This window comes from Pontibacter sp. JAM-7 (assembly GCF_048548695.2).
Lineage (GTDB): Bacteria > Pseudomonadota > Gammaproteobacteria > Pseudomonadales > Balneatricaceae > Neptuniibacter.
The window spans coordinates 229,719-287,389 of record NZ_JBLYIF020000001.1; the positions used below are offsets into that span (position 1 = coordinate 229,719).

At 51.8% G+C, this 57,671-nt stretch carries 37 protein-coding genes, 3 tRNA genes and 1 riboswitch (1 of these 41 only partly in view); of the genes, 23 read left to right on the plus strand and 17 right to left on the minus strand.

What is annotated here, in order from left to right; translation table 11 throughout:
• The first annotated feature begins 138 nt into the window (after positions 1-138).
• Positions 139-317, plus strand: a riboswitch (cobalamin riboswitch).
• Positions 318-472: 155 nt separating this feature from the next.
• The 4 genes from ACFVYJ_RS01025 to ACFVYJ_RS01040 are packed head-to-tail and all read left to right on the plus strand — an operon-like array spanning position 473 to position 5,119.
• A complete protein-coding gene (locus ACFVYJ_RS01025; protein WP_419414321.1) occupies positions 473-2,350 on the plus strand; it encodes a TonB-dependent receptor plug domain-containing protein in 1,878 nt (625 codons plus the stop codon).
• Between the two features lie 7 nt (positions 2,351-2,357).
• Positions 2,358-3,290, plus strand: a complete 933-nt coding sequence (locus ACFVYJ_RS01030; protein ID WP_419414322.1) for an ABC transporter substrate-binding protein — start codon at positions 2,358-2,360, stop codon at positions 3,288-3,290.
• Complete coding sequence (locus ACFVYJ_RS01035) at positions 3,287-4,312, plus strand: FecCD family ABC transporter permease (protein WP_419414323.1); 1,026 nt, start codon at positions 3,287-3,289, stop codon at positions 4,310-4,312. Before ACFVYJ_RS01030 ends, ACFVYJ_RS01035 begins: the two co-directional genes overlap by 4 nt.
• 3 nt (positions 4,313-4,315) lie before the next feature.
• The gene (locus ACFVYJ_RS01040) at positions 4,316-5,119 is read left to right on the plus strand and encodes an ABC transporter ATP-binding protein (protein ID WP_419414324.1); all 804 of its coding nucleotides are present in this window, start codon (positions 4,316-4,318) and stop codon (positions 5,117-5,119) included.
• Here ACFVYJ_RS01040 and ACFVYJ_RS01045 read toward each other — a convergent pair.
• The 3 genes from ACFVYJ_RS01045 to ACFVYJ_RS01055 all read right to left on the minus strand — a co-directional run bounded on the left by ACFVYJ_RS01045 (position 5,101) and on the right by ACFVYJ_RS01055 (position 7,339).
• Positions 5,101-5,865, minus strand: coding sequence for an energy transducer TonB (locus ACFVYJ_RS01045; protein ID WP_419414325.1), 765 nt, complete (start codon positions 5,863-5,865; stop codon positions 5,101-5,103). The genes ACFVYJ_RS01040 and ACFVYJ_RS01045 overlap by 19 nt on opposite strands.
• A 14-nt stretch (positions 5,866-5,879) precedes the next feature.
• Positions 5,880-6,914, minus strand: a complete 1,035-nt coding sequence (gene pyrC / locus ACFVYJ_RS01050; protein WP_419414326.1) for a dihydroorotase — start codon at positions 6,912-6,914, stop codon at positions 5,880-5,882.
• Between the two features lie 83 nt (positions 6,915-6,997).
• Positions 6,998-7,339, minus strand: coding sequence for a hypothetical protein (locus ACFVYJ_RS01055; protein WP_419414327.1), 342 nt, complete (start codon positions 7,337-7,339; stop codon positions 6,998-7,000).
• Between the two features lie 106 nt (positions 7,340-7,445).
• On the opposite strand from ACFVYJ_RS01055, the gene ACFVYJ_RS01060 reads away from it, so the two are divergent.
• From ACFVYJ_RS01060 to ACFVYJ_RS01095, 8 genes are all read left to right on the plus strand, one after another.
• Positions 7,446-8,390 (plus strand): ABC transporter substrate-binding protein, encoded by a 945-nt coding sequence (locus ACFVYJ_RS01060; protein ID WP_419414328.1) that lies wholly within the window; start codon positions 7,446-7,448, stop codon positions 8,388-8,390.
• A gap of 21 nt (positions 8,391-8,411) precedes the next feature.
• The gene (locus ACFVYJ_RS01065) at positions 8,412-11,237 is read left to right on the plus strand and encodes an EAL domain-containing protein (RefSeq protein ID WP_419414329.1); all 2,826 of its coding nucleotides are present in this window, start codon (positions 8,412-8,414) and stop codon (positions 11,235-11,237) included.
• An 85-nt stretch (positions 11,238-11,322) separates the two neighbouring features.
• Positions 11,323-13,281, plus strand: coding sequence for a DNA polymerase III subunit gamma/tau (gene dnaX, locus ACFVYJ_RS01070; protein WP_419414330.1), 1,959 nt, complete (start codon positions 11,323-11,325; stop codon positions 13,279-13,281).
• Between the two features lie 10 nt (positions 13,282-13,291).
• A complete protein-coding gene (locus tag ACFVYJ_RS01075; RefSeq protein WP_419414331.1) occupies positions 13,292-13,618 on the plus strand; it encodes a YbaB/EbfC family nucleoid-associated protein in 327 nt (108 codons plus the stop codon).
• A 3-nt stretch (positions 13,619-13,621) separates the two neighbouring features.
• A complete protein-coding gene (gene recR / locus ACFVYJ_RS01080; protein WP_419414332.1) occupies positions 13,622-14,221 on the plus strand; it encodes a recombination mediator RecR in 600 nt (199 codons plus the stop codon).
• A 7-nt stretch (positions 14,222-14,228) separates the two neighbouring features.
• Positions 14,229-15,425, plus strand: a complete 1,197-nt coding sequence (gene rnd, locus ACFVYJ_RS01085) for a ribonuclease D (protein ID WP_419414333.1) — start codon at positions 14,229-14,231, stop codon at positions 15,423-15,425.
• Positions 15,426-15,716: a YcgL domain-containing protein gene (locus ACFVYJ_RS01090; protein WP_419414334.1), complete on the plus strand. Its 291-nt coding sequence runs from the start codon at positions 15,426-15,428 to the stop codon at positions 15,714-15,716.
• Between the two features lie 2 nt (positions 15,717-15,718).
• Positions 15,719-16,162, plus strand: coding sequence for a YcgN family cysteine cluster protein (locus ACFVYJ_RS01095; protein WP_419414335.1), 444 nt, complete (start codon positions 15,719-15,721; stop codon positions 16,160-16,162).
• 27 nt (positions 16,163-16,189) lie between these two features.
• On the opposite strand, the gene amt is transcribed toward ACFVYJ_RS01095, so the two are convergent.
• The 5 genes from amt to ACFVYJ_RS01120 form a co-directional block, all read right to left on the minus strand.
• Positions 16,190-19,279 carry an ammonium transporter gene (amt, locus tag ACFVYJ_RS01100; RefSeq protein WP_419414336.1) on the minus strand — a complete coding sequence of 1,030 codons (3,090 nt, stop codon included), beginning with the start codon at positions 19,277-19,279 and terminating at the stop codon, positions 16,190-16,192.
• A gap of 378 nt (positions 19,280-19,657) precedes the next feature.
• Positions 19,658-19,840 carry a hypothetical protein gene (locus ACFVYJ_RS01105; protein WP_419414337.1) on the minus strand — a complete coding sequence of 61 codons (183 nt, stop codon included), beginning with the start codon at positions 19,838-19,840 and terminating at the stop codon, positions 19,658-19,660.
• A 129-nt stretch (positions 19,841-19,969) separates the two neighbouring features.
• A complete protein-coding gene (locus ACFVYJ_RS01110; protein ID WP_419414338.1) occupies positions 19,970-20,215 on the minus strand; it encodes a VF530 family protein in 246 nt (81 codons plus the stop codon).
• A gap of 492 nt (positions 20,216-20,707) precedes the next feature.
• Positions 20,708-20,956 (minus strand): RNA recognition motif domain-containing protein, encoded by a 249-nt coding sequence (locus ACFVYJ_RS01115; RefSeq protein WP_419414339.1) that lies wholly within the window; start codon positions 20,954-20,956, stop codon positions 20,708-20,710.
• Positions 20,957-21,078: 122 nt separating this feature from the next.
• On the minus strand, positions 21,079-22,032 hold the full coding sequence (locus ACFVYJ_RS01120; RefSeq protein WP_419414340.1) for a 5'-nucleotidase: 954 nt from the start codon (positions 22,030-22,032) through the stop codon (positions 21,079-21,081).
• Between the two features lie 443 nt (positions 22,033-22,475).
• Here ACFVYJ_RS01120 and ACFVYJ_RS01125 point away from each other — a divergent pair, with 443 nt between their 5' ends.
• The gene (locus ACFVYJ_RS01125) at positions 22,476-22,931 is read left to right on the plus strand and encodes a DUF302 domain-containing protein (RefSeq protein WP_419414341.1); all 456 of its coding nucleotides are present in this window, start codon (positions 22,476-22,478) and stop codon (positions 22,929-22,931) included.
• A 111-nt stretch (positions 22,932-23,042) separates the two neighbouring features.
• Here the strand turns inward: ACFVYJ_RS01125 and rpsA are convergent, their stop codons facing one another.
• The 3 genes from rpsA to ACFVYJ_RS01140 all read right to left on the minus strand — a co-directional run bounded on the left by rpsA (position 23,043) and on the right by ACFVYJ_RS01140 (position 27,810).
• Positions 23,043-24,722 (minus strand): 30S ribosomal protein S1, encoded by a 1,680-nt coding sequence (gene rpsA, locus ACFVYJ_RS01130; protein WP_419414342.1) that lies wholly within the window; start codon positions 24,720-24,722, stop codon positions 23,043-23,045.
• Positions 24,723-24,924: 202 nt separating this feature from the next.
• Entirely contained in the window at positions 24,925-25,704 is a 780-nt protein-coding gene (locus tag ACFVYJ_RS01135) for a hypothetical protein (protein WP_419414343.1), read from the minus strand.
• Positions 25,705-25,740: 36 nt separating this feature from the next.
• A complete protein-coding gene (locus ACFVYJ_RS01140; protein WP_419414344.1) occupies positions 25,741-27,810 on the minus strand; it encodes a carboxy terminal-processing peptidase in 2,070 nt (689 codons plus the stop codon).
• Between the two features lie 162 nt (positions 27,811-27,972).
• On the opposite strand from ACFVYJ_RS01140, the gene ACFVYJ_RS01145 reads away from it, so the two are divergent.
• From ACFVYJ_RS01145 to ACFVYJ_RS01155, 3 genes are all read left to right on the plus strand, one after another.
• On the plus strand, positions 27,973-28,497 hold the full coding sequence (locus tag ACFVYJ_RS01145) for an FKBP-type peptidyl-prolyl cis-trans isomerase (RefSeq protein ID WP_419414345.1): 525 nt from the start codon (positions 27,973-27,975) through the stop codon (positions 28,495-28,497).
• 16 nt (positions 28,498-28,513) lie between these two features.
• Complete coding sequence (locus ACFVYJ_RS01150) at positions 28,514-29,797, plus strand: M18 family aminopeptidase (RefSeq protein ID WP_463254755.1); 1,284 nt, start codon at positions 28,514-28,516, stop codon at positions 29,795-29,797.
• A gap of 519 nt (positions 29,798-30,316) precedes the next feature.
• Positions 30,317-30,583, plus strand: a complete 267-nt coding sequence (locus ACFVYJ_RS01155; protein WP_419414347.1) for a hypothetical protein — start codon at positions 30,317-30,319, stop codon at positions 30,581-30,583.
• 38 nt (positions 30,584-30,621) lie between these two features.
• Here the strand turns inward: ACFVYJ_RS01155 and ACFVYJ_RS01160 are convergent, their stop codons facing one another.
• Both ACFVYJ_RS01160 and ACFVYJ_RS01165 read right to left on the minus strand, forming a co-directional pair.
• Positions 30,622-31,398, minus strand: a complete 777-nt coding sequence (locus ACFVYJ_RS01160; RefSeq protein WP_419414348.1) for an amidohydrolase — start codon at positions 31,396-31,398, stop codon at positions 30,622-30,624.
• Complete coding sequence (locus ACFVYJ_RS01165) at positions 31,386-32,534, minus strand: methionine aminotransferase (protein ID WP_419414349.1); 1,149 nt, start codon at positions 32,532-32,534, stop codon at positions 31,386-31,388. Before ACFVYJ_RS01165 ends, ACFVYJ_RS01160 begins: the two co-directional genes overlap by 13 nt.
• Positions 32,535-32,892: 358 nt before the next feature.
• On the opposite strand from ACFVYJ_RS01165, the gene ACFVYJ_RS01170 reads away from it, so the two are divergent.
• Genes ACFVYJ_RS01170 through ACFVYJ_RS01180 form a run of 3 tightly spaced genes read left to right on the plus strand, consistent with a single transcriptional unit; the run spans position 32,893 to position 49,051 of the window.
• On the plus strand, positions 32,893-45,486 hold the full coding sequence (locus ACFVYJ_RS01170; RefSeq protein ID WP_419414350.1) for a VCBS domain-containing protein: 12,594 nt from the start codon (positions 32,893-32,895) through the stop codon (positions 45,484-45,486).
• Between the two features lie 38 nt (positions 45,487-45,524).
• Complete coding sequence (locus tag ACFVYJ_RS01175) at positions 45,525-47,741, plus strand: type I secretion system permease/ATPase (protein ID WP_419414351.1); 2,217 nt, start codon at positions 45,525-45,527, stop codon at positions 47,739-47,741.
• The gene (locus ACFVYJ_RS01180; protein WP_419414352.1) at positions 47,741-49,051 is read left to right on the plus strand and encodes an HlyD family type I secretion periplasmic adaptor subunit; all 1,311 of its coding nucleotides are present in this window, start codon (positions 47,741-47,743) and stop codon (positions 49,049-49,051) included. The genes ACFVYJ_RS01175 and ACFVYJ_RS01180 overlap by 1 nt, the downstream gene beginning before the upstream one ends.
• 296 nt (positions 49,052-49,347) lie before the next feature.
• Here the strand turns inward: ACFVYJ_RS01180 and ACFVYJ_RS01185 are convergent, their stop codons facing one another.
• The 4 genes from ACFVYJ_RS01185 to ACFVYJ_RS01200 form a co-directional block, all read right to left on the minus strand.
• Positions 49,348-49,698 carry a hypothetical protein gene (locus ACFVYJ_RS01185; protein WP_419414353.1) on the minus strand — a complete coding sequence of 117 codons (351 nt, stop codon included), beginning with the start codon at positions 49,696-49,698 and terminating at the stop codon, positions 49,348-49,350.
• A gap of 116 nt (positions 49,699-49,814) precedes the next feature.
• A tRNA-Pro gene (locus ACFVYJ_RS01190) sits at positions 49,815-49,891 on the minus strand.
• 878 nt (positions 49,892-50,769) lie between these two features.
• Positions 50,770-50,846, minus strand: a tRNA-Pro gene (locus ACFVYJ_RS01195).
• A gap of 44 nt (positions 50,847-50,890) precedes the next feature.
• A tRNA-Asn gene (locus tag ACFVYJ_RS01200) sits at positions 50,891-50,966 on the minus strand.
• A 230-nt stretch (positions 50,967-51,196) separates the two neighbouring features.
• Here ACFVYJ_RS01200 and ACFVYJ_RS01205 point away from each other — a divergent pair.
• The 4 genes from ACFVYJ_RS01205 to ACFVYJ_RS01220 form a co-directional block, all read left to right on the plus strand.
• Positions 51,197-54,907, plus strand: a complete 3,711-nt coding sequence (locus tag ACFVYJ_RS01205) for a retention module-containing protein (RefSeq protein ID WP_463254761.1) — start codon at positions 51,197-51,199, stop codon at positions 54,905-54,907.
• Between the two features lie 178 nt (positions 54,908-55,085).
• A complete protein-coding gene (locus ACFVYJ_RS01210; protein WP_419414356.1) occupies positions 55,086-56,495 on the plus strand; it encodes a Wadjet anti-phage system protein JetA family protein in 1,410 nt (469 codons plus the stop codon).
• Positions 56,496-57,143, plus strand: a complete 648-nt coding sequence (locus ACFVYJ_RS01215; RefSeq protein ID WP_419414357.1) for a DUF4194 domain-containing protein — start codon at positions 56,496-56,498, stop codon at positions 57,141-57,143.
• On the plus strand, positions 57,140-57,671 hold the start of the coding sequence (locus tag ACFVYJ_RS01220; protein WP_419414358.1) for an SbcC/MukB-like Walker B domain-containing protein. It continues 2,900 nt past the right edge of the window; only the first 532 of its 3,432 coding nucleotides appear in the window; it begins with the start codon at positions 57,140-57,142; the stop codon falls past the right edge of the window. The genes ACFVYJ_RS01215 and ACFVYJ_RS01220 overlap by 4 nt, the downstream gene beginning before the upstream one ends.

Genomic DNA, 57,671 nt, shown 5'->3' on the forward strand with positions numbered 1-57,671 from the left:
TGGCTTGGGCTACTGGCGGTGGCCATTATACGGTGCCGCGTTTTGTGTGGCATCTTCAGTTTCGTTCATATTGTAACGAACGTCATTCATTTGACCCGGCCAGAGAGCATGGTATGGTTGCGCCCGCTGACAGCTTGATGTGTCGGCGCACGTAATGGTGCCTTGACGGCTTCATAGGGAACACGGTGCAAAACCGTGGCTGCCCCCGCAACTGTAATCAGAGAGTTGCAGCTTCAAATACCACTGGCCCCGGCCGGGAAGGTGAGCTGCCGCGATGACCTGACAGCCAGGATACCTGCCATTACGACAGCCTTAATCGGCTGTGTGTCACCTGCCAGACAGCGGAGGGCTGGACTGGGCGGACTGCGCATAGGTGACAATATGCTTATATTGTTGCCGGTGTTGTTAAGCCAGATTCCGCCTAGGCCAGGATTGACCACCGGCTCTTGATAGATCTTATTAGGAGCAGTACATGTCACGATTTCTCCATCTCCCGCTTACTCTGTTATCCACAGCCATGGTGTGTGCTCAGCCGGTATACGCTGACAGTGCTGATCAGTCTTTTCTGGTAGTCGCGTCCCGTGTTGATACGGCGCGTTTTGAAACCGGCAGTTCGGTTTCTGTATTGGATCAGTCAGAACTGGCTGCGCGTCAGGTTAGAACGGTTGCCGAAGCGTTGCGCACGGTGCCCGGAGTCAGCGTGGTTCAGGCGGGTGGCCCTGGCGGGCAGACCCAGGTAAGGATTCGCGGTGCTGAAGCCAACCACACCTTGGTACTGCTGGATGGCATCGAAGTGAGTGCCACGTCTGGTACCGACTTTGACCTCGCCCATATACTCACCTTGAATGTCGAGCGGATCGAAATTCTGCGGGGAGCGCAGACTGCACTGTGGGGGCCGGATGCGCTGGGTGGTGTGATTAACATCATTACTCGTAAAGGGCAGGGCGCGCCGGAATATAGCGTGCAGATGGAGGCGGGTCGTTATGACAGTCATCAGGAAACCCTGACCCTGCAGGGTGGCTCCGATAAAGGTCACTATGCACTGGCGGTCAGTCACCAAAAGACCCGCGGTATTTCAGTGGCACCAGAAGCGCTGGGTAACACAGAGCGTGACGGTTATCGTAATCAGACGCTGAATCTGAAAGCAGGCCTTTACCTCAGCGAGCGGGCCGAGCTGGATCTGGTACTGCGTCACACCAAGGCGGACGTGGCATATGATTTCAACCCGTTCGATGCCGATGCGACGGCCGATGTCGCCCAGACATTTGCTCGTGTCGGCGGCCGCTGGCAGAGCCAGGATCTGCACTGGCAGCATAAACTCGACCTGTCTTTGGCGGATAATGACCGTGATGATTATAGTGCCGGTGTGCACTCGACAGTGAACCGGGGACGCAAAGAAAAACTGGCGTATCAGGGCACCTATCAGTGGAGCGAAGGGCAGGCGGATCAGCACTTGACCCTGGCACTGGAAGGGGAAAATGAAGCCTTTATCAACGAATATATTCATCCTATGTGGGGTTATCGGGTTGATAAAACCCACCAGACTCGTGGTGCGGCGTTGGAATATGGCCTTAACCTGGAGCAGGACCTGTACTTAATTATGGATCTGCGTCGGGACAAGAGTAATCTGTTTGACCATGAGACGACTTGGCGGTTGGCAGTGGCTTCATGGTTGGGCGAGCAGGTCCGGTTGCACAGCAGTATTGGCAAGGGGATCAAATACCCTTCGCTGACTGAGCTGTATGGCTACTCGACAGACTTTATCGGTAACCCAGATCTGAAGCCGGAACGTGCCCGCACCATTGACCTGGGTGCGGAATACCATTTCGCCCAGCTGGATGGACTGATAGACCTGACATTGTTCCGTAACCGAGTGGAAGACCTGATAGTCGGGGCGGGTATTAGCTCGTTAAACACTGAGCAACAAGCGACACTGAAAGGTGTTGAGCTGGCGCTGGAGCTGAAACCGAGTGACCGCTTAAGGCTCAATGCCAGTTATACCTACACCGCGACCGACGACGGTACGGGCGCTGACCTACAGCGTCGCCCACGCCATTCTGTCAGCTTGGGGAGTAGCTACCTGCTGTCAAATGGTAAGACTGAATTGACTACGACGTTTCATCACCAGGGCAAACGTTATGACACTAACTTTAACGTCTGGCCTGCAGAGCGGGTGACCCTGGGTAGCTATACCCTGCTGGATCTGGCACTCAGTCACCAGTATTCTCCAGCATTGAGTCTATATGCACGCTTGGATAATACATTTGATCAGGATTATGAAGAGGTGTTTGAGTACGCCAGCGAAGGTCGCATGCTCACCCTGGGCTTTACCTGGACCGGTGGGCTCTGATCAGGTCATGACACGTGTTGGGCTGGTCCTGTTGCTGGTACTGACTGTGCCGGTACAGGCAGGGCTACGCCCCGGGCTGTTCAGTGATGGCCTGCTGCAATCCAGTCAGTTGCTGGGCGAGCAATTTCCCAAACAGCTGCTGGATCCGTTGGGTGGCAGTCATGTTTTGCCCGCACCACCCTCCCGTATTGTCTCGGCCACGCTGGCCAGTGATGAAATGCTGGCTGCCCTCGGCGCGACCCAGCGGGTTGTCGGGGTCACCCATCTGGTTGATAACCCTCGGTTATCCAATGTGCCTGATGTCTATCCCGCCAGTGTGGCGCGAGTGAGTGGTGATATTGAATCGATTCTGGCGCTGCAGCCTGATCTGGTGATTGTCGCCAGCTATACCCGGGTTGAAACCGTGCGCTTGTTGTTGGGGGCGGGCATTCCGGTGCTGCGTTTACAGGCACCGCTGTCTTTGGCCGATCTGGAGCGCAACCTGACGCTGTTAGCGCACCTGACCGGCCATACTGAGACGCTGGCTGCGTTGGTGGCGGGCTGGCAGACTGTTGTCCCGGTCAATTCGTCCCAGCCACGTGTGCTCTATTATGACCTTTCTGGCAGTTCAGTGGGGCCGGGTGATCTGACGCATGAGTTAATTGAACGGGCTGGCGGCTACAATGTGTTGCGGGATACCGGGTTGCAAGGTGTGCAGCGCCTCTCTGCCGAGCAGGCTATCAGCCTGCAGCCTGACGTTATCTTGTTGAGCGGCTGGGATATTCAAGCTAAGGCAGATCAACAGATGTACACGAACCCCGCCTGGCAGAACGTACCGGCAATAAAGCAGCGCCGGGTGTGTGTGCTGCAAGGTGCATGGCGCTCCTCAGCATCGCATTTTCGCTGGCAGGGGTTTGCCCAGATTCAGCAATGCTTGATGGATAGGGAGGAACAGCCTTGAGGCATAAGCAAGCTGGCATCGTGGCGCTGTTCATTGCGTTGCTGGTGGCACTGGCCTTATTGAACCTGTTGCAGGGTCCTGCCGAGATCGGTGTTATCGCGGGCCTGCAGTTGATGGCGATGCAGCTGGGCTGGTTATCGCCGGAGACGCTGCCTGCCTGGCAGTTGGATATCATGCAGCATGTGCGTGAACCCCGGGTGCTGGTGGCGATGTTGAGTGGTACCTGTTTTGCGCTCAGCGGCGCGGTAATGCAGGGGTTGTTCCGCAATCCACTGGCTTCACCTTCAATTCTTGGCGTGTCTTCCGGTGCGTCGCTGGGCGCGGTGATTGCCCTGTATCTGGGACTGGCATCGGTGTCAGTGTGGGCACTGCCCTTGCTGGCTGGACTGGGTGCCGCCGGTACGCTGTTGCTGGTATATCGTATCGCCTTGCTGGCCGGTCATACGGTGATGAGTACCCTGCTGCTGGCGGGTATTGCGGTGGGGGCCATGAATGGTGCCGCCGCCGCTTTTGTGCTGGCGCTGTCTCTGGAGCAGTGGGAGGTTGGTCGGATGATAGTCTACTGGACCATGGGTGGGCTTGAGGCGCGAACTTGGGACCATGTATTGCTGATCCTGCCGGTTGTTTTGTTGTTGCCGCTGGTATTCGCCCAGGCGCGGCGATTGGATATGTTGATGCTGGGTGAGGTGCATGCCGCTTCGGCGGGGCTGGATGTGGCACGGACCCGGCTGCTGTTGCTGGTGCTTACAGCCGTGATGATTGCCCTGGCTGTTTCGGTCAGCGGCGGCATCGGTTTTATTGGCCTGGTGGTGCCCCATGTGGTGCGGCTGCTCATTGGCACCAACCATCGCTGGTTATTGCCAGTTTCTGCGTTGGGTGGCGCGGTATTTTTGCTGCTGGCAGATTTGATCAGTCGCCAGCTGTTCAATGATGGCAGTGTACCCGTGGGTGTGATAACTGCGGCCTTTGGTGCCCCGTTCTTTCTGTTCTTGCTGGTACGTCGGCGTTGGAGTCTGGGGTAAACAATGGCTTTTCTACGGTGTGAACAGCTCAGTTATCAGTATGCAGATCAAACCGTACTGCAGCCGACTACGCTGGAATTTAAAGCCGGACAGTGTGTTGGCCTGATCGGCGCTAATGGCGCGGGAAAATCGACACTGTTGCAACTGCTGATGGGCCTGAAACCGCCTCATGCAGGGCGGGTGCAATTGCAGGATGAGGATATCGCCCGTTGCTCTCGCGAGACTATCGGGCGGGCATTGTCTTATGTGCCACAGTACAGTCCGGATGATGTTGGTCTGAGTGTAACGGATGTGGTGGCTATGGGCCGTTATGTACATCAACCGCGCTGGCTGGGTGTTAATCCGGCAGATCAGGCAGTCATATCCCTGGCATTACAGCAGACCGACCTGACTGCCTTGGCAGCGCGCCCCTTGCATGCACTGTCTGGGGGGGAACGGCAGCGGGTGTTTATTGCCCGGGCACTGGCGCAGCAGGCGGCTATGCTGTTGCTGGATGAACCCACCGCCAGTCTGGACCTGAATCACCAGTTGGAAGTGATGCAGTTGCTATCTGAGTTTGTAACCCGTGGTGGTGGCGTTGTGATTGCCTTGCACGATCTGAACCTGGCAGCGCGTTTTTGTCAGCGTTTGGTATTGCTGAGTGCAGGCCAGGTGGTGGCAGACGGTTCCCCGGCAGAGGTCCTGACACCGGATAATCTGGCCAGTTATTTTCAAGTGCATGCCGAGGTAACGGTGGAGGCCTCGACGGGCGGGTTACGCATCAATCCGCTAGCACCGGTGGCAGAGGACTACTCCAGCCGGAACTGAAATTTGAACAACTGCTGCTCGGTGATTCGGCCGACAGCATGGGTTTGAAACCGTTCGAGATAGATAAACCTGATTACCGCTTGGTCCAGCAGTTTGTGATGACTTGATTGTACCAATTCATGCCGTGTTACCTTGCCGTGCTGATTTAGCCAAAGCTTGACTCTGACCTCGCCCTCTTGCTGTCGACGGACGGCCAGGGGTGGGTAATTGGGAGTGCGGCCTGATACAACCGTCAGCGCAGGGGGAGTACTTACCTCAGAAGTCACTTTGTCGCTGGGCGGTTTGGCGGGTGACAGAGTGCTTGCTGTGGTGTTGGTCTGACCACTGGCAAACACCGGCTCCGGTGGTTGGGTCGTCTGGCTGCGTTTGGGTGTCGCGGGTGGCGCTGTTCTGGGCGCAGGCGTTGGTTTGGTTATTGCGGGAGAGGGCTGCAAATCCGGCTCATGCTGGTTTGGCTGGGTGTTAGCAGGCTTGTGTTTTGCAATTTCCTCGGTAATAGCGGAGGTATCGGCTGGGCTGTCAGGTAGTTCAGCCGCCTTGGTTTCAGGTATGACAGAGTCAGTCGGTTGAGCCGCTGTAATTTGTACCGTGACGGCTCCGCCACCCTGTTGTGGATCGCTATAATCCCGAATGCTGACCCACTGTAGCAAGGCGGCGTGAGCTAGCCCTGCCAGTAGCAGGGCAAGTATCAGGGGTAATCGCCGCGCCAGCCATGAAGGTTTTGCGGCTGCAGTTGGATTAGGCATTACCGCGGCCGGAATCAGTCCTGCACAACACGCCAGTGAATCGTTTCACCCGCCCGGATTGGGACTAGTTGGCTATCGCCCAGGGGATAAGTGGCTGGTACCGTCCAGGGGGCACGTTCCAGAGTGATCTGGTCACTGTTGCGGGGCAGGCCATAAAAATCAGGGCCGTTGAAACTGGCGAAAGCTTCCAGTTTGTCCAGCGCATTCATCTGCTCGAAGACTTCCGCATACAGCTCTATGGCGGCATGAGCGGTATAGGAACCGGCACAACCGCAGGCCGCTTCTTTGGCATGTTGCAGATGTGGTGCGGAATCAGTGCCCAGGAAAAAACGCTTGCTGCCGGAGGTGGCGGCACGTAACAGGGCCTGCTGATGGGTATTACGCTTCAGGATCGGCAGGCAGTAATAGTGCGGACGAATACCGCCCGCCAACATATGGTTACGGTTATAGAGCAGGTGATGAGCGGTGATGGTGGCTGCCAGATTTTCATTGCCTGCTGCAACAAACTCAGCAGCGTCCTGAGTAGTGATATGTTCCAGTACTACTTTCAGTTCCGGGAAATCTTTTAGCAGCGGCGCCAGTGTGCGCTCGATAAAGATTTTTTCACGGTCAAAAATATCGATTTCGGCATCGGTTACTTCACCGTGGATCAGTAACGGCATACCTTCTGCCTGCATCATTTCCAGTACGGGATAGATGTTTTTTACTGAGGTGACACCAGAATCTGAATTGGTTGTTGCGCCGGCAGGGTACAGTTTTGCGGCATAGATATGGCCACTTTGACGCGCCTCACGAATGATTTCGGGTGCAGTATTATCAGTCAGGTACAACACCATCAGGGGCTTAAAACCCTCCCGATGCGATTGCTGCAGGATACGATCCCGATAAGCCAGCGCCATCTCAGTATCGGTGACCGGGGGCACTAGATTGGGCATGACAATGACTCGCCCCATATAGCGGCTGGCATCAGGTACAGTGTGTTGTAGGGAGGCGCCATCACGCAGGTGAATGTGCCAATCGTCGGGTCGGGTAATAGTCAGTGTGGTCATAACGCTATACAGGAAGCAGGAAGTGAACGGGCAGCCCGATTAGCGTCGGGCAATAGCGCGCCAGTATAGCGTTTTTTGACAGATTATTCTTCAATCCAGACTTTGCGTACTGGCTCGCCAAAGTCATCGTAAAGGGTTTTCTGTTTTACGCTGCGGCGAGTCTGAGAGCCGCGTGATGATGAGGGCTTGCGGGACTTGCTGCGACGAGAGTCAATAGCCGCAAGCAGCTCGGGCACTGGGGTGCGCTCTGTCGCCGCTGTTTTCGGACGCTCGATGTAACCTCTGCCCAGGGGGTAGCGACCATCGACCAGGCCGGTTTCACCCATTTGTACTTTCTGAATTTGTCCGCCTTTTTTCAGAAATGCCTCGACCTCGGACTGCAGCCGGGATCTGATTTCTGCTTTACTGGGACGACGTTCGAACATGTTTGTACGATATCCTTGAAGTGCTGAGGGTATTAGACAATACCTCTGGACTTCATGCTTAAATGACTAGACTCTCTATTGTGGCTGGAAACGGGAGAAAGTAAAGGTGTCAAACAGAAACCTGATATTTGTTCTGTTCTTAATCATTGTGGGCTGCGGGCTTGGAGAGTCAGAAACTGACGCGGTGTTGCAGGTAGGCACTAACCAATGGCCGGGCTATGAGCCTTTGTATCTTGCCGACAGTAAAGGCTTTTACGGTGAACAATCGGTGCGTGTAGTGTTGCTGCCCTCGGCCAGTGAAGTCATGCGGGCATTGCGCAATGAGGTGATTGATGTCGCGGGTCTGACTCTGGATGAAGCCTTGCAATTAGCCTCGTCTGGCGTGGCTTTGAAGCTGTTTATGGTTACAGATATATCGGCGGGTGCCGATGTTATACTGGCCCATCCCGAGATTGAAAATATACAAAGCCTGGCGGGCAAACGGGTAGGGGTTGAGACAACTGCCTTGGGAGCTTATGTATTAAGCAGGGCCTTGCAACTAGCCGGTGTTGATTCGGATAAGGTACATTTGGTGGACCTGCAAGTTGATCAACATGAGGAGGCGTTTACCGCCGGTCGGGTTGATGCAGTGGTCACCTTTGAGCCGGTGCGTACAAAACTGCTGACCCACGGGGCACAAATACTCTTCGACAGTCGCCAGATCCCGGAAGAGGTTGTCGATGTGCTGGTGGTGCGAGAGTCAGCCATAGAGCAACATGAAGCGTCGCTCAAGTTGCTGGTGGATGGTTGGTTTAAAGCGCGCTCACTGCTTGAGGAGCAAAACGCCAACGCCATGTTGCTGGCAGCTAAGCATCAGGGGTTGACGGTGTATGAACTGCGCGGGGCGATGGCTGGACTTGAATTGCCAAACCGTAGCAGAGTGCGTTATTTGCTTGCAGAGAAGGCGCTGGTGGATAAAGCGGCTCCGGTGCAGCACTGGATGCGCCAGCAAGGTCTACTGAGGGGGGAAGCGGTAGACTTGGAAAGTTTATTGCTTCCCGGGTACCTTTAACGGATTACATAAGGTTGTACAGTGCGGGTTTCTCTGCGTTTTACCATCCCGGCCATTATCTTATTGAGTGCTTTGCTCATACTGCTGATTGCGCTGTTTGCCATCAAGCCGATTGTTGAGAACAATAATCTCGACGAACTTCATTCCGACGCCCGGCATACCATTAACCGCTTGCAGGGCACGCTTGAATACCTGCTGCAAAAAGGCGACCTGGAAGGGGTGCGCCGTGAGGTGTTGCTCAGTGCCAGCAGTAATAAAGTCAAGCACCTGATTCTGTTTGATCACCGCAATCAGGTGATGATGTCTTCGAATCCAGGTTACGAGAACAGTAGTTTCTTTGAAGTGCAGCCTTACTTGCATATGAGCCTTGATCTACTGGCCAAAGCCAGAGAAAGCCGAGGTTATGTATCCGAAATTAACCCTGTTGAAAACTCGCTCTACGCTGCCATCCCAATTCAGCAGTATGTGCGTCAGGGAACGGGTATTCGACCCGATACCCTGGGGGTGATCCTGTTGGAGCTGGATCAAAGCAGCATTGCGGTGCGCAGCTGGAAAGAGCTGAAGTACCTGTTCTATGCCTTGCTGGTGGCATTGATTGTCCTTTCAGTCGTGCTGGCCTGGACCTTAAATGCCGTGGTCACACGGCGCGCCAAAAAACTGGTTAAACAGTCCCTCGCCTATTCTAAAGGGCAGTTCGACATGACTGGCGAGTGGCGCGGCTGGGATGAACTGGGCATGCTGGGGCGCAGTCTGAATCAGATGGCGGGTCAGATACAGCAATACCATTCTGAGTTAAAAACCAATGCTAATCTGCTTGAAGAGCTGCTGTATAACTCACCCTCAATGATTATGCTGCGAGACCAGGAAGGCAGATTCATCCGCGCTAACCCGGCATACCTGCAGTTTTACGGTATTGCCGATGAGGCAACCTTGCTGAGCAAGCGTCTGCCTGATCTGTTTCATGCAGACGAACTGCATGATCTGGAGCAACAAGATCAGCGGGTACTGGCTACTGGCAAGCCAATCTATGGTCAATTTGCCGTGAAACGGCAGGGCAGGCGTTATCAGTTCCTGTGTAGTCGTTTTGCCCTGGAAAATGAGCAGGGCGAACGGTATGCGGTGTGCAGTATCGATACCGATATCTCTGATCAGTATGAAAAAGAGGAAGAGTTGCGCCTGTCGCGTTACATCTTTGACACCACCAATGAAGGCATCATGGTGACAGATGCCAATCATGTGATTACCGATGTTAACGCTGCATTTCAGCGGGTAACAGGTTATTCACTGGATGAGGTGAAAGGGCATAAGCCAAGTATTCTGAACTCCGGCAAGCAGACCTCCGGGTTTTACGTGGATATGTGGCAGCAGATTGATACGCTTGGCAGTTGGGCGGGTGAAATCTGGAATCGTAAGAAAAACGGAGACATCTACCCAGAGTGGCTGACTATTAAGAGTATTGTCGGGGGCAATGGAAAAATATCCGGCTATTTTGGTGTGTTTACCGATATCTCTGAACACAAAAAGACCCAGGATTCACTGAAAAGCCTGGCGTATTATGACCCGTTGACTGAGCTCGCTAACCGTACCTTATGCCAGGAGCGCCTGGTGCACGATATGCGATTGGCAGATCGGCATAATGAGTCCCTGGCCTTGGTGTTTATCGATCTGGATTTTTTCAAGCATATCAATGATTCCATGGGCCATGAATGTGGTGACCAGCTGCTCTCAGAGACGGCGCGGCGTATTGAGAGTCAGGTGCGGCAATCAGATACTGTAGTGCGCTGGGGTGGTGACGAATTTATTCTGATTTTGCCGGGTATTCACGAAGTTAACATGGCGCAGATCATCGCCGACAAAGTGCGTGCGCAGTTGAAATTACCTTTCTACCTGAAAAATACCGAAACCTTTATCGGTGCCAGTATTGGTATTGCCATTTATCCCCATGACGGCAGCGATGCGACCACGCTGATACAGCATGCCGATGCGGCGATGTATAGCGCTAAGAAGAAAGGCCGCGACCAGATCTGCTTCTTCGATATGGAGATGAATCAGAAAAATCTGGAGCAAATTAAGCTGAAAAGCGATTTGCGCTATGCGTTGGATAACAACCAGCTCGAAGTCTATTATCAGCCCAAGGTTGCTATCACCACTGGCGAGATTGTCGGTATGGAGGCGTTGCTGCGTTGGCAGGGCGAGGCAGGCCAGTTTATCTCGCCTGCCGAGTTTATTCCGGTGGCGGAAGCTAGCGGGTTGATCCTGCCGATCGGTGAATGGGTATTCTCTACTGTGGCTGAGCAGGTGCACCTTTGGAATGAAGCCGGGCTCATGGAGGGTCGCCGTGTCTCAGTTAACTTGTCTCCCAAGCAGTTGGTTGATCCGAACCTGGTTGAACGACTGCAGGCGACTGTCAGCAGGCATTCAGGTTTGGATAACGCGCTGAGTATCGAAATTACAGAAACTGCGGTTATCGAAAACCTGGCAGTGGCGTTGCCAATTTTGCAGCAGTTACGGGGTATAGGCCTCGAACTTGAGCTGGATGATTTTGGTAGTGGTTACTCATCGCTTAACTACCTGCGTCGCCTGCCGGTAGACGTATTAAAAGTGGATAAGTCGTTTACCTTTGAGTTGAACCAGAAACACACCGATATCGCCATCATGGATGCAATTATCAGCATGGCCCATACCCTGGGCATGACAGTGGTTGCCGAAGGCGTCGAATCTAAAGAGCAGCTTGCCAGTCTGGCAGGGTTGGGCTGTGATACTGCCCAGGGCTATTTGTTTGCACCAGCGGTGACCGCTGAAAAGATGCAGCGGCTGCTCTCAGGCAGCGGTTTCAACGTCGATTGACAGCGGCACAGGTTTAGCTGGAATCGCTACGCCGCAACCGGTAGCATAACTGCTTCTCAGTCTTGTACGGATGACAGCCCCAGCAATGAGTTATCAGGTTCTGGCGCGTAAGTGGCGCCCCTCCCGTTTTCAGGAGATGGTTGGCCAGGAGCATGTGCTTAAAGCACTGGTGAATGCTCTGGATGACAATCGCCTACATCATGCTTATCTGTTCACCGGCACCCGTGGTGTAGGTAAAACCTCTATTGCCCGGCTGTTTGCCAAGTCACTGAATTGCGAAACCGGGATCTCTTCACAGCCCTGTGGTGCATGCTCTGCTTGTCGTGAAATTGCTGAAGGACGGTTTGTTGACCTGATAGAAGTGGATGCTGCATCCCGCACCAAGGTGGAGGATACCCGTGAGCTGCTGGAAAATGTGCAGTACGCACCGACCCACGGCCGCTTTAAAGTGTACCTCATAGACGAAGTGCACATGCTATCGACACACTCCTTTAATGCCTTACTGAAAACTCTGGAAGAACCGCCACCGCATGTGAAATTTCTGCTGGCAACGACGGACCCACAGAAATTACCAGTCACCATTCTTTCGCGCTGTTTACAGTTCAACCTGAAAAATCTGGTACCCGAGCGTATTGTTGGTCATCTGACCCATGTGTTGACTGAGGAGCAGATTAGCTTTGAAGAGCTGGCGTTGTGGATGTTGGCCCGGGCGGCTGATGGTTCCATGCGTGATGCCTTGAGTTTGACAGATCAGGCCATTGCGTTTGGTGCAGGTCAGGTGATTGAGGCCGATGTACGCGCCATGCTGGGGACTATCGATCAGCACCTGGTGTTCCGCATTATTGAAGCGCTGGCATCTGGTGATGCTGCTGCCCTGCTGCAGACGGTGGCAGAGGTGTCTGAGTATTCACCGGACTTCAGTGCGTTGTTGGGCGACCTATTAACTGTTCTGCACCGGCTGGCGATTTGCCAGACCTTGCCTGAGGGCATCGATAATAGTCTTGGTGATGAGCAGCGGGTTCGTTCATTGGCGGCGATGCTGACAGCGGAAGATGTACAACTCTATTACCAGATCGGCCTGAATGGTCGTCGCGATTTGCCTTATGTGCCGGATGCGCGGGAAGGCTTAGAGATGGTGCTGTTGCGAATGTTGGCGTTCAGACCAGCGGATGCGGTTCCAAGGCCGACCAGTCTTAAGCAGCACGCAGACCCATCTGTAACCCCAGCAGCTCCGGCAGCGGCTCAGCCTGTTGCTCCTACCACTGCTGCCGATGTGCCTCCAGCAGCCCCGGATGTGTCGGCAGAGGAGCCTGCCCCGGTAAAAAAGCCCCAAGCTGAACCACCGGTGGCGGATGATCCGCCACCCTGGGATACTGAACCTTCTGTAGATTATGAGGACTACCAGCCGGCAGAGATGCCTGCTGCTAGCGATGTGAGTTCGGCGCAGTCGCATAATCAGCCCGCGGAAACTGCTGTTGCCCAGCCACATCCCGTTGCGCCATCAGTCGCGCGGCAGCCTGTTGCTGAGGCAATCGTTACGCCGCAGAATACCCCGCCAGCACTGGTTGAACCGGAGAGTTTCGAACCTGTGCCTGCACCCACCGATGTCATATCGGCCGCAGCTGATGGGGCGCCGATGACACTTGCCGGGTTGACTACCAGCAGTTGGGTATTATTGCACCCGCAACTGAAGCTGACGGGTATGACAGAAAGTCTGGCTGGTCACCTCAGTCTGGAGCAGGCCAGCAACACAGAACTGGTATTCCACTACACCCCGAATCAGGCGGCAATGCTCAATGAAACACAGCAGCAACGCATCATTTCTCACCTGCACGATTATTTCGGTGAGCCAGTTAGGGTAGAATTCATACAGGCAGCACAGCAACAGGAAACTCCGGCCCAGCATCAGCAGCGTCTGCGAGAAGCAAGACAACTGCAGGCATTGAATGCTCTGCGTGAGGATCCTGTCGTGCAACGTATTCAGCAGGTGTTTGATGCGCAGATCAATCTGGCATCGGTAACACCGATTGACCCCGTTAAATGAGGTAAATTTTATGATGAAAGGTGGCATGGGCAACCTGATGAAACAAGCGCAGCAGATGCAGGAAAACCTGCAGAAAGCGCAGGAGCAGATTGACAGTACCGAGCTGACCGGTGAGTCAGGTGCGGGTCTGGTCAAAGTGGTGATGAATGGCCGACACGATGTGCGTTCTATCAACATTGATGACAGCCTGATGGAAGAAGATAAAGAGATACTGGAAGACCTGATTGCGGCTGCGGTGAATGACGCAGTGCGTAAGGTTGAGTCCTACTCGCAGGAAAAAATGTCTGAAATTACCGGCGGTATGGGTTTGCCACCGGGTTTCAACATGCCGTTTTAATCCATGTCGTTCAGTCCGTTACTGGAACAACTGATCACAGCATTTCGCTGCTTGCCCGGTGTTGGCCCCAAAACGGCCCAACGTATGGCGTTTCACCTACTGGAACGTGATCACGATGGTGCGCTAAACCTGTCCCGGGTGCTGGAGCAGTCGGTCAACGATATTGGCCATTGCCAGCAGTGTCGTACTCTGACGGAACAACCCTTGTGCGATATCTGCTCATCTACCAGCAGGGATACATCACTGCTGTGTGTGCTTGAGTCGCCCGTCGATATGCTGGCGATTGAACAGACCGGTGGTTTTGGTGGACACTATTTTGTTTTGTCTGGTCACTTGTCGCCTATTGATGGTATCGGTCCGGAAGATCTGGGTATTGATCTGTTGCTGGAAAGGCTGCAGAAGGGGGAGGTTAAAGAACTTATCCTCGCCACCAACCCGACAGTCGAGGGTGAAGCAACCGCCCATTTTATTGCCATGCAGGTTAAAGAGCTGGGTATTCAGGTATCCCGTATTGCTCACGGTGTGCCCGTAGGCGGTGAACTAGAATTTGTCGACGGCGGAACCCTGGCGCATGCGCTGGCGGGACGCCGCACACTGCTGTGAGAGTCCAATGAGCAATTTCACTCCCTACCAATGGCAACAGCTGGAAGCGGCGGCAGATACGCCGATCTGGATCGATACAGTTGCCGACCTTGAAACCTATTGTGCCCACTGGCAGACCCTGCCGTTAATTGCCTTGGACACTGAGTTTCAGCGCGTGGAGACCTTTTATCCAATCCCAGGCCTGATTCAGCTGGCGGATGACAAAGCCTGCTATCTGATCGACCCATTGGCAATTGACGATTTCTCGGCCTTAAAAGCGCTGTTTGAAAATACCGATGTGATCAAAGTGATGCATGCCGCCACTGAAGATCTGGAACTGTTTTTAAACAGCCTGAACTGCTTGCCCGCGCCATTACATGACACCCAGGTCGCAGCCGCGTTTCTCGGTTGGGGAGCCTCAATGGGGCTGCAGCGTATGCTGGAGCAGGTGTTGCAAGTCACCGTAGCCAAGGGCGAGACCACGTCTAACTGGTTGCAGCGGCCGTTGACGGAGTCTCAGGAGCATTATGCGGCACTGGATGTGGCCTATCTGCCTGCGCTCTATGCACTGCAGGTAGAACAGCTGGAACAGAAGGGTATGACCGACTGGATTGCCCAGGAGTGTCTGGCATTGTTGCACGGCGCATTGGATGTTGACCCTGAGGGGTTGGTCTATTACCAGCGTTTCAGTCAGGTGTGGAATTATCCCGAGCATAAAATTGCTGCTTTGCGTGACCTGACCGCTTGGCGTGAACAGACCGCCCGTCGCCGGGATGTGCCCCGTAATCGTATTCTGAGTAACCAGGCACTGATCCGTATTATTGAGACCTGGCCTCGTTCGGTAGCTGACCTGGCCCAGCTGGATGATGTGAAAAAACGGGTATTGCGCAACGACGGCGCTATAATACTCAGCCTGTTAAAGAACGGTGTGCGCAGTGCGCAGGAAGAAGTGCCGGCACCGGTTGATCGCCCTTTGCATTATTTCTGGAATAAACCCCTGAAAAAACTCAAAGCAGTGATCAGGAAGGTAGCTGAAAGCTATGACGTGCCGCCGGAGCTGCTGTTACGCCGTAAAGAGCTTGAAGCACTGGTGCGCTCGGGTATTGAGCAGGGTAATTACCGTCTACCGGATAGTGTCAGCCCGTGGCGTAAACAACTGGTAGAAACCCCACTGCTGGCTGAGCTGGCAGAGATTGAGCAACAAAGAACACAAGAGGCGAATTAAATGCTGAAGATCTGTTCGGTCTTTATCAGCCCGCGTAAAGATGAAATGTATCTGTATGTGGACAAACACGATCAACTGAAACGTGTACCAGAAGCCCTGCTGGAGATGTTTGGCCAGCCCAAGCATGTGATGGATATTCCGGTAACGGCAAAACGTAAGCTAGCTCGGGTGGAAACTGAGAAGCTGCTGGCTGAGCTGGAGTCAAAGGGCTATTACCTGCAGATGCCACCACCAAAAGACGATTATATGCTAGACCTGCATCAGGACCGCCCTGAAACCGGAGTCCGTTAACCGTGGCGCAGGAAGTCTTCTGGCGAAGCAAATCATTACAGCAGATGAGCTCTGATGAGTGGGAGTCGCTGTGTGATGGCTGTGCCCTGTGTTGCTTGCACAAGGTAGAGGACGAAGATACCCAGGAAGTGTTTTACACTACGGTGGTCTGTCATCTGCTGGATTTTGAAACCTGCCGTTGTACGCGTTATGAAGAGCGTTGCAGTCTGGTTCCTGACTGCGTAAAGCTTACCCCCAAAGATGTCGACGAGTTCCACTGGCTGCCGCCAAGCTGTGCTTATCGGCTGGTGCATGAAGGCAAAGACCTGCCCGAGTGGCATCCGCTGGTCAGTGGTGATCCGCAAAGTGCGGTGGATGCAGGCGTGTCGGTGCTGAATATCTATGAAGTGCGTGATGACCAGATCAGTGAAGAAGATTTGGTAGATTATGTGATCGAGGAAGGTTAATTCTCGGTTAGCGCTTTTGGTATTACCTCACTCTGGGGCCAGCGTTTCCGCGTCTATAGCCGTTGTCTCATCCATAGTTTTGCACCTGAGCAGTTCCGCTACGCTTTCTGCTGCAAGGGGCTTATAAAAGTAATAGCCTTGGAATATTTCGCAGCCCATCGCTAACAAAGTCTGTAGTTGTGCTTTGGTTTCTACGCCCTCTGCTACTGTTTCGAGGTTAAGGCTTTTGGCCAGATTCAGGATAGTGGCGCAGATCTCACCATCTTCCTCTTTGGTAGCGCACTCCTCGACGAAAGACTGATCGATTTTTAAAATATCCAACGGCAGTCGTTTCAGGTAGTTAAGCGATGAATATCCGGTGCCAAAGTCATCAATGGAAATATTGATATTAAGTTGCTTCAGCTGCTGCATAACCTCGATACAGCGTTCAATATCCTGAATTAAAACGCCCTCGGTGATCTCAATTTCGAGCAGGTTGCCAGGAATTGCGTAGAGGCTTAATTGCTGTTTGATAAAAGGTATCAGCTCCTCCGAAATTAAGTGTCTACCGGATATATTCACCGATACCGGAACCACAGATAAATTCTGTTCACGCCATTTGGCCAGCTGTTTAAGTGTACTGGTGATGACTTTTTCGCCGATATGGATAATTAGGTTGCTCTGTTCGGCAATGGGGATGAATTCGGCTGGTGAGATCAGTCCTTTTTCCGGGTGGTTCCAGCGTATCAAGGCTTCCATGGCAATAAGCTGGTCATGGGATCGAAAGACTTTTGGTTGGTATACAAGATAGAACTGATCCAGCAGCAGGGCTTTTTTAATCATCCTCTCGTAGGTGGCCGATTTGGTGGCATGTTCCGCCATATAGGGCTGGAAGATCTGGTAGGTATCTCTGCCGCTCATCTTAGCGGCATACATAGCAATATCGGCTTCCTGAATTAGGCTGTCGGCATCGACCATGCCACAGCTGGAAACAGAGATGCCAATACTGGTGGGGATGCTATAGGACTTACTGGAGATCTCAGCAGGGCTACGCATCACGGCAAGGATTTTCTCAGCTCTGGATTGCAGTACCTCCTCCGTAAGCTGGCCGCTAAGCAGCATGATAAATTCATCGCCACCCCAGCGCGCAATGAGATCTTCCTCACGTGAAATATCGGTTAGCCGTTTTGCCACTTCACACAGTAATTGATCGCCAGCCTTGTGACCCAGAGTGTCATTGATCTTTTTGAATTGATCCAGGTCGAGGAAGAACAGCGCCACGGTTTGACCGTCAGTTTTGGCGAGTTGAATAGCCTCAGACAGCTTCTTCAGCAAATGGGTACGGTTAGACAGGCTGGTCAGCGGGTCTTTGTAGGCAAGGAATGTGAGGCGCGATTGTAGTTTTTGCTCCTTCGTGACGTCCCGGATATGCAGTGTAAATTCGGTCTGTGAATCTTCGCTCAAATGGCTGCTGGTGATAGTGACTTCAGCCGGGAATAGGTGACCAGAGATCCTTTGCAGGGTAATGCTGTTGCGTCGGTTAAGTACCAGACCGCTGGCAGAACTAAACAGGTGCTGCAGGCTGTGCTCTACTTCTTCCCGGTCCTCTTCAAGGATAAAATACTGGATAAAGTGTTTGCCCAGTACTTGCTTTTTCATGCAGCCAAGGGTTCTTTCAGCGGCGTGGTTGAATTCGATTACCTGCCCGGTACTGTCAATCGAAATGATGCAATCCATCGAAGAGTCGAGTATTGCGCTTTTGCGTTTTTCACTTGCTTTAAAGCGTCCGATCGCGTTGTCGCGCTTCATCATCTCCTGATTGATGCGGCTTATTACCTGGTTGTACTTGTGAGCGATCTGGCCCACTTCAGTGAAGGGTTCCTCGGTGACTGGTGTAGTAAAACTGCCTTGGTGTTGTTGGTGCTCCATATCGTTCAGTAGATCAATCAGCTCGGTTGAAGCGCGGTGTTCACTGATATTGAGCCCTTGCTTTTCAGCCGCCGCAGAGACGCGGAGTGGAATAATGTTGTTTGCTGCTTTAAAGAGCAGATAGCTTAGCGAGAAACTGTAAGCGCCTATGGTAGCAATGCCTAATATCTGAACTCCCAATTGCTCAATGTGATCGAGACCGGTGCCTAATAGCTCCGGTTTGGCGAACAATGCCACTGCCAAAGTTCCCCAGATGCCGGCAAAAAGATGGGCAGGGACAACGGCAAGTGCATCGTCGATCTGCCTGGCTTCGATCCACAGTGTTCCGTAGTAGACTATGGCGCCGGCAACCAGGCCGATGATGCAAGAGGCGAGGGGGGTTACTGCATGACAGCTGGCAGTAATGCCAACTAATCCTGCGATAATACCATTGAGAATATAGCCAACATCTATATAGCGTTTACTCGCGTAGTGCAGGGAGGAGGCCATAATGCCGCCCCAGGTAGCAGAAATGCAGGTGTTGAGTAATATGCCCGGCACCTGATCATTTAAGCTCAGCATGCTGCCACCATTAAAGCCAAACCAACCTAACCAGATCAACAGCGTGCCCAGAGCCGCCAGAGGCAGGTTACTGCCTGAAGGAAACGTCTTATTTGCAGCGTAGCGTTGTAACCTTGGCCCGATAATCAACACTGAGGCCAGGGCAACCCAACCACCTACTGAGTGCACGACAGTGGAGCCAGCGAAATCGACAAAGCCACGTGCTTCAAGCCAGCCTTGATTATTCTCATTGTAGAGACCTGCCCAAGCCCAGTGACCCGTGATGGGATAGATAAATAGATTGAGTATGGCGGTCACATACATATAACCAAGGAAGGTCATACGCTCTGCGACTGCACCAGAAGTGAGCGTGGCGGCGGTACCGCAGAACATCATTTGAAACAAAAAGAAGCAGTATTGGAAAGCGTTGTTGTTGTCGCCAAAGAGGAAGTTATCGACGCCAAATAGCCCCGATTGACTGGTGCCAAACATCAGGCCAAAGCCAAATAACCAGAACAGTGCGGTGGAGAGAATAAAGTCTGAAATATTCTTGGCGGCGACATTAATGCTGTTCTTGCTGCGGGTTCTGCCGCTTTCAAGGCATAAGAAGCCCGCCTGCATCATGAATACCAGCAGAGCGGATACAATGAGCCATAAGTTGTTCAGCATGCGTAAGCCCCTATGCTGCTACCCAAAAGCCGTAGCTGCTGCCAGACTATAAAGATTTTCTAGAGTAGCGCGACGCTATAATACTGTGCAAAAAATATACCGATTAATTCAGTTTTTAGCTTTTGAACAAAAAAACCGCTATCCGAATCCGGACAGCGGTTTTATTAATGCTCAATAAACCTGAAGGTTATTGCTGGTTGCTCACCTGCGGTTTGATCAGATCACTGAGGGTGGTCGGACCTGCAACTTTAACTGCTTGGTTACCTAAAGCAGAGATGGCAGCCTGTTCATTGTCTAGCCAGACAGGCTAAAAGCCAACGAATGTAGTGTTTATCTGCCCGGTGCCGCAGTGGTTTGTCAGGTGCGCTTACTGACTCCCTACTTATGATCGGGGCGATGTGGCTTGTTGGTGATTTTTTTGGCGTCACTTATCGCGGTTTTTTCCGCTCTCTTTTTCTTCTTCCGCTCGTTTTTCTCAGTGACGATCTTGATTGCCTCATCTTTGTTTAAACTAGGGTGTTTAGCGAGTAGCTCTGCGACCCTTTCATCAAACTTGGTCATTGTTGAACCTCATGCTTTGCAAGTGCAAATATAACGGGAATTTTGTGGTTGCCGAACTGGAGAGGCGCCTAACAATACGTGCGATGCCTGGTGGGTTTTGCAATACTGGCAATTATAACCGCACTTAACCTATTTGGACTGCCCCCATGGGGATGTTTTTTCAAATGTAGATACGTACAGGTCCTCAACCTTATCCCTGGCCCATTGCGTCTTGCGCAGAAACTTGAGTGAAGATTTGATAGACGGATCGCTCTTAAAACAATTGATATTCACGCGCTGAGCTAACCCATCCCAGCCGTAGTGTTCTTGCAGTTTCGTGACAACCTTTTCCAGGGTCATACCATGCAATGGATTGTTCGGTTGCTTTTCACTCATGCTACAAATGTACCTCTATTAGGCGCGTGATTCGCTGGGGATACACGTCGTTAAAACCGCTCGCCCGAACCGCAGCTTTGTCTGCCCAGTCACCAAGTGGCAATGGCGCAGCAACGTGTTATGCATCATCCCTTAGTCCCCCATATTTTTGACACAGCACCATTTGAACCCAGCGTGCCGACAACTACAGCAACGATGCCCATACTCGCAAATATGATGACAGGTATCAGTGATCCCAAATCACCGGTTGAATAGGTCGCCACAACGGACACACACGATAGGAAGATAAACAGTACGCCTAGAATATTTAAAGCAACTCTGTGTGACTTCTTGTAGTTCGCTGGAACGTCTTTGGTTTCGAACAACTTCAGTATTGGCCAAAAAAATTTCGTGAGTATAGTTTTCATAATCTCTATTCTTTGAGAGCCTGCCGCTCTTTAATATAGGCTCGTATATAACGCCTCAAGCAGAGGCGGCAGCTTCCTTGATGTGTTATGCCTTTTTGTCTTCAGCCTTTTTTACCCGCACTTTGTTGCCCCCAACAAGCTTATTGTTTAGGTTTTTCATGGCGGCCTTTGCCTCTCCGGTCTTTGGCATTTCAACAAATCCAAAGCCTTTAGAAATACCGCTTGAAGGGTCGATTACCAATTTACACGATTGAACATTGCCAAACTGCTGAAACAGCTGGGTCAATTCATCTTCTGTAGTTGTGCGGTCTAGATTTCTCACTAATAATTTCATATCTACTCTAAGAGCTAGAAGCTCAGTTGTAATAATTTGAAGAATGCATAACGCCCAAAGCCCAAAGCCCAAAGCCCAAAGCCCAAAGCCCAAAGCCCAAAGCCCAAAGCCCAAAGCCCAGGCTAGCTGTCCGCTGCTTTTGTTTGTTCAATTTGTGTGTTTGCGATACCAAAAGGTATATGTACCATTGGTATATCGCCAGCCTTTGATTCTAAATGACTTCTTTGGTCATCAAAGAACATATGTGGTTTCAGTTTTGACAAAATTCTATTTTTCTCCATGCCGCCAAGAAAAAACATCTCGTTAGCGCTTACCCCCCAATCCTCAAGGGTTGTAACTACACGCTCATGAGCTGGTGCATTTCTGGCAGTAACAATAGCGGTAGTTAGCGCCCTCTTATAGTTTCGATCTTTTTCAATTTCACGATCCTCTAGTTTTTGGAGGAAAGAAAGCTTCTTGAACAGATCGGCTAAGGGGCCAGGCTTGTGGGGTACTTCAGAATTGGCGACCTCATATGCATGAAACTCTGGCAGGTCGCCACCCTTGAATATTGCCTCTGCTTCGTCATCAGCAATAACTCCGTCAAAGTCGAACGCAATTCTTAGCTCATCGTTTTCGTCATCACTAATTACCTTGCTAGGTAACACCACTCCGCCTGGGTATCCCGCATCAATAGCATTTTGCACATCCTCTTCATTTGCCGACAGGAATAGTGATGCGTTAAACGCGGGAATATATTCAAATGGTGACTTTCCTTCCATAAAAGCCGCCCTGGATATATCGAGATCATAATGTTTAATCGATCTAAAAATCCTTTTCCCTGTGGCGGCTGAGTTCCTTGACAACAACACTACTTCGACCGGTAACTGGTTAGGAAAGCGCTGATTGATTTTTAAAAATCGCTTAATAAAAGGAAAAGCAACGCCCTTCTCAAGGACCTTGTCCAAATTCTCTTCTTGAAACTTTTTATAGGCCTTCGGTCCTTCTTCAACGAAAACCGCATGCGACTCTGACAGATCAAACAGAGCACTTGATGAAACCGCTATAACCAGCTTTCTTTCAATAGGGTGCGGCATATAACTCCTTGAGAATTGAACAGCCAAATATACGGCATATTGTCAGAAAACTTCACGGCAATCTGTCGTATATCGTTACAAACGAAGATTGAGTTTTCAGTTTCATTAAGTTGATTCTAATAGGGTTTGTCTGGGGTTTCGTGACGTGCTCAGGCTGATTTTTTGCGGTATGTTGTCGCGATACCCATGCAGGACAGGGTCTGGTGTTAGCGGAGTGGTCACGCTCTGTGCTCATCACTTGCCCTTGTGTCGATGGGGCTGAGAAAGCGTCTTGCTTCGTTATAAAGCATTGTGTGTTGGAACGCAAAAGCGTAGCCAGTCTCATTTGTCTGGGAGTAACGCGTGCCGCTACTGCCTGGCGGCTTGCTTGACCATGCCGAAGGTGAGACCTACAACTAGTAGTTAATGAATCGGAAACGTTGTGTCGATAGCCGGAGGTTAGGATGAAAGGACTACTGCTGGTTGCGCTGTGTTGGGTGGTTACCTGGCCGCTGTCTGCGGCAGAGGGGGTGATTGATGTTAAAAGTGCCTTCGGTGTTGAGGAAACGGCGGATCGTTTGCAGACTGTGCTTAAACAGAAGGGGATGAAGCTGTTTGCCCGTATCAATCATGCTCAGGGTGCTGCTTCGGTAGGATTGTCGTTGCGAGATACTGAGCTGCTGTTGTTTGGTAATCCCAAGGTGGGAAGTCCGTTGATGCGCTGTGAACAGTCTGTGGCGCTTGACCTGCCCCAGAAGGCTTTAATCTGGCAAGATGAAAATGCTCAGGTCTGGATTTCCTACAATGATCCCGGTTACCTGCAAAGTCGGCATGCGATCAGCGGTTGTGATGAGGTGTTGGCTAAGGTGGAAAAGGCTTTAGCGGCATTCGTGCAGGCAGCTGCTGGTGAGGATATGTGAGGTGGTAGAGTGTAAAACCGAGTACTTTATCGCTATTAAGCAATAAAAAACCGCAGCCATCACTGACTGCGGTTTTTTTATGAAGCGGCTGTTGCCAGCCTGGACTTCATCTTACTTCTGGTTGTCCAGCTGCTGTTTGATCAGATCACCGATGGTGGTCGGACCTGCAACTTCAACTTCTGTGTTACGTACAGCAGAGATGGCAGCCTGTTCATCAGCCTGATCTTTGGCACGGATAGACAGGGTGATGCCACGGTTGCGACGGTCAACGTTAGTGATTTTAGCTTCAACTTCGTCGCCAACGCTCAGAGCAGTCGTTGCGTCTTCGATGCGATCAGCAGAGATCTCGGAGACTTTCAGGTAGCCTTCGATGCCTTCAGCCAGCTCAACGGTAGCGCCTTTAGCATCTACTGCAGCAACTTTACCCTTGACGATGGTACCTTTGTCATTGGCCGCTGCGTACTCAGTAAATGGATCGCTTTCCAGCTGTTTGATGCCCAGAGAGATACGCTCTTTCTCTGCATCGATAGACAGGATAACCGCTTCAACTTCTTCGCCTTTCTTGAACTGACGCAGTGCAGCTTCAGCATCGGCTTCCCAAGTGATGTCGGACATGTGAACCAGGCCGTCCAGATCATCCTGCAGACCTACGAAGATACCGAAGTCTGTGATGGTCTTGATAGTGCCGGTAACTTTGTCGTTAGCCGCGAAAGATTCAGCGAAAGATACCCACGGGTTGTCAGCACACTGCTTGATACCCAGAGAGATACGGCGACGCTCTTCATCCACATCCAGGATCATGACTTCTACTTCGTCACCAATCTGAACCACTTTGGATGGGTGGATATTTTTGTTAGTCCAGGACATTTCAGACACGTGAACCAGACCTTCAACGCCGTCTTCGATAGATGCGAAGCAGCCGTAGTCAGTCAGGTTGGTTACGCGAGCGGAGCACTTGGCACCAGCTGGGTAACGGTCTTTGATCAGGGACCATGGATCCTGATGTAGCTGTTTCAGACCCAGAGAGATACGACCAGATTCTTTGTCGAATTTGATGATCTTAACTGTGATCTCGTCACCTGGGTTCAGCATTTCAGATGGGTGAGAGATACGTTTCCAAGCCATGTCGGTGATGTGCAGCAGGCCGTCTACACCACCCAGATCGATAAAGGCACCGTAGTTAGTCAGGTTCTTAACGAAACCTTTAACTTCCTGGCCTTCTTCCAGAGTCGCCAGCAGTTCATCGCGCTGTGCAGAGTTAGCTTCCTGCAGAACCGCACGACGAGAAACAACGATGTTGTTACGCTTAGGATCCAGTTTGATCAGTTTGAATTCCAGCTCTTTGCCTTCCAGGTGGTCAACGTCGCGTACTGGACGCACGTCAACCAGAGAACCTGGCAGGAAGCCCTGGATGTTGTTGATGCTGACGGTGAAACCGCCTTTAACCTTACCGCTGATGTAACCTTTAACAGTTTCTTCAGCATCAAATTTGGACTGCAGAACTTCCCATGCTTCAGCGCGCTTGGCTTTTTCACGGGACAGACGGGTTTCACCGAAACCATCTTCTACCGCTTCCAGCGCAACTTTAACGTCGTCACCGATTTTGATTTCCAGCTCATTCGCATCGTTCAGGAACTGGGAACGTGGAATGATGGCTTCGGATTTCAGGCCGGCGTGAACGGTTACCCAGTCGCTGTCGATATCAACAACTTCGCCCACTACCAATTTGCCTGGAGTCATATCCAGAGACTGAAGGGATTCTTCAAACAGATCTGCAAAGCTTTCGCTCATGAATTAGTCCTATTTAAAAAGGCTACGAAGATCGCAGCACTTCTGCCTGCAATAACCGGCTTGCAGGGTTAGTCGTTTATCCGGTCAGGGGGCTAAGGCCGGGATCACCCCAAACTGGATAGAAAATGAGCGCGCATTATACAGAATTCCCGTATAGAAAACACTGTTAAAGAAGGAATTGCTGTGTTTTGTACGCTGAATATCAGGGTGAGGTGCGAAAATCGGCCAGTTGCAGTTCCAACTGTCGCTGGCAGGGGGTGGTAACTGTTTCCAGGTCCTGCAACAGCAGGGGAGAGAGCTTGGTTTCGCCACTGATGTCGGCGAAGTATTCCTGGATGGCGCGGGTTTCATCCGCTGAATTGGCAGCGATCTGAATACCGTCCCCAACACAGAATGCATAAACTGACAGCTGGAGGGACACAAATTGCTGGCGCTGCTCGTCATCGAGCATCAGTCGGCGATTACGTATCACATCATGGTATTTCTGTTTGACTGCCGCCGCCATTGCCTGTTGCTCGGCAGTGTTGAAGCGGCGGGCATCCTTGCTGTCCTGCAACAGTTTTGTCATCTGTTGTTCTACAGCGGCCAGTTGCTGGTTCATGCTGAGGGGCGCGAAATGCTCATTCATACGCCGGTAGTTCTGTAACTCGGTGACCTGTTCCCGTAGGGATTCGAGCTCGCTTTGCAGTGTTTTTTTATCTTCGATTAAACGCTCGTTATCGCGGATCAGGCCACGTATTACGCGCTGCGCGGGCGTTAGCTTTTCATCGCCGAAGGTTGGCGGGAGTTGCTTTCCGCCCAATAGCCCGGTGGACTCTTCGTATTTGCTACCGGGGATCACCTTAAAACCAAATTGTTCAAATTGTTGCTTATTCTCTGAGTACTGGCCACCGGCTTTTTTAACCACTAAATACCCGCCAGCTAATAAAATTATCAGCACGAAAGGCGCGAGGACAATCAGTATCACAGTGCGTTTGGTCACAATACAGTACCTTCAATGGGCGCAGTCATTGTAGGTTTATTCGGCACTCGCAGTGGAATACTTTAAAGTGAGGTAGAGTAGGTCGATTAAAATTCGTCCACTTTCTGTCAGCATCGCTTCAGCTTCCGGGTTGACGGGTTTGCCCTGTTCATCGGTTTCCAGCGCATCAGTGGCTTCTGTCAGGCTGGCGAACGGAGGAAGTTCCTTCGCTGCTCGGCGGCGATTTTCTGCTTCAAGCTGCCAGCCCTCAAGTGCTTCCCGCTGTTGCTTAAGTGCGCTCTCTTGTAGGGGCATTAGCACATCTTCTTTCTGCTCTTTCAGGTGTGCGATCTGCTCGCGCATATATTGGAAGTCAGGATCATTGGCGGTTCGTGCCTGATAGCGTTGCTCGAGTTCTGTGAGGAATGGCTTAATGTCGATATATTCGCCATGTGGGGCAGAGCGTACTGTATCCCAGTCCAATGCTTGGTCTAGGGCACTTTCTCCAATAATGTCCGGGTCATACAAAGTGGGGAAACTGATATCAGGGTGTACGCCTCGGTTTTGCGTGCTGTCGCCTGAAATTCGGTAGAACTTAGCATTGGTTAATTTTAGCTGGCCGTGATTCAGTGGCAGCAGGGTCTGTACGGTGCCTTTACCAAAGGTTTGGCCACCGATGATGATACCCCGGTTATAGTCCTGAATAGCGCCGGCAAAAATTTCCGATGCAGAGGCGGATAGCCGGTTCACCAGAACCGCCATTGGGCCGTCGTAAGCCAACTTAGGGTCGTGGTCGCCCAACACTTCAATGCGACCAGTAGAGTCTTTTACCTGAACGGTCGGCCCCCGATTGATAAACAGGCCGACGGTTTCATTGGCTTCCCGCAGTGAACCACCGCCATTGTTGCGCAGGTCGATAATCAAACCATCAATCTCTTCGGTTTGCAGTTCGTTGATCAGGCGTTCTACATCCCGTGAGGTGCTTTTGTAGTTGTCATCGCCATTACGCAGGGCGGCAAAATCGATGTAGAAGGCAGGAATTTCAATGATCCCCAGACGAAATTTGCGATCGAAATGATTCAGTTCCAGCACACGTTTTTGTGCTGACTGCTCTTCTAATTTAACTTTGTTGCGTACGATGCGTATCACGCGAACGGGGGCGTTATCTCGCTCAGGTGATTTTACCTGCAGTCGCACAACTGAGTCTTTGGGGCCTCGGATCAGGTCGACCACGTCATCTAGGCGCCAGCCTACTACGTCTTCAAACTCGCCTTGCTCACCTTGAGCGACACCAACAATCAGGTCAGCGGCTTTGAGCTGTCCGGTTTTATCGGCTGGGCCGGCGGGCACCAGTCGAACAATTTGGGTGAATTCATTTTCACTTTTTAGTACAGCGCCAATGCCTTCCAATGACAGGCTCATGTTGATCTGGAAATTTTCTGAATTGCGGGGTGAAAAATACTGTGTATGTGGATCAAACTGTTTTGTGAACGCGTTGGCAAAGGTCTGGAATACGTCTTCCGATTTGATCTGGTTAGAGCGTTGTTGCTGGTTTTTGTAGCGTTTCAGCAAGACCTGTCGCGCTTCATCTTCGGTTTTATCCGCCAGCTTCAGGTTTAACAGTGCACTTTTAACTCGCCGGTGCCAGAGGCTATTCAGTTCTGCCGTATCTTTTGCCCAAGGCGCATTTTCGCGGTCATTGTTGAGTGTTTCTGGCACAGTGAAATCAAACACCATGTCGGATTCAAGCTCGCCGATAATAAAATCCAGGCGTTCTGCCAGGCGGGACTGAAAACGGTTGTAGATCAGGTAAGCAACCGATAGATCGCCTGATTGGATTTGATCGTCAAACAGTGCCTGATAACGGGAAAATTCGTCAATATCACTTTGCAGGAAGTAGCTCTTGGTGGGGTCTACGTCTTGCAGATACTGGGTAAATATCTTTTCCGATAACGCGTCATTCAGGCTGACGCGGTTGTAATGCCCTAGCTTTAGCGATTCAGCAATTTCCACCAGTGTAGAGCTGTGGATGGGTTGTGCTTCGAGTTTCGCCTGAACAGCGGCAAACGGCAGCAGGCACAGCACAGGGATAGCTAGATAACGCAGCGGAGATAACATAGTAGACATAATTGGACTGACTTCCGGGACAAGTTCGTATTTAGGACAGGGAAAACCGGTCTCAGGTTCCCATATGCTATCAGGCAGCGACAACACTACTGATTCTGAGTGTAGACATGGGGTTTCCTGATGTAAACTGCAACCTCTTGTTGTTAAAAAGGTTGTTTTGCAATGCGTAATCAGACTTTTCATCGCTTGGGGTGGATATTGGGGCTAGTACTGGTCCTCTTGGCTGGCTGTGGTGAAAACCCGGAAGAGGAGGCGTTCAGACAACAGCTAAAAGACAAAGCGCTGAATGATGATACGCGCAAGCTGGGTGAAGCGTTTCTACAGGAAAATGCACAGCAACCTGGGGTGAAAGTAACCGTCAGTGGTTTGCAATACCGCATAGAGCAACCCGGAGAAGGCCCGCATCCAGGCATCACTGACCTGGTGACTGTGCATTATGAGGGAACCCGGGTGGATGGCGGGGTGTTTGATAGCTCTTACCAGCGGGGTGAGCCGTCTACGTTTCCGCTGAATCGGGTTATCCGTGGCTGGACTGAGGCTGTTGGCATGATGAATAGAGGGGCCGTCTGGACACTGTTTATACCACCAGAGTTGGCATATGGGGCAACCAGTCCGTCTGATCAGATACCGGCGAACTCCACGCTGATTTTCAAAGTGGAATTGGTAGATTTTCAACCGGCGCAATAGTAATAGAGATAGATTGATGAGTGATTTTCTGCAACAGCTACAAGGGTTTCTGGCGGCTTCACCAACGCCTTATCATGCCACAGCGAATATGGCGCAAAGTCTGCAACGTGCAGGCTATACCTTTTTGCCCGAGAGTGAGGCCTGGCAGATGCAGGCCGGCGGTCGCTACTACACCACTCGTAATGGTTCTTCACTGGTTGCCTGGACCTTACCGAAAACCGCTGCGCTGGAAACCTCGGGGTTGCGCATGGTGGGTGCGCATACCGATTCGCCCTGCCTGAAAGTTAAACCGAAACCTGAATTGCACCGCAATGATTATCATCAGTTGGGGGTCGAGGTTTATGGTGGTGTGTTACTGAATCCATGGTTTGACCGTGATCTGTCGATGGCGGGTCGGGTCAGTTACCTGAATGCGGCTGGCCAGCGGTGTCAGAACCTGATCGATTTTCAGCGCCCGATAGCGGTCATTCCAAGTCTGGCGATTCATCTGGATCGGGAAGCCAACAAAAATCGCGCAATCAATGAGCAAACTTACCTGCCGGTCATTCTGGGGCAGGGTGCAGAAGCCCACGACTTTAAGCAGATGCTGACGGCACAACTGGCCGCGCAAGGTGTCACTGATGTAACAGATATTTTGGAATATGAAGTCGTCCTTTACGACACTCAGCCACCGGCCTGCATTGGAATGGACCAGGCATTCATCGCCTCTGCCCGGTTGGATAATCTGTTGAGCTGTTTTATTGGCCTGACTGCACTGCTGGAAGCGGACAGTGATATGGGTACCTTGCTGGTGTGTAACGACCATGAAGAGGTTGGCAGTATGAGTGCGTCGGGTGCTCAGGGGCCGATGTTAAAACAGGTGCTGGAACGTATGCTGCCAGAGCCGGAAGCACGTGCCCGGATGCTGGCACACTCGGTGCTGATTTCGGCCGATAATGCCCATGGTATCCATCCTAACTTTGCAGATCGGCATGATGAAAACCACGGCCCACTGCTGAACGCGGGACCGGTGATTAAAATCAACGCCAATCAGCGTTATGCCACCAATAGCGAGACCAGCGCACTGTTCCGCCATCTGGCTCAGCTGGATGGTTTGCCGGTACAGTCGTTTGTGGTACGCAGTGATATGGGGTGTGGCAGTACCATTGGACCGATTACCGCCGCAGAGTTAGGTGTGCGCACTCTTGATGTAGGGGTGCCGCAGTTTGCCATGCATTCAATCCGTGAGCTGGCCGGTGTGGAAGATTGCACCACCCTGACGACTATCTTGCGCCGTTTTTATACCACGACAGAGGTGTAATGACTGTTTGCTGCCTGCTGCAATTGCCGTAGGCAAGCTCTTCCAGCCAGTAACACTCAATCAAGACCTTTAAACATGCTGGCAGGCATCTGTATGAAACCGTCTGAAGATCAGTGACTGCCACACTGGCTGATGTATGCGGGATCTGTGATGCTTCATGGTGGAGAGGTCAGTGCGGTGCAGGTCGGAGGCTCATCCTGGGTACTTCTGACAAATTATTGGTAATGACCAGTGAGCTGATTGTTGTTTTCGGTTCAGTGATAAACACAGGCGTGTCCTCTGTGAGCTATCCGTTCAGGATAACTTTAGCGTTGGCATCCTCCAGGCCGTCGCAGACGCCGATGATCTTATCGATGCCAGCAACTTGCGTACATTTTTGACATCGGGTTGCGGGCTTGGCAGGACATGTATACCGCCTTGACGATTTACCTGTTTAGCATTGATCATCAGAGTGCAGCGGCGCAAGCTGGATGAAGTAATCAGGCTGAGCTGGAATGCTAACAGCAGCTGGCTACAAGTTTGTCTTACTTGGAAACACGCGCCATCGCCGCAGAAAAAAACCGTGACGCCTATAGGGATCAGATCGATATAGAACAGCGCACCTTGCTTGATCTGCTGGATTCTGAAAATGAGCTTTTGAGTGCCAAGGCTGAATCTGCCGAGGGGCGCTTTGATAAGGTTTTGGTGGACTACCGTTTGATGGCGGTGCTCGGTTTACTGCTGCAATCCCTTGAGGTCGCCTCCAGGGAAGAAGCGCAGTTTAGCAATGCCCTGATAGCCGGTTGAAGTAAAAAAGCCTCCATGTGGAGGTTTTTTATGCAGTGCTAATCCAGGCGAAAGGTATCGGCATCCTGCCAGGCTGGAAATGCTTCACGAAACTGTTGTAGTGCACTGCCAGACAGCGTGCGGCTGGCAATTTGCACCGGCTGGTTTGCCAGATCAAGCTCGGTTTCACCGCGAAAATTAACCAGCATGCTATCCCCATCAAACTGATATTGGTTGCCATCTTCACCGGTCCGGTTTACGCCGGCCACGTAGCACTGGTTTTCAATGGCGCGTGCCTGCAGTAGCGTGCGCCAGGCAGTTCTCCTGGGGTTTGGCCAGTTGGCAACGTAGATCGCGAGATCGTAATCATTCAAATTGCGACTCCACACCGGAAAGCGCAGGTCGTAGCAGACCTGGGGCAGAATTCGCCAGCCTTTATAGGTCAGCACGGTGCGTTCGCTACCTGATTGATAATGCTTATGTTCATTCCCCATGCGAAACAGGTGGCGTTTATCATAGTGATAACAGTCACCCGCGGGGGTAACAAATAGCATTCGGTTACGAAAGCCATCTGTGGTTTTCATGACGATACTGCCACAGATGGCAGCGCCTGTAGTCTTGGCTTGATGACGTAACCAGGTGACTGATTCACCGTCCATTGTTTCGGCAACGGCTTCAGGTTGCATGCTAAAGCCACTGGTGAACATTTCGGGCAGCACAATCAGGTCAGTGGTGCCGGTTAGCGCCAGCAGATGTTCAGACAGCATGGCTCTATTCTGTGCAGGCGCCTGCCAGTGCAGATGGGTTTGTACCAGGCTGATGGTTAAATCTTGCATAAACGCTCCGTTGCTTCCGACAAGGTGGCTTCTCCCTTGGCAAAGCAGAGTCGGATAAAACCGGTCTGATAACCGCCTTTATAAAAGGGTGATAGTGGTATAGCTGCTACGCCGACGTTTTCCAATAACCAGCTGACGAAGTCGAGGTCTGTCAGGTCGCTAACATTGCGATAATCCAGAAGTTGGAAATAGGTGCCCGCCGAAGGCGTAAGGTCGAATGGGCTTGCGGCTAACGCCTGATTGAGAAAATTCCGCTTTTGCTGATAAAAGCCGCCAAGTTGCTGCTCATATTCAGGGTGGGCAACCATAAATTCGGCAATGGCTGCCTGCAGTGGTGTGGCGGAGCTGAAAGTCAGGTATTGATGTACCTTTTGTAGCTCTTTGGTTAGCGACTTGGGTGCCACGCAGTAACCGATTTTCCAGCCGGTAACATGGTAGGTTTTACCAAACGACGAGATAATAAAACTCCGCTCTGCCAATTCGGCGTGGCGGTTGACGCTCATGTGCTTGGCACCATCAAATATAATATGCTCGTAGACCTCATCTGACAGTAAAACAATATCAGTGTCTTGTAATATCGCCGCCAGTCGCGCCAGGTCGTATTCGGTCAGTGTGGTTCCGGTTGGATTGTGTGGCGAATTGATGATGATCATCCGGGTGCGTGGCGTGATGGCCGCTTCCACTTGTTGCCAGTCGATCTCAAATGCGGGTGGCACCAGGGCGATGTGTACACTGGTAGCGCCATTGAGGCGAATGGCTGGCTCGTAGCTGTCATAGGCGGGATCAAATACGATCACCTCATCGCCACTGCTGACCACAGCACTGATCGCGGCAAAGATCGCTTCTGTTGCACCGGAAGTGATGGTTATTTCCGTATCCGGGCTCAGCTTGCGTTGATAACAGCGCTGTACCTTATCAGCAATGGCGTCGCGCAGTGTGGCCAGGCCGGACATCGGTGCATATTGGTTAGCACCAGCCTGGATATGTTTGCCTGCAGCATTGAGTAATTCAGCCGGGCCATCAAAATCCGGAAACCCCTGCGACAGGTTGATTGCCTGGTATTCTGCAGCCAGTGCTGACATCTGTGAAAAAATGGTCAGGCCGATATGGGGTAGCTTGCTGGTGGGGTAGCGCATGTCATATCCGGCATTGGTATTGGCATCGACAAGATGCCTTGAGGTATGTGAAGTAAACGTAAATATGTCTGTTTAGGTGCTTCGTAAGGTATTGGCCCAGTATCCGTCATGTCACTCGGCTACCATTGGCTCACTATACTGTTTTTATTGACCGCAGAGGAAGCCTTGGTCTGGTTAGCACTTCGGTGCGTAACATCCCTAGCCATGGGCTTTGGCCTTAGTGCCATCTACGTGGCCGTTATCCTTGTATAGTCTGATTAATCCCATAATATGTAATTAGTTCGTATTTCTTTGCGGCATGTTACGCGTAGTGTAGATACAACATATGTTCTGTGTATAGGCAATGGAGAGTTGTGCCATGAACGTCACTAAGGTTACCGAATCAGTTATTGTCATTGCTATACGTGGTGAAGTGCTTGTTCAAGACAAGCATGGACATGTCCGCCTGCTTAAGCTTGATGACAAACTGTTACCTGGTGACACCATTCTGCAGGGCGATGGCGCCTTGGTGCTGCAAAATCAGGCGGGTGAGCAGACAACACTCGGTGACGTTGACGATCAGCAGTCAGATCAGACTTTCTTTCCTCCAGAACAGCCATCGGCTCAGCATAACAGCCAAAGCGATAAACCGAGTGATCAGCCGGCAGCGAAACCAGCAGAAGCCGATGATAAAACAGCGGTATCCGAAACACCGCTAACGCGTGATACCGGAGAACTGGATGCTCAGGTACGGGTTGAAAGATCGGCACAAGAAGCCTTTGCAGAGGCGGGCTTTGAGCAGAACGGTTCGGGGTTTTCGGCGGCGGAGGGTGTGGTCAGCGAGCTTGGTGCAGAAGGGAAGCATGTAGAGCTGACTGGTACTGGATCTCAGTCCGTATTCAAACCCTCGGTTGAAGGCGGTAATTCAGCGGTCATTGCGCCTGATAAATTAACTGGAACCCCCGGAACTCTTCAGCTTCATGGTTCTTTGGTTTTGGATAGAGGGGTTACGGGATTAGCTGTTTTCAGACCTGCAACCATTCAGACCAATTTTGGCCAATTAACCATTACCGATAAAGGTGAATGGTCGTATACGGCTTCCAATTTGCACCCGGGGCTGCAAAGTCTGGGGGAAGGTGCCAGCACTACAGAAACCGTTCTGGTGGCCAGTAATGATGGCAGTAAGCATCAGATTACTATTCATATTCAGGGCAGTAATGATGCTCCGGTGCTGCAAGCCAGCCATCACACGGTTGATGAGGGCGGTGCACTGTTATCGGGACAGATGGTCGCAACGGATGTTGATTCTGGAGACTCGCTTAGTTTTAGCTGCAAACAGGCGGTAGCAGGGTTCAGTCTGAATCCTGATGGCAGTTACAGCTTTGATCCAGCTCATGCGCAATACAATAACCTGGCTGCCGGCGACTCGCTGGCACTCAATGTTCCCATAACTGTCACGGATTCGAAAGGTGATACCGATAGTCAGATATTAGAGATTATCGTCACAGGAACTAATGACACGCCTGTCATGACCATAATGTCACCGGTGCTTGTGTCTGAAGGTGATACCGTTTATCAGGGACAGCTAAGTGCCACCGATCCCGACACGGGTGAACCCTTGATGTATTCTACCTCCGGGCATGTAGATGGTTTCAGCATGCTTCCTGACGGTAAATATAGTTTCAATCCCAGTCACCCTGCTTACACCAGTCTTGGCGTCAATGAACAACTGATTATCAATATCCCTGTAGTAGTGTCAGATCCACATGGAGGAAGTGATACCAAGACACTCAGTGTGACAGTGTTGGGTACCAATGATGCTCCTGTCCTGTCTATTGTGCCCCCCGAGAATGTCGCCGAAGACGCAGTCATCATGCACGGGCAGCTATCATCAACAGAGATCGATCATGGCGATACGGTAGCAATCTATGCAACGACCAGGCATGTCGATGGTTTTGTCATGCACCTGGATGGCAGCTATGACTTTGACCCGTCGCATATTGCTTATCAGAATCTGGCTGAAAATGAAGTCAAGGAGCTTCGTATTCCGCTGAGTGTGATGGATGCTCATGGTGCAATGGATAAAGGCGAATTGATCATCCGCGTCACCGGCACCAATGATTTACCACGCATGACAGCTGTGCCTGCTTTGGCGGTACATGAAGGCGATGCGGTTTATCATGGCCAGTTAACTGCGACAGATATCGATACTGGCGATACGCTCAGCTATACCGAGACCAAACCGGTAGCCGGTTTTACCATGAACGCAGATGGTAGTTACACCTTTGACCCCGGTAATGCAGCCTACAATAATCTTGGCTTTAATGAGCAACGTGTGATTGATATTCCCATTGTCGTCACTGACTCACGTGGTGGCAGCGACACTCAGGTTCTATCTGTGACGGTGATTGGCACGAACGACGCGCCTGTCATCTCTGTTGTGCCACCCAGTGATGTTCGTGAAGATGCAGTCATGATACATGGTCACATTACCTCAACGGATGTTGATCATGGTGATATGGCGATCTATGCATCGACAAGACATATCGACGGCTTTGTTATGCATCCGGATGGCAGCTATGACTTCGATCCGTCTCACATTGCTTATCAAAATCTGGCACAAAATGAAGTCAAAGAGATACATCTCCCGCTCACAGTGATGGATGCTCATGGTGCCGTGGATCAGGGCGAACTGATTGTCCGCGTGACCGGCACTAATGATTTGCCAAGTATGGTCGCAGTGCCTGCTCTGGCGGCACATGAAGGCGATGCGATTTATCATGGCCAGTTAACTGCGACAGATATCGATACTGGCGATACGCTGAGCTTCTCCGCTACCAAGCCGGTAGCTGGTTTTACGCTGCATGCCGATGGGAGTTATACCTTCGATCCTCGCGATCCAGCATACGACCATCTGGCACCGGGTGATTTTGATAAGTTACAGATTCCGGTTGAAGTCACGGATCCCCATGGCGGGACAGCAACCCAGACCCTGGAAATCACAGTCAACGGAACCAATGATAACCCGGTGATTGTGGGGCAACCCCTACAACGCGTCGATGAGGATGGTAGCGTCAGAGGCCAGTTTCAGGTCACCGATCGCGATGATAATGAGCACTTTAGCTACAACGTACCCGCACCGGTTCCCGGTCTGACATTAGCACCAGATGGCAGTTACAAATTTGATGCTAGCGATTCTTTTTATCAATATCTGAAACAGGGGGAATCGCTGGATCTCTCCATCCCGGTTGTCGTGACCGATAGCCATGCAGGTCAAACACAAAGCCAGATACATATTCATATTACCGGCACTAACGACATCCCAGTGATCGGTGGGGTCGACCACGCTATCGGTGGTGTACAACAGGCACAGGCGGGCAATCTGCATATTGATGGTGACCTCATTATAATGGATGTTGATGCGGGTCAATCCAACTTTCAGGCTCAGTTGATCAAAGGCAGTTACGGCATACTGGCACTTGATCAAAATGGTCATTGGGGTTACACCGCATCAGCCAATCAGCCGGGATTAAAGATGCTGCATGGCAGTCAGCATGTTGAAGAGACCTTCACGGTTATGACAGCAGACGGCACCCCGCACGATATTGTAATCAAAATTCAGGGTCAGAATACTCCCGCAGCCTTCGGTGGTGTTAACGCGGGCATGACCATGGAAGACACCGTGGATACCTTCTCGGGCAAGATGTCTGTAACAGATCCCAATGTCGGTGAGTCTAAGTTCACTGTACAAGATCATGATACCGCTCACGGTCATATTTCCCTCACAGCCGATGGCTCTTGGATATACCACCTTAACGATCAGGATCCCGCGGTTCAGGCACTCGCAGCAAAAGGAACGTTGACCGAGAATATCGTCGTGGGTAGTGTCGACGGCACGCCCCACATTATTACCATCAATATTGCCGGTACCAACGACCAGCCTGTCATCACCGGCAGTCACGCAGGTAAAGTCACTGAAGATACAAGCATCAGTACTGCTGTCGGCACACTGACAGGCTCTGATGTGGACGCCGGTGCAGCGTTAACATGGGCGGTTGCAGGGTCGGATCAAGGTCAATACGGCACCATCGCGGTAGATCCGGCAACGGGCCAGTGGACCTATCATCTCGATAATAGCCGCGCTGCAACCCAGCAACTGACCGATGGTCAGTTACAGAAAGAGACGTTCACCGTTGAACTTATTGATGAATATGGTGCCAAGTCGCAGCAAACGGTCACAATCAGCGTTATAGGTGCCAATGATGGTCCGGTTGTGTTCTCCAGTGCGACGCTGCCGGGTAGCAGTGAGGATGTGGATGTCACACTTACATCATCGCAGTTGCTGGCTAACGCTACCGATGTGGACCTGGGTGAAAGCGCATTACTCAGCATAGAAAATCTGCAGGTCGACCACGGCACTATTACTGACCATCACGACGGTACGTTTACTTTCCATCCGGCCGCTAATTATAACGGCGATGTCACCTTTACCTATGACGTACAAGATCCTCATGGCGCTTCGGTCAGTACAACCGCGCGCATGAATCTTGCTGCCGTTAATGATGCTGCCACGATTTCTGGTGATGACCGGTTGGCAACAGTCGACGATGACACGGCGCTGAAAGGTCAGTTACAGGTTACCGATATCGATTCGACCAGTGAGGAACATTTCACGCCGTTAACCGATGTCGATGGCACCTACGGCAAGTTCTGCATCGATGCCAGTGGCCAATGGAACTACACGCCGGATGCACGAGCCGATGCACTGGCACCGGGAGATACACCGAAAGAAACTTTCACCGTCCACACCGTGGATGGCACTGCGCACACAGTCGAGGTCGTGGTTACCGGCTCTTCCGATATCGCCCTTGGTGGCGATACTACGGGTGCAGCAACAGAAGACACGGCCACCATCATCTCAGGTGATCTAGTCATAACGGATGAAACCGGTGTGGCTACCACGCCTCATTTGGGTGACCATAGCCTGTCGGGTACATACGGTTCGCTCGATCTGCGTGACCAGGGCCACTGGATTTACAACCTGCATAACCAGGCTACCAATGTACAGGGTCTGAAAGATGGTGAAATGGTGGAGGATCATTTTCACATCACCCTGCCAGACGGAACTACTCAAGATGTAAATATTCAGGTCACTGGTACCCATGACCTGCCGGTGATCGAGGCAATGGCTGCCACCGCTGGCGCAGCTGAAGTGGATCAAGTTGTGCAAGTATCCGACTTCACCGGCGCCACCGATCTGGACATGCTCAACACCGAACATACGGGAGTATCGGCTGGCGCAAAAATTGTCGGACTTTACATGCCGGGCAGTGATTCCAATTTATTGGCCAACATTGCGCTGGGAGATTTACCGACCACTCACTCCGCCTATGACACTAGCAACCTAGCCGCTGCCGGGGCAGGCTATCAGTATTTGGATCAGCACGGATGGTTTGGCCAAAATCTCGAGGGTGGACCGACTCGTTTCACCGCGCTCCCGCCGGATGTCCGTAATAATTTTGAAGGTGGACTCGTGGTGTTCGAGGATGGCACCTTCGGCCGACTGGTCAAGGTTTGCGAGGATCCTCGTCCCAACGGTCCCGGTGACTACATCTATTTCAACAAATTCGAGGGTGTAGACACCAACAACGGTTTATCCGTCTTCTCTGGTGATGCGGCAGCCGGATCACAGGTCGAAGTCTATGAAGGTGCCCAGCACCTTGGCACTGCCACTGCGGACAGCCATGGCCGTTGGCAGCTTGGGGTGCCTAATCTGACCGATGGCGACCATGCTATTCACACCGTAGCAGGAGGTATCCAGTCGGAACCCATGATGGTGGGAATTTCAGGTAATCAGGCAGACCTGACACCCGCCACGCCGATCCTTGGAACAACGACGGAAGACGACAGCGCCCACCAAAGTCTGTCCGGGCAGATGCACGTCACCGACGCTGATATTGCTGACCATCCTGCGTTTACGGTGCAACAAGACATTGGCGGAAAATACGGGTCTTTCTCTATTGATGCCGATGGCAATTGGCACTACACCCTCGACAATTCTGTTGCCGCTACTCAGTTCCTCGGCGCACATCAAACGGCCCACGAAACTTTTCTTGTCGAAGTCACTACCGATAGCGGCGAAACCGCTACGCAGGTCGTTCAGGTTGATGTGACCGGCACAAACGACGCGCCTATCGTGGCGCAGGTGATTTCCCCCGTCAGCGTCAACGAAGGTGATGCGCTTAGTTTTCAGATACCCGCAGGCAGCTTTACCGACGTGGATGACAGCATGCTCAGCTACACGGCAACCCTGACGGATGGCAGTGCTCTGCCAGCTTGGCTTCACTTCGACGCAGCAACGCAAACCTTCAACGGCAGCCCGACGCATGCTGAAGATGGCCAGCTCAGCGTTAAAGTCACTGCGACTGACGTGCATGGCGCTGCGAGTTCGACAAACTTTGCTTTGAGCGTGATCGACAATGTCGCACCGAATAGGCCAACCATCGATCCCCTATTCGCGGACATCGACACCGCCACACCAACCCTGACCGGTCAGGCGGAAGTCGGAAGCACTGTCACGATCATGGACGGTCAGAATGTAGTCGGCACCACTATCGCTGATGCTCAGGGGCACTTCAGTTTCACACCGTCATCGGCTTTGGCCGATGGCAGCCACAGTTTTTATGTCACGGCAACCGATGCTGCTGGCAATGCCTCGTCACCCAGCAACATATCTAACACAGCAATCGACACACAGACCCAGCCCATTCTCAGCATCGACAGCATTGATAATTCTCTGGAAGTGCAGACGCAAACGACGGGTGGACACCATGTCCATGGCGCCAACCATCCAGGCAACAGCGGACATTGGGCTGCTAATGCATATGAAGTGACGTCTGGTGATGTGACAATCCATGGTTCAGCCGCCGGTGTGGCAGATGGTAGTACCGTCACCTTGCAGCTTCAGGATAAGCTGAATCCTGCGAATACATTTGATCTGACAGCGACCGTCAATGCTGGGCACTGGACGGTCACCATTGATCATTCCCAAGTCGACAAGGTAGGTCAGCACGATTGGCAGGTAGGCGTCAGTGCCACCAATAAATTTGGCGATGTCATCCATACCAGCACAGAAATTATCGATGAAGGTGCATTGACGCAAGCGCTGACTGAAGGCGCAGCGGGAGCGAATCTGGACTTACTGGATGGTGCAGACGGTATGGCTGTGCAGAATGTATTGTATTCCACAGATGGCACGCAGTATTTCAGCCGAATCCCGGCAGGATTTGCTTTGGCAGCAGACGGTCACACCCTCCAGGTTGATCCCGACAGCGCGGCTTTTGAACATCTGGCAGAAAATGCCCAAGTCACTTTCCATGTAAAATACGATATCGTCGAGACCGTCAGTGGTACAACTGAGGTCATCCACCAGACTGCATCTGTCATTATTACCGGCACTAATGATGCGCCAACAGTCTCATCTTCTGTTGTTTTAACCGCAGGAACAGAAGACACAGAAGTAACCTTAACTGCTGCACAATTATTGGCCAATGCATCAGATGTAGACCACGGTGAATCTGCTCAGCTGAGTGTGCATAATCTGCAAGCCGATCATGGCACCATCACCGACAACCCCGACGGCACTTTTACCTTTCACCCGGAAGCTAACTACAACGGCACTGTCAGCATTACCTACGATGTGCAGGATCCACAGGGATCCACCGTCGCCACATCGGCCAGTATGGATCTGGCTGCTGTAGCCGACGCTGCCACAATTGCAGGACAGGACCATCTCACGGCCCATGAAGACGGAGCTTCTTCGATCCACGGACAGCTCGGCGTGAGCGATCCGGATGCCGGCGAGTCACATTTTAACCAGCAAATGCACGTCACCGGCTCCGGTGGATTCGGCCATTTCACCGTCCTGCCCACCGGCATGTGGATCTTTTCTCCAGACAACGCCAACCCCCGTGTTCAGGCGCTGGGCGAGCATCAAACGCTCACCGATGAATTGGTCGTCACCAGCACTGACGGTACCCAGCACACGGTGACCGTAACCATCGAAGGTACCGATGACACGCCGGTGATAACCGGCGATACAACTGCGACTTTGACAGAAGATACCGGTGTCACAGCAACCGGGGCGCTTTCAGCCTCCGGCACCCTGACTGTTTCTGATATCGACGACGGGCAGAATCCAACCTTCGTCGCCCAACACATTCCGGGCAGCGGCGGCTACGGCATTTTCAGCATCGATGCCGCAGGCAACTGGCAATACCTCGCCAACAATGCCAATCCGACCATTCAAGGACTGAAGGCAGGCGAACCACTGACCGAAACGGCCGAAGTCGTCACCACGGACGGCACCCGGCAAACCATTACCGTCACCATCACCGGAACCAATGACGCGCCCACTGTAACAGCCGCCTCAGGACACCAGACGGCAAGCGAAGATGCCCCGCTGATTTTCTCTGAAGCAACTGTGCTTGGCATGGTAGGCGCGACAGATGTCGATTCAGACACGCTGCATGTAACCGGGATCAATATCGATCCGACATTTGGTCAGTTCGCCCAACGGGCCGATGGTTCCTGGATTTTTACCCCGGCTTCCCAGGTCAGTGGCTCTGATCTGCCGGTCACCATTGAGGTGAGCGATGGCCACGCCACGAGTTCAGCGCAGGGCCTGCTCGATATCACCGCAGTGGCAGATACACCCACGCTTCAGGTGACAGTCAGTTCACTGGCACATCAGGCTGCCAACAGCTATAGCACGGCAGATTTTAGTGGCACGACCGAAGCCATCGATTTCGATGTCACCAGCAGTGGGTATCAGATTCCCGGTGAGAATCAGCAGGCTGGCTACTATGCAGTAATGACCGCACACGGTGGCACGGCCGATGATGTTTTCCGCTTCTCGGATTTGCAGCCCGGGCAAACCTATCAGGTTGATGGTGGTTCGGGTTCGAACGTACTTGATTTCTCCAGCTACCACGCAGACGACGTAAAGATCGATACCGGTGCAAAAACCGTTACCGTGACATTACCGGGTGGCAGTACGTCGACTATCCACTATGAGAATGTCGATCAATTCCGCTTTTCTGACACCGTGTTCGATGGAACGCCCCATGGTTTAACGCCGGTCAAAGGGCAATGGGTCGCTGAAGGCGCACAGATCGAATCTACCGGCGGCGGTCCGATGCAAACCTCCATCGTGAATTTTCAGGGACAGTTGGCTGCTGACTACACGCTGGCAGCAACAGTGAATGCGCACCATGCTGCTCCCGGGCATGCATACACCAATGGCGGTATCGTGTTTGATTATGTCGATGAGCATAATTACAAGGTTGCTTTCCTGCGTGTCGGGAAGCAAGCCTGGACGATTGAAAACTGCCAGAACGGTCACACCACAAGAGTTGCAGGTGTCCAGGACCCGGCATTAACCACAGCCGATGCTGATCACGAAGTTGAGCTGCGTGTGCATGGTTCGGTGGCCGAGCTCTGGTCCGGGGGTGTCATGAAAACCTCCCATGACTTTCATGAGCCTTTGAACAATGGCCAGTTTGGTGTTGTGGCGGATCGTGCCCAAACCGCTTTTACACTGGAAATGCAGCCCAGCGATTGGGCACCTTCAGCGCCGGATCTCGAGATCCTGATGGGGGCGCACGACGGCTCAGTCACTACCGCCGATGTGCTGGCGCAATCGATTGATCCGGAAGGCCATGCCGTGACCCTGAGCAGCGTACAGGCAACCACATCACATGGCGGTACCGTGGTCGATAATGGCGATGGCACTTTCAGTTACGTCCCTGCATCTGGCTTCACCGGCCAGGACTCGTTTACTTACGAGGTCACCGACGGCACCAACGTAACGACAGCCACAGTCCGAGTCAATATTGCCAATATTCATACAGTGCCCGACGCACACCCCGGCGATCCCTTTGTGGTCAACATTGGCACTGACTCGGTGGACGCCGGTGAAACCCTAACCACGCGATTGGTTGGCCTGCCAGACGGCGCCATTGTCACCGACGGCACCCATACGGCGACGGTGAGTTCGGGTGATCATCTGGATGTCAGTAGCTGGGCGCTGCAGAGCATTACCGTTACCCCTCCGGCTGATCAAACCGACAACTATCTTGTTCATGTCGAAACCCGATCCACTGATGGTGCTGATAATTCTCCTTGGGTTTCAACCTCCTTGCGTGTGCAACTGGACCCACTAAGCTCCACGTTTGCTGATGCCTCCATCACAGGAGTTCTCGCGCAAAGTACTGATGAAGACAGTGCGGTTTCAGGCGTTCTGACAGTCACCGATGCTGACGCAGGGGAAGATCATTTTGTATCGCAACAAAATACAGATGGCAGCTATGGCGCCTTCAGCATTGATGCAAGCGGACACTGGACCTACACACCTGATGACCGGGCAGACGCACTGACAGACCAGGTAACTGCGAAGGAAACCTTTGTTGTACAAAGTGCAGACGGCAGCATTCAGCATATTGAGATTACGCTGACGGGAACCGTTGATGCGGCAGTGATAAGCGGTACCGATTCGGCCTTGATGACAGAAGATCAGAATCTTCAGCGTGGAAATCTGAACGCCCAGGGACAGTTGAACATTACGGATAGAGACTCGGGCGAAGCCGCCTTCGTCGCGCAAAGGTCTGCTGCTGGCAGCAATGGCTTAGGCGAGTTTCACGTCACGGCGACAGGTTCCTGGGCCTATATCGCAGATAACAGTAACCCGGCGATACAGGCACTCGGAGCAAATAGTGCCCCCCTGACCGACACCTTGGAGGTTACCTCCGTCGACGGCACAACGCACACCATTACCGTCAGGATACAAGGCTCCAACGATGCACCGGTGGTGAGTGCAACTACGGCTGCAGCTGCGGCAGACATGGGTTCTACCGACGAGGACACCGCCAAGACCTTCACCGAAGCAGAACTGCTTCACCTCGTCGGCGCCAGCGATGCCGACACCGCTGACACCCTTCATGTCACCGGAGTAACCAGCCCTCACGGCACCTTCGCGCAGGATGCCACCAGCGGCGACTGGACCTTCACCCCAATGGCGAACTATCACGGCGATGATGTGGCCGTGACACTCACTGTCAACGATGGACACGTCGACACCACTGCCCACGGTATGCTCGATGTGACTTCAGTGACCGATGCCGCCACCGCCAATCTCGCTCCGGTGGCCGAGCAGCATGTCATGGAGTTCCACGAAAACCTTGCCGGCGCGGTGATGACCGATGGCCCACTTCAGACCCACGGCGACATAGCGTCACTGGCCATCGAACTTTCCGTCATCGGTGGGAATCAGGGTAAAGTCTCAGGTTTCACTGGTCCGACGCTTGTGAGCTACGCGGCAAGCAGCAGTGACCTGAACACATTTTACATCTGGAATCCTAATAGCCTGACTCTGCACATCAATGGTCAGGAGATTGATACCCACGTCAACATGGGGACGGATTCGGACAGCCACCGATGGTCCTTTGTCTGGGACGGGCAGAGCGGTGATCTCGATATTCTCAAAGACGGACAATCCGTTCATCACCAGACCGGCGTGGCTCAAGGCTACCAAATCCCCGGCGGTGGCGTACTCGCCTTCGGCAACGATCAGGACAGCCTGGGCGGTGGCTACTCAACCGGCGATGCCTGGCACGGCCAGATGTTCAGTGCAACTGCCTCCACGGGGGTAACCGCCGCGCAGTTGGCCAACACCCCTCTACGTAGCGCCACGCAGGGCAACGCGCTGTTTCTCGATATTCAGGCTGAGTCCAGCGGGGTGGTCGATACCACCGGACATCACACCATCAGTGTGGCAGGTGGTGTGTCCACACCGACCACCATGGTTGATACTAGCATTGCCAACCCTTTGCCTGGTGCCCTGCTGCACCTGCACCCAACGGTCACAACACCAGATCCGACGGACACGGTTTCCGCCGTGCACATCAGTGGCCTCATTGCCGGCACGGTGCTTTCCGATGGACACGGACACAGCCAGACAGTCACTGGACCCGGCGATGCCACCGATGTGCACGGCTGGACACTCACTGATGTCACTGCACAACTACCGGCGGGTTCGCATACCAATATGCAGATCGGCATTGAGGTAGAAACAACCGGTCCGGATGGCACCCACACCAGAACCGACGCCAACGCCGCCGTCATCATCGACCCGACGGCTTCCGTTCCCGACGCCACCATTGCCGGCGACGACACCGCCACCACAGCCGATGATGATACCGCGGTGTCCGGCACGCTCACCGTCAGTGATTCCGACGCCAGTCAGGCGCACTTCACCGCTCAGACCGACGTCAACGGCCAATATGGCAAGCTCTCCATCGACGAGCAGGGCCACTGGAGTTTCACGCCCGACGACCGCGCCAATGCGCTCTCCGCTGGCGAAGCCCAAACCGATACCTTCACCGTCACTTCGGCCGATGGCACCACTCACGACGTGGCGATCACTGTCACCGGTAGCGACGAAGCACCGGCGGTTGCCAGTGACGAAGGTGATTCATCGGTAGAATCGTCAGACGTAGCATTCATGGTTGACGCTGAGAACACTGCAGCTAACGCCGAGAGTATCGCCGCTGATACTGAGGTGTCCATCCCAGATACATCGGTTTCCGATCTATCTGGGCTTTTAGGTACAGACACTGCGGCTAGTCTTAACTTTGATAATGTTAATCAACAAGCCGCAAGTTCAGAGCCAACATCCGATACATTGATGCCCGTGTCAGCAGACGATGTTCTAGCCATGCCGGATGCGGCCGCTCAGACGTTGTTGGATTCCATTGAGAGCCAAAGCACGCAGACACCGGATCTGGTAAACCCCACAAAAACCGACTCTGCTACTTCAGATGACGCGGGTCTGTCTCAGGATGACCAGGCCTACGCGCCTGATCAGTCCATCATTGATTCACAGATCGCGGACGCTTCGGATGACCAGAATGTTTAAGGTTTTTACTTTTTTGCGTTTAATTCAGGATGAAAAAAATGGCAGATAACACGCCGACATCAATTGATAGCCAAGTTATAGCCGGGTCTGCTTCACATTTTGACCCACTGCTCACGTCCTTGGTTATTCTGACCAAGTTGCATGGCAATCCGATGAGCCCGGATAGCTTGAGTCAAGGCTTGCCCCTGGAAGGTAACCGGCTGCCGCTACATGTATTTCCGCGTGCTGCGAAACGGGCACGTCTTTCATGCCGGTTGCTCAAGCGAGAGATTGCTGAACTCAGCCACCTGGTAACGCCCTGTATTCTGTTGCTGAAGAACGGTAACGCCTGCGTGCTGGTGGATCTGGATGAAAGCCAGCAGCGTGCTCAGGTGATTTTGCCTGAAGCGAGTGAGGCGCAGGGCCTGGAAGGTGAAGACCGCAGTCATGGTGCTACTGACATCAGCCTCGAAGAGCTGGCAGAGGATTACTCAGGCCATCTGTTGGCAGCTAAACCGGAATTCCGTTTTGAAAAGCGGGCGCAGCAGCACCTTAAACTGGACACTGAGCACTGGCTGTTCGGCACGTTGGGGCTCTCGTGGCGGATCTATCGGGATGTGATACTGGTCTCTATCCTGATTAACCTGTTTGCGCTGGTTATGCCGCTGTTTACCCGCAATATTTATGACCGCGTTGTGCCGAATAATGCCATTGAAACGCTATGGGCACTGACCATCGGTGCCATCATTATTTTCAGCTTTGATGCGCTGCTTAAAATGATGCGCAGTTATTTTATCGACCTTGCAGGGAAAAAAGCCGATCTATTGCTGTCATCAGAGCTGTTTTCCCGGGTGATGTCGATGCGGATGGAAAAACGTCCGGCCTCGGTAGGGTCGTTTGCCCGTAACATTCAGGAGTTCGAGAGCATCAGGGACTTTGTGACCTCCCTGTCGGTTACCACGCTGGTCGATCTGCCGTTTATGCTGCTGTTTCTGGTGGTCATTGGTTTGATCGGTGGGCCTGTAGTGTGGGCACCTATTGCCGGTATTTTATTGCTGGTGCTGGTGAGTGTGCTGCTCCAGCCACTGATTAAAAATACCCTGGAAAAATCATCCCGTGCGTCTACCCAGAAAAGTGCGTTGCTGATCGAGGGGCTTAATGGCCTGGAGTCGGTGAAAACGACTGGTGCAGAAGGGCAGTTGCAATCTATCTGGGAAAATTCTGTCAGCCATATCGCCGACTGGAATATGGCGGGCCGCAAGTATTCTAATTTGGCCGGCACCCTTGCCGCTTATGTCGGGCAGCTAGTGAATATCGGCATGCTCGTAATCGGTGTCTATCTGATTGTTGCTGGCGACCTGTCGATGGGTGGGTTGATCGCCTCAGTCATGCTGTCCAGCCGGGCCATGCAGCCCATGAGCAAGCTGATCAGTTTGGCGACCCGTATTAACTCGACCCGTTCGGCGTATCAGTCGGTTAAAAACATTATGGAAATCGAGGTGGAACGCTCGGACGATAAAAAATATGTCTATTTTCCAGAAGCGAAGGGCGATATTACGTTCGAAGAGGTTGATTTCAATTATCCGGATGCGTCATACAAGTCACTCTCCAAGGTCAGTTTTAAACTTCAGCATGGTGAAAAGCTCGGCGTCATTGGCCGGATAGGTTCAGGAAAATCAACACTGGCGCGTCTGGTGTTGGGTTTGTATCAGCCGATTGAGGGTCGGGTTGAAGTGGATGGCATTGATATCAAACAGATAAATCCTACCGATCTTCGACGTCAGATCGGCGCAGTGAATCAGGACCAGGTGCTTTTTTATGGCACTATCCGGGACAACATTGTGATGGGCGTACCCCATGTTGAAGATGTAGTGATTTCACGCGCGGCGGAAATGGCAGGGGTGATGGACTTTGCTGCACATCATCCAGAAGGTTTGGATATGAACGTGGGTGAACAGGGTAAGTGTCTGTCTGGTGGGCAACGGCAAGCGGTGCTGCTGGCCCGTGCCTTGTTGTTGGATCCGCCCATTCTGTTACTGGATGAACCCACCGCCAGTATGGATAACTCGACAGAGCAGCGTTTTCTGCAGCGGTTGGAAAAAATTCTGCCGGGTCGCACCCTGATTCTGGTGACCCACAAACCCAGTACTTTGCATCTGGTCGATAAACTGATGGTACTTGATAGTGGACGTATGGTTGCCTATGGCCCGAAAGGAGAGGTCATGCAGCAGTTAACCGGGAATGGAAACTCTCAGGATGGGAAGGGGCAGGCATAATGTTTAGTAAACAGTCCAAACTGCAACAAGATCTAGAGTTTACTGCTGACAAGCGCAACATGGTGCTGTTGGAAGCCCCTAAAGGGGCTCGATCCATGGTATACGCTATTGTGGCGTTTTTTATCATTATTCTGTGCTGGTCATTGCTGGCAGAGATTGATGAAGTGCGCAAAGGTGAAGGGATAGCTGTACCGATTCACCAGATTCAGAAAATCCAAAACCTTGAAGGGGGCATTCTTAAGTTACTGGCGGTGGAAGAGGGGGACAGGGTTATAGCGGGCCAGACACTGTTGATTCTGGACGATGCTCAGGTGGGATCCTCTGAAGAACAGATTGCGATTGAATTAAAGAGTTTACAAGCAAAAGCTGAACGCCTGAATGCTGAAATTAATGACGTGCCGCTGAACCAAGAGGATTTCATTAAAGAATTTCCAGTCTTGGCCAGTAACGAAATTAGTCTGTTTACGTCCAAGCAGGAAAAATTGAACCAAGATCTGGCCGTGCTACAGTCTAAACTTGAGCAAAAATCAAACGAAATTACCGAACTTGAAGGTCAGGTGAGAAATGGTAAGCGACAGTTATCACTGGCCAATCAGGAACTGAAAATGATTTCTGATCTTCGGGACTCGGGTGCTGTTTCAGAAATAGAAATTATTCGTGCGCAGGAAAAGTCGACGGATATAAAAAAAGAGTTTCAAAGTGCGGAGTCGCGACTGAAGCGTGTTCAGGAAGAAAAGAACGAAATTCGACAAACGATTGAGCAAACCCGTAACGACTATACCAATGAAGCCCTGAAAGAGCGTGATGAGGTGTTGTTACGGGTCAACAAACTTCAGGCGCAGCAGACTGGGGTAAAGGATAAACAAGACCGCACTACAATGTCATCGCCACTGGATGGCATTGTGAAGAAGATTAACGTTAATACCATTGGTGGCGTGATTCAGCCTGGCATGACCGTGATAGAAATCGTTCCTTTTGGTGACAAGTTACTGGTTGAAACGAAAATTCGGCCTAAGGATATTGGTTTTATCCATCCGGGCATGAAAGCCAAGGTTAAATTCTCCGCTTATGACTTCGCAACCTATGGCGGCATGGATGGTCAGGTCAGCCAGGTTTCTGCTGATGCGATAACCAATGAGAAAGGGGAGTCGTACTTTTTGGTGAAGGTTGAAACCGACAGGGCTTATCTGGGCAGTGTGGATAATAAACTTCCCGTCATTCCTGGTATGAGAGGTGAAGTGGATATAGCAGTGGCCAAGAAATCGGTGTTTGCTTATTTCTTTAACCCCATCCTGAAAGGTACGAAGTAAGTTTTCAGCTGACCTGACTAATAAAACCTCGAACGGCACGCGGCAACGCCCGGTTGTGTCATTCGAGGTTTTTTACATTATAACAATCGGCTGAAGGGTCTTTCGGTTAGCTGTATTGATCATCCGACAAGCTTGTCGGATCTGCATAATCGGTTCTGTGTGCGTTACTAGCGACGGGCGACGGCAATGTTAAGGTTCTGCTTTGCAACGTGTTCAGATAATTACTGTATACGCAGTATTGACTGCGATCATCGCTCAGTTTCACCAAACGATGATGCTGTGTCTTAACAACGAGATTAGGACGTTTTTACCAGGCGAACAGAGGAATTTTTGACCATAGCTGACAGCTTTTCTGTTGCCAGATCAATATCAACACGGATTGGACGATCGGTTATCCGTCGGCCGTGACTGGCTTTAGAACCGCGCTTGGATGAGCCTGCGTGATTCAACACTTTGCTTTCGCTACTGCGGCGGTCAACAAGGCGCTTGCGCCGTTCAGGACCTGTGTACTGGTTGAAGTGATATTGAATAAACCACTCTTTTGCATGAGCCAGCGTTGGAAAATGGGCGCTGATACACTGGTTGTTGTCATCCAGCCAAAAGTAGATGACCTTGTAGTCTTCAAAATCTTTAACAAGCTTCGGCATAATACTGCGTGATTAACCTGATATAAAACGTGGATATTCTATGAATGTGACAGGTGTCTGTCTTTAAGATTTTTTCTTAACTCAGAAAAATGTTCGGAGCCAATTGTCACGGAAGCTGGTCGGAGTGACAGGATTTGAACCTGCGACCCCTGCCTCCCGAAGACAGTACTCTACCAAGCTGAGCTACACTCCGATTGGGTGCGGATTCTATCAACCACTATAGCTAAAAGTAACCGTGTAGCGGTGGTTGCAGGAAATATATTTCCGTTACACTGGATTGTCAGGTAATGGGGTAACCTGTGCACACCTCACCCCAATGTCTGCCATTGACGTATAGGGGTACTGACAGGTCGAACATCAGCTTCCAGTGTCTCTCCGGTAGGTCTGCAGCAGGAAAGCTGCTTCGTGCTGGCCGACAGATTGGTAATAGTTGTCTGCAGATAACCGATTAATGCATTGTCTTGATCGACCTGTCTTATGATGTCAGAGCACAGTCTGCCAATGCGGCGAAGTCTGGCTTGAATAAGGCGTTATCGGGCGCTGCTTTGGGCTGCTGTGCTGTTTTCAGTTGGTATGTAACGGCTTGCATTCAAGCTGCAGGGTAAGGTTGTTACCTGTCAGGCTCACCGGGGGAGGTCGCGTCGACTTGTGCGCTGAAGGTCTCGATAGCCTGATTATGACCTATACCTAATGCCGTTCGTCGGGCTTTGAAACTGGTCAAACTGTATTCATTACTGTTTGTTCAGTAAGCAGGGCAGATACACTCGCCAGCGATTCAAGAATGTCGAAGGATATTGCTGATAGATCAAGAGTGGACGACGTCATTATCTGTCTGCTCAACTGCAGAATTGATGAGGGTAGCTTGATGGGCATATCAGCGGCGTGCCGAAGCTGAACTTTAAACGCTTGTTATTGGCTTCAATCAAAGTTAAATGCAGTGGTGGTACAGCGGAGGTGGAGATGTTGTTCGATTATGTGTCTGATTTATTCATGCGGCTATTTAACAGCACGGATAGATGGAACAAAGTATAAGGAAACCGAACGGAAGTAATGGGTGAAGACTGGAGAAGATGGTCGGAGTGATAGGATTCGAACCTACGACCCTCTGGTCCCAAACCAGATGCGCTACCAAGCTGCGCTACACTCCGACGGCGATTTTCTTTGGTGGAAAATCATACTTTCAAAGTTTAGTTGGCTCCCCGAGCTGGACTCGAACCAGCGACCAATAGATTAACAGTCTACTGCTCTACCAACTGAGCTATCGGGGAACACCTCGAAAGTGCGGCGTATGTTAATGAGCATTCCTAAAGCCGTCAAGGGCTTTTTGCTGAATTTTGGGGGTGTCTCGTCAGCCTCAGGAAAAAATAAAAAGTTGTTTGAAAAACAAACATAAATGTACATTTTTTGTACCGATTGTACCTCAGTACAGTAGGCGTCTTGGTTGACAGTGTTTATAACTAGTTACAACAAGTAAAACCAATGAGACAGGATTGCAGCCATGAGTGTTATAGGAACCGTAACCGCCCTGACCGGTAAAGTTGTTGCTGTTAAAGCTGACGGCACCGAGCGAGTATTGGCCCTGGGTGACGAAGTGCTTGCCGACGAACTGGTAAAAGTCGGCCCGGATAGCCACATTGAAATCTCCACGCCAAATGGCATGGTTGCTTTGGACAGCGGCCAACAGTGGCTGGTGACGTCCGAAGCTTATGCTGATCTGGAAAATTTTGATCCGGCTGATGCCATTATCCAGAGTCCTCAGGTTTTACAGGCAGCGCTGGATGCTGCAGGCAACTTGCCTGAAGCCGCACAGGCTGCAGATAACGCACAGGCAACTGAAGATCCTGCGCTGGCACTGACCGGTGAGCAGGGTTCTGATGTTGATGCCATCCAGGCAGCGATCTTGGCGGGTGAAGACCCAACAGCTGTTGCAGAAGCAACTGCTGCTGGTGAAACCGCAGCAGGTGGTCAGGAAGATAACGGGACATCGACTGTTGTTATCAGCCGTACTGGCGAAGAAGTCACACCGGATGCAGGTTTTGGCACCACGCCAGAGTCCTACAGCTTTACTACGCCAGAAGAAGAAGAGTTTGGCCTCATTCTGCCGACTGTCAGCGTAGAGGTTGAAGTCGAAGTTGAAGTTGAGGGCCCGGTAGATCCTGAGCAGCCAGAAGTGCCGGATACACCAAATGAAGCGCACCCTGTCCTTGTCAGCGGCAACAATATCCTGATTCTGGAAGGTTCCGACGCGCCAGAAACCAACGAAGTGACTTTTAACTTGGTGCTTAGCGAGCCTTTCGCTGACGATGTAATCGTGACGTACCAGTTAAACAGCGGCACCGCTACTTATGGTGAAGACTGGACGAATGGTGATAATCCAGACCATATCTATACAGTGACCATTCCTGCGGGTGAAACCAGCTTCCCGGTTACCATTAACATTGTTGAAGATAAATTGGTTGAGGGTGATGAGACTCTCACCATTAAACTGCTGAGTGCCGACAATGCGGATATTAACCCTGCGTCCGACACCGGCACAGTCACTATTTATGATGACGATACTGCGCCAGTGGCGAATGATGACGCGAATAGTATTACTGACGGTGAAGAAATCAGCTATACCGTTTCCGGTAATGTACTGGATAATGATACCGATGAAGATGGCGATGCTGACCCAGGCAATGGCCTCTTGTCAGTGGTTGATGCGCCGGTTGTAGTAGGGCATGAATATGGCACCCTGACTATTCAGGCTGATGGTAGCTATGACTTTACCTTGAATGCAGCTGGCATTGAGGCACTGATTGCCCTGACAGATGATCAGTCAGCTGAAGTGACGTTTGATGATGCTTACCAGGTTACCGATGGGGTTAACCCTGGCTCCATGGCTGATGTCACTATTACCCTGAATGGTATCGGCACCGATGCGCTGGTAACAGATGATGCGCAAGCGGTGACCGAGGACGCTGACGATCCGACTCTGAGTGTTAGTGGTCAGGTATCAGTTGATGACAGCGATGCAGGCGAAGATGCCTTTGATAACAGCACTCTGAGCTTCGGCACCCGTACCAACTCTGATCCATCCGACCTGGATGCAACCCAGCTGGGTACGCTGACACTGGATGATGACCAGGGTAACTACACCTTTACTGTCGATAACGCGGCAGTTCAGTACCTGGATGCCGGTGATACCATCGTGCAGACCTGGACTGTAGATTCACTGGATGGCAGCGGCACCAGTACTATTACTATTACCATCAACGGTACCAGCGATGCACCGATAGCCAATGCTGATACTAACTATGTTGACGAAGGTATCGATGATGCCGATTCCGCGTTGATCTCCGGTAATGTGATAGTTGGACAGGCCAATGGCTCAGATGCTGCTGAATCTGCTAATGGTAGTGAAGCATATGCAGATGTGGCTGATACCGATGTCGATTCACCGACGTTGCAGGTGGTTCAGGTTACCGGCAATGGTGCTCCTGTAGGTGATGGATCATCACCGATCAGTGCTGCGACTGTTGTGGCTGGTCTATACGGTACACTGACCATCAATGCCGATGGTTCCTACAGCTATGATCTGGATGATACCAACCCAAATCTGGATGCATTGAACGTGGGTGACGAGTGGAATGATAGCTTTACCTACACTGTTTCTGATGGTGTGCTGACGGATACCACTACACTGACGATCACTATTAACGGCCAGGATGATGCGACCCAGCTGGAGCTGGCGAAAGATGTCTGGTTGCCAGCAGACCCAAGTCAGTTGCCAGCTGAGTATGTCGATGGTTACCCGCTGAATATCAGTGTGTACGATGTGGATACGGATCTAACCATTACCTTTACTGATCTGGTGACCGCTGAGGTGAATCAGGCAGCGGAAGGTGATCCGGATAACTTTGTGTCTATCGGTAAGGTGGTGTATTGGGATGGTGATTCCTGGGAAGACGTGGCACTGAATCAGGAGTTTATTCTTGCAGCGGGAGACACCCTGCCTGAGTTCCGCTTCATCGCCAACGATGCTCTGGATGTCAATTTCATCACCGAGTCATTTGATGACGTTATTTCCTACACCGTAACGGGTGATGGTGTTAATGAAACTGCCAATGTCACCCTGCATGCCCTGCCACCAAATGCGCTGCCAGAGCAGTCAGCACAGGTGGGTAACGGTAGTTCGCCACTGACCTCCGGTAACGATCAGGAATCCAGCTTGGTGTTGGAGCAGTCACTGGTGAACAGCATCATTGCTGACCCAACTAACGGCTCTGTTACCCTGTTTACCGACTTCCAGCAGTCACCGTTCAGTGTGCCTATTGATGTTGGCTCACAGGATGGTGCTCAACTGGAAGAAGAGGTTACTGCAACTGTAACGGTTGATGGTATCGAGTTTATGGTCATTGAAGGAACCGGCGTTGGTGGTGGTGATCTTGACCGCTGGGAGTATGATGCTGAAACCGGTTTGATGAAGTATGTCACCAGCTACACCGAAATTGTTGAAGTGGGTGGTACACAGACGCTGGCTGAATATCTGACAGCTAACCCACCATCTGCAGGCGATACATGGGATGTACTCTACAATGATGATGATGGCGGTAACTTCCAGGCTCGTTTCGTTCGCTTTGACTTCACTCTGGATGATCCGGGTGACCTGGGTGTCACTGCAGTGGGTACCAATGACCCGAACCTGATGTTCGGCTCCAATAATGGCGATGATCTCACCGGTGGTGCCTCTGACGATATCCTGTTTGGCCGTGAAGGCGATGATATCCTCTCCGGTCTGGCTGGCAGTGACTCCATTGTTGGCGGTAGCGGCAGCGATACCCTGATCGGTGGTACCGGCGGCGATATTCTGACCGGTGGTGGCGATGGCGACACCTTTATTCTGGGTGCTGGCGACGGTGATGGTGCCATGGATACCATTATCGACTTCAATACCGGTGAAGGTGATGTGCTGGATATCAGTGAACTGCTGGATGTCGTGGAAGATGCTACTACCCTGGATGGTTACCTGCACTTCGAATCTGTAGGTGCCGACACTGTGGTTCACATCAATACTGATGGTGACTACACTGCCAATACGCTGGAAGCGGGTAAGGATGAGCACACCATTTTGTTGCAGAATGTTGATCTGACAGCCGGTGGTACACTGTCTGATACCGATATCCTGAATAGCCTGTTGACCAATAACCTGAATACTGACGCTTCCTAAGGCCAGTCGCTAGGTAAGGTAAAACGCCCCGCTCTGCGGGGCGTTTTTGTTTCTAACTGGCTGAAAAAAAGCCAGAATAATCTTATATCTTCTCTGCCCTTATCCCTCCGGTTTTTTTCCGCTAGAATCGGTCAATTAAGCGAATAAATGACTCAACTCAGACGCGGATATCGCCTGAATGCTGTTCAACAAGCTGCCTGATCAACTTTTTATCCCGCTGTCCAGCCAGAACCGGCAGGTGTATCAGTCGGTTCTGCTGTCCCTGTCCGACCTGTTTTTTGATGAAGACCTGGTGGACCCCTTTGTGCCCAAAGATCTGGTGCGCTCGGCGATCGAAGATGCGGTGGTGCGCCTGGGCGTGCGGCGCTGGGAGCCGGAAGAGGGCGATGTCACCGCAGAAGGGCAACCGGATCTGCCCAGCTCCAGTGCGGAGTACTCCAGCCGTATCTATCGGCGTTTAGTGGAGACCGGTTGGCTGGAAGAGGAACAGCGCATCTATCGCACCTATGTGTTGTTGTCGCCGTCAATCAGTTTTCTGCTGCGTACCCTGGTGGCGATCGCCAATTTGGAAAAACGCAGCTATGGCGGTGCCGTACTGAATGTACTTAGCTCACTGGAATCAGCCATCAAAGATCCGGTAGGGCGGGGGATTACCCTGTCGGAGGCGGCTCAGACGGCATCTGACTTCAGTGCCCATCTGACCGATATGATGCTGGGGCTGCGAGAACTGAAGATCAATCTCTCCCAGAGCAACAACCCGCAGGAAATAGTGCGTAACTTTTTTGACCGGTTTGTTGAGCATATTCTGGTTTCGGATTACAAAACCCTGAAGACCAAGAATAACCCGTTCCGTTTCCGCCAGCAGATCTTGTCATTGCTGCGCGAGTTGCAGTTTGACAGTCTGACACTGCAGCATCTGACCGAACACTATCAACAGCAGTTTGAGATCAGTCTGTATGAGGCTGAAGCCAAGGTACATCAGCATATCAATCGGATTATCCGTATTTTTGAGTCGGTGGATCAGCGCCTGGCAATCATCGATGATTTCCGTTACCGGCTGGAAAAGCGGGTCTCGGATACCGTGCGTTATATGGACAAAACCACGCCGGGCATGGCCTCGCGTCTGTCACGGGTGATCACTCAGGTCGCCCGTCGGGATGGCCGCGAAATTCCGCGCATCAGCTCGCTGGACGCTGTGGGTTTTCTGTCTCCGGGCAGTATTCGTAATCCGATTAAACGTCGACAACCCGCAGAACCCAGGGTCATTACCCAGCAAGAGATCGATCCAAGGGTGCTGGAACTGCGGCAGCTGTTTAAAGACTATAAAGAGCGGCGGGAAGTGCGTATTGACCGTATCGAACTGTATGTCGAGCGACATCTGTTGGGCAAAGATCAGGTCAGTGCAACCGAGTTCAGTATTGAAAGCATTGAGGACTATATCTGCTTCAGTTATCTGCGTCATATGAAGTCGCTGGGGAAAAAGGCGCGCAAAACCACTGAGCAGTACGAGATCAATTTTCAGGAACAGTATGTAAACGTTGCCGACATGGTCGAATGTCGCGACTTTGTAATCCAGAGGAAAGCATAAATGCTAGGTGATTTGCAGAAAATCGTCAGTCGCAGCGATCAATATCAGGCCAGTGATTTCAGTCGGGCCGCCAACCAGCTGCTGACCAACCAGTTTCTTTATGCTGATCGTCCTGTGCACCGGGACAGTTATTTCCTGGTGGCTTCGCATATAGATTATTTCACTAATCTGTTTGAGGCCATCGGCTGGTCATTTGTCTATCAGCCGGATGAAGCCTATATGGGTATTTTACCCCAGGGTGAAGAGCGTTATATGCGCCTGAAATTAGATGAATCTCTGCTCTTGCTCTGTATTCGCCAACAGTATGAGCAGCGACTGGAAGGGTTTGAGGTGGAAGCCGGTCAGGCCTATACCAGCACTGACGAACTGCTGACCAGCTATGAAAACTTGACGGGTAAAGAGATACCCAATGAAACCCGTTTAAAAGAGATTTTGTCGCTGTTTTCCCGTCATGGGGTGATCGAGCGGGGCAAGCCGGAAGAATCCGCGCCGAAGAACATTCCGCTGAAGATTAACCCCATTATCCGTCAGGTGGTGGTGGAAGATTACATTCGCCAGCTTGAGGCACTTTGTGATCCTGAAGAAGCGGATGAAAGCGAAGAATCAACGGTCAGCCAGAACAGTGAACAAGAGGTGAGCGCACCATGAAACAACTGAATCGCATGGTTCTGGTTAACTGGTATGTGCTGGGTGCGGTAGAGATTCCCATCAAGGGCAATGTGGCCGTGGTTGGCCCGAACGGTTCAGGTAAATCGTCCCTGTTGGATGCGATTCAGACTGTGCTGATGGGGGGTAATAAACGTCACCTGAGTTTTAACGCCTCTGCTGGTGAGAAAAGTGAACGTAGCTTGCGTACCTACTGTCTGGGTTTTCTGGATGATGACGGGCGTAAAAATACTGCCCGTACGGATTCGCTGTGTTATCTGGCGATGAGTTTTTTCGATACCGAAACCGCGCAGGAAACTACCGTAGGGGTGGCGATCAGCGCCACTACCGCGTCTGCTGAAGAGGATGTGCTTGGCCGGTTTATTCTGCCGAACTGTGCCGTATCACTGGATGATTTCACCGAAAAAACCGACCAAGGACGTTTGCCTAAACCCTGGCCTGTCGTACGGGAGAACCTGCTGAAGCAGTGTCCGGACATGATCCTGGAAAAACGCTCCAGTCGCTTTGTGC

Coding starts and splice junctions, on each gene's coding strand:
- ACFVYJ_RS01045 (WP_419414325.1), bottom strand. CDS start 5,865: ATGCCTAATCCAACTGCAGCCGCAAAACCTTCATGGCTGGCGCGGCGA.
- ACFVYJ_RS01075 (WP_419414331.1), top strand. CDS start 13,292: ATGATGAAAGGTGGCATGGGCAACCTGATGAAACAAGCGCAGCAGATG.
- ACFVYJ_RS01175 (WP_419414351.1), top strand. CDS start 45,525: ATGGCAGATAACACGCCGACATCAATTGATAGCCAAGTTATAGCCGGG.
- ACFVYJ_RS01185 (WP_419414353.1), bottom strand. CDS start 49,698: ATGCCGAAGCTTGTTAAAGATTTTGAAGACTACAAGGTCATCTACTTT.
- ACFVYJ_RS01205 (WP_463254761.1), top strand. CDS start 51,197: ATGAGTGTTATAGGAACCGTAACCGCCCTGACCGGTAAAGTTGTTGCT.
- ACFVYJ_RS01160 (WP_419414348.1), bottom strand. CDS start 31,398: ATGCAAGATTTAACCATCAGCCTGGTACAAACCCATCTGCACTGGCAG.
- ACFVYJ_RS01215 (WP_419414357.1), top strand. CDS start 56,496: ATGCTAGGTGATTTGCAGAAAATCGTCAGTCGCAGCGATCAATATCAG.
- ACFVYJ_RS01145 (WP_419414345.1), top strand. CDS start 27,973: ATGCGTAATCAGACTTTTCATCGCTTGGGGTGGATATTGGGGCTAGTA.
- ACFVYJ_RS01110 (WP_419414338.1), bottom strand. CDS start 20,215: ATGAGTGAAAAGCAACCGAACAATCCATTGCATGGTATGACCCTGGAA.
- ACFVYJ_RS01055 (WP_419414327.1), bottom strand. CDS start 7,339: ATGTTCGAACGTCGTCCCAGTAAAGCAGAAATCAGATCCCGGCTGCAG.
- ACFVYJ_RS01120 (WP_419414340.1), bottom strand. CDS start 22,032: ATGCCGCACCCTATTGAAAGAAAGCTGGTTATAGCGGTTTCATCAAGT.
- ACFVYJ_RS01090 (WP_419414334.1), top strand. CDS start 15,426: ATGCTGAAGATCTGTTCGGTCTTTATCAGCCCGCGTAAAGATGAAATG.
- ACFVYJ_RS01165 (WP_419414349.1), bottom strand. CDS start 32,534: ATGCGCTACCCCACCAGCAAGCTACCCCATATCGGCCTGACCATTTTT.
- ACFVYJ_RS01170 (WP_419414350.1), top strand. CDS start 32,893: ATGAACGTCACTAAGGTTACCGAATCAGTTATTGTCATTGCTATACGT.
- ACFVYJ_RS01180 (WP_419414352.1), top strand. CDS start 47,741: ATGTTTAGTAAACAGTCCAAACTGCAACAAGATCTAGAGTTTACTGCT.
- dnaX (WP_419414330.1), top strand. CDS start 11,323: ATGAGTTATCAGGTTCTGGCGCGTAAGTGGCGCCCCTCCCGTTTTCAG.
- ACFVYJ_RS01115 (WP_419414339.1), bottom strand. CDS start 20,956: ATGAAATTATTAGTGAGAAATCTAGACCGCACAACTACAGAAGATGAA.
- ACFVYJ_RS01140 (WP_419414344.1), bottom strand. CDS start 27,810: ATGTCTACTATGTTATCTCCGCTGCGTTATCTAGCTATCCCTGTGCTG.
- ACFVYJ_RS01030 (WP_419414322.1), top strand. CDS start 2,358: ATGACACGTGTTGGGCTGGTCCTGTTGCTGGTACTGACTGTGCCGGTA.
- ACFVYJ_RS01025 (WP_419414321.1), top strand. CDS start 473: ATGTCACGATTTCTCCATCTCCCGCTTACTCTGTTATCCACAGCCATG.
- ACFVYJ_RS01040 (WP_419414324.1), top strand. CDS start 4,316: ATGGCTTTTCTACGGTGTGAACAGCTCAGTTATCAGTATGCAGATCAA.
- ACFVYJ_RS01150 (WP_463254755.1), top strand. CDS start 28,514: ATGAGTGATTTTCTGCAACAGCTACAAGGGTTTCTGGCGGCTTCACCA.
- amt (WP_419414336.1), bottom strand. CDS start 19,279: ATGCTGAACAACTTATGGCTCATTGTATCCGCTCTGCTGGTATTCATG.
- ACFVYJ_RS01105 (WP_419414337.1), bottom strand. CDS start 19,840: ATGACCAAGTTTGATGAAAGGGTCGCAGAGCTACTCGCTAAACACCCT.
- rpsA (WP_419414342.1), bottom strand. CDS start 24,722: ATGAGCGAAAGCTTTGCAGATCTGTTTGAAGAATCCCTTCAGTCTCTG.
- pyrC (WP_419414326.1), bottom strand. CDS start 6,914: ATGACCACACTGACTATTACCCGACCCGACGATTGGCACATTCACCTG.
- rnd (WP_419414333.1), top strand. CDS start 14,229: ATGAGCAATTTCACTCCCTACCAATGGCAACAGCTGGAAGCGGCGGCA.
- recR (WP_419414332.1), top strand. CDS start 13,622: ATGTCGTTCAGTCCGTTACTGGAACAACTGATCACAGCATTTCGCTGC.
- ACFVYJ_RS01125 (WP_419414341.1), top strand. CDS start 22,476: ATGAAAGGACTACTGCTGGTTGCGCTGTGTTGGGTGGTTACCTGGCCG.
- ACFVYJ_RS01210 (WP_419414356.1), top strand. CDS start 55,086: ATGCTGTTCAACAAGCTGCCTGATCAACTTTTTATCCCGCTGTCCAGC.